Genomic DNA, 57,671 nt, shown 5'->3' with positions numbered 1-57,671 from the left:
ACAGACGGCAGAATAGCCATGAGAATACCATCCGACTTTGGCGTGATGACGGACGTATCCATCGATCAGGAAGCCATAAGGAGCCACATCCGGTCCTATATGGACAGCAATGAGTCTATCGCGAGAACATCCATATGAAGCTTTGCGGTGTCATAGGGTCCCCAATCACCCATTCAAAAAGTTCCGCTATTTTTAACCGCATCTTCTCTGAACACAATATAGACGCTTTCTACGCATCCCTTGATATAAAGAGCAGGGAGCTGGGGATCTTCGTTAAGGCTTCCAGGGAACACTTCTGCGGATACAATGTGACTGCCCCGCACAAGATTCCCATTTTGCAGCATCTGGATTCTATGGACCCTAAGGCGCGGGAAATAGGATCAGTGAATCTGGTCAGGATTACAGACGGAGAAGCCGTCGGTTATAATACAGACCTTGCTGGGTTTTCTTTTGCGGTGAGGGATCTGGATTTCAACGGAAAACGCATCCTCGTGGCTGGCACTGGTGGTATATTCAGGACGGTGGGGTTTCACATCCTCAACACATCCAGGCCGGAAGCCTTTCATGTAGCCTCCAGGGAACCAGGAAACGCGAGAAAGGAACTTGCCGGAACCCCAGTCACAGGGGCTAGTAAAATCATATCCATGACTGAGGCGTCACTTCACCAGTACGACGTCCTAATCAACTGCACTCCCATAGGTACTTTTCCGCAGGTTTCTGCGAGTCCCTTCACCGATCGTACCATAGACAGTGCGAAGATAGGCATAGACGTGGTTTATAATCCGGCAGTGACAAAATTCCTCTCCCGGATGGCCGCCAACGGTTCCCGGATCGTTACTGGTGAAGATCTTTTTGTGTACCAAGCCTTTGAAACAATGAAGATCCTTTTCGGAAACGAAGTGAACCTGGATGATGTCAGGAAAATCCTCAGAGAGGTAATGAGTTACGAGTGAAGTGGAAGTAAGATGCCACGGCGGTATATCAGTTATATCCGCTTTTTCTCAGGAAGTGGGTTCATCTGCTGCGATTGGCCTGGATCTCAGTGTGAGATTTTCACTGTCTCTTTCGCCGGACGGGATATCAAGAGAAGCGAGGAAGACGCTTGATTTTATTAGCGCAAAATATCCCGGCTCCCAGACGCCGTCACTCACTATTGAGAGCAATATCCCGCAATCACAGGGGTTGAAGAGCAGTAGCGCTTTCACTCTGGCTATAGTAGCTGGTTTCCTGTCCATAAACAACATCAAGATTTCGGAAACTGAACTCCTTCAATTATCGGCTCAGGCGTCCCTAGTAAATGGCACTTCTCTGACAGGGGCATACGACGATCTCTGCTCTTCATACTATGGGGGGGCATGCCTCACCAACAACAGGACAATGAAGATCCTGAAAAGGATCAGGGCACCGGCCGGGTATCTTGCAATTGCGTATAACCCCGAGAAATACAGGGAAACCAGGTCTATTGATACAGGAGAGATGAAAAGGGCAGAAGAGTCCTGGAAGCCTCTTAAAAAACTTGTTTCCGGCGGCTATATTCTTGAAGCCGCAACTCTGAACGGCATGTTCGTGGGTGAATACACAGGTCTGAACGGCGATATCATTTCATATTTCAGGAACATGGGTGCGAGGTTTGTCTCACAGAGTGGCAAAGGACCAGCTATTTTCGCTGTGTTTCAGGATAGAAAAAGAAAGGATGACGCTATCAGCCAATTTCCTCCATCGACAGGTTTCAAGTGCGTGGAAACGACTTTCACTGACGAGGGAATGAGAGTCGAAAAACTATGACTGGAATGAGCTTTTTCCATGGAGAGATAAGGGGATCGCTTACAGTCCCATCGTCCAAGAGCTATTCTCAGAGGATGATCCTCCTGGCAATGGTTGGGCGTGAACAGGTGATCCTGGATCATATATCGTTCTGCGATGATGAAAATGCTGCGATTAACCTCGCGAGGTCTTGCGGCTCAACTGTCACCCTGAAGGGTAGTACGGTCATTATCGATCCGGACTTTCAATGTCCTGTGAAGGTGAATGTTGGAGAATCGGCAACACTGTACCGGCTATCAATAGGTGTCCTGGCTGCCATGGGCTGCAGGACGGAATTCACGGGGTCTACTGGACTGGCAATGAGACCAATAGATCCCCTGATAAGAGGTCTTTCGGAATGTGGGGTGCGCTTCACCATTAAGCAGGACGGTTTCACAGTGATGGACGCCACCGGGAGACACCCGGCCAAAGTGCTGATGGATCAGTCTGTTAGCTCACAGTTTGTCAGCTCCATGATCCTCTTCAATTCTTTGACGGAAAGTGACCAGTATCTGGAGACCCGGAATGCCGTTTCGATTTCATATGTGAAAATCACGGTGGACGCGCTGAAGCAGTTTGGATATGAGGTATTATCGAGCTGCGAAGGATATCAATATATCGGGAGACGATCGCCGGCGAGGAAGTTCTGGATCGAAGGAGATTACTCATCAGCGCTCTTTCCTGTGGTTCTTGGATCTCTTTCATCTGATGCTGGAATCAAAATACTTGGGCTGAAATCAGACAGCCTGCAGGCAGACAGGAAAACACTCGATCTTCTTGTTGCCCATTCCGCGGGGGGAATAAAAACAATATCTGGCGAGAAATTCGAAGTGATAGCCGCCACCTCAGAGTACGATGCCATCAGCATAGATGCTTCTGAAGTACCTGATAGCTGCCCTCCTGCAGGCGTGATTGGTATATTCTCTTCCAATGGTATTTCCATCCTGAATCCTGATCGCCTGAGGACAAAGGAATCGGACAGACTATCTGGAATTGCAAAGATGGGAGAGCTCTTTGGCGCCAGCGTAACGTCACTCTCCGGATCATTGTCAATAGCTAGAGGGAGCCTGAAAACACCACAGGAATATACAGGTTCTGATCACCGGATGTTAATGAGTGCAATCATTGCGGCTGTCGCCGCAAATGGTCGTACCCTTTTTCATGACCTTGGTGTCATCAACAAGAGCTATCCCGGGTTTATCAGAGATTTGCGAGAAGTGGGGATAGAGGGCGCTACTGACGGGCAGGTCAAAAAAGCTTTATAGAAACCGTTAATCATTGCCTGTGTTATTATTTGAAGACTTTAAATCAAAGCTTCACAAGTCACTTACTTCCCTGTTACCAGGCATGAATGAAAAAGACCTCCTGCTGGATAATAGTGGACATGGGGATTTCACGCTCAGGCTTTTCAGGATCGTAAAGGACAGGAAGACCACGCCAGAGGAAATATACGGTACGTTGAAAGAGGCCCTTCAGCGAGAGTATTACATAGAAAGCATTGATCTTTCCGGACAGTATATCAACTTCATGGTGCGTACGGAAAGCATGTTCTTAGCCATACAAGAGAGTATTGAAAGAACCGGTCAATATCCAGACACATTCCAGGACCCGGAGAGAATACTTGTTGAACATACCAGCGCAAACCCTACAGGGCCCCTTCACGTTGGAAGGGTGAGAAACCCCATAATAGGTGACTCACTTGCAAGGCTCCTCAAGCGGTACGGTTACAGGGTTTCAACCCAATATTACATTAACGATTCTGGAAAGCAGGTGATCACACTCTATGATGCTTACCTGAGAAATGGAAACAAAATAGCGACGCCAGAATCATTGTTGAAAGGATACCAGGATATCTACAGGGACATGGAGAAAGACACAGAAATCGCGAAAGAAGTGAACAAGCTGGTGTCTGAATATGAAAGTGGAAACAGATCCATTATAATGAAGATAAGGGAAATTGCCTCGATAATGCTTCATAACATCAGGGAATCTCTGCTCAAGCTGGATATTAACATTGAGGACTATATCTGGGAGTCAGATTTCCTTCTGGGAGGAGACGTCGAACGCGTAATGGAGGATCTCTCAGAAAACCTCAAGGACGAGGATGGAGCAAAGTACATCACCATGGAAGACGGAACCAAGGTTTTCCTGAAGAGAAAAGATGGGACTTCTCTCTATTTTGCGCGGGATGTCGCATACCACATGTTCAAGGCTCTGAATTTTGATCGCTTCATCGACGTTTTGGGTGAAGATCACAAAAACCACGGCGAGCACTTGACATATGTGCTGAAAAACCTCATGGGCTTGAAGCAGCAGATAGATTTCGTCTATTATGGGTTCATTTCTCTTGACACCGGAAAAATGTCCACTAGGAAAGGAAATGTAGTATCAGCCTGGGATCTCATTGCACGTACTGAGGAAGAAGCTCTCTCCATTGTAAGGGAAAAGCGAACGGACCTTCCGGAGGAAAAATTGAGAACCATTGCCGAGAGCGTGGCAAGGTCTTCAATCAGGTTCAATATCATCAGGGTAAATCCCTCGAAGGCCATGGTCTTCAGATGGAGTGAGGCTCTGAATTTTGAAGGAGATTCTGCCCCGTACATAATGTATTCGCATACCAGGGCTTCCAGCATACTTGCGAAGACAAACAAGGTCGATGTTTCAGATCTGCATTTCAGCAACGATGCGGAAAAGACACTTGTTCACAGGCTGTATCTCTATCCTTACGTTCTGGAGGAGGCAGCAAAGACTCTCCGGCCGGATACGCTTTCAAACTATCTTCTCGGTCTTGTAAAGGCGTTCAATGATTTCTACACGCAGTGCCCGGTACTAAACTCTCCCACGGAGGACAGGAACCGTAGAATATCTCTTGTAAAGGGGTTTCGAACAATTCTAGATGACGCATGCAAAATAATAGGAATATCTAACGTTGATGAAATGTAAATATATATCAAAACCCTCAAACAAAAAAAAAGAATGTTGGTAGTGTACTAATTTTATTTCTTCTTCTCTGGGGGTTGAGGCGGCTTTTTCTGATCTTCTCTCTTCTTTATCGCCGTGGTTCTGCTTCCCCTTGAGGATATCCTGTAATACACGAACCCTACTACTACGATGACAGCAATAACTCCGACTATTATAAGCGGCGTAGTGTATGGAGAAGTGGCTATGGATGCGGACACTGTCATCTCTCCGAGGGAGGTCATGAAGCTGGGCTCTCCGTTTGCATGGCCAGCCGCAACAATCTGGAATGAACCAGAGGAACTCGGAGTCCAGGACAGACTTTCATTGGCGGAAGATCCTGGGGTCAGGTTCAGGTATGTGAACGTTTTGCTTGCCACCTGAGATCCACCCACGGTTACTACAATGGTGACGTTATTAGCCGTCACTGTACCTGTGTTCGTGAAGTTCACGTATATGGTGTGTGAGATGCCCTGCTGAAGGCCGGATAATTGATATATGTTGTTTACCGTGATGTACGGGGAGTCGATAACCATTGAGTAGGTCTGATTTGACACTCCGGATATCTGTGACGGATTCTTGACTGACAGGACTATGCGAACACTGCTGACGTTGTTAAACTGAACGTTCCAGGTCATTGAATGGCTGTTGCCATAAAGGCTTGTATAAGTTGTGGATGACGGGGAAAGTACAGTGCCACTGGCACTCTCTATTTTCCACGTATAGTTGAGGCTCTGGCTGGGATGGTTGGAGAAGTATGTGGAATTGTAGTATGGATCATAGGAAGACGCCGCAGAAAGAGTGATATTCTGTCCTGCTATTGGGCTGTTCACAACCTGCCCCTTAGGGTTTTTTATTGTTACAACAGGTACCGGTGGAGTCGTATCGTTAACTGTCACTACGAACACTATGGAAGCATTCCCAGAAACAGAGGATACGTTAAGGTAAATGTACTGGTATCCCTGAGTGAGGTTGGGCTTCTGGAACACATAGCTTGTATTGGCAGAAAGGCTTACAGACGTCGGGAATGACCAGTTGAAGCTGAGTGGGACCTGATATGTTCTGCCTCCCGCGGTTAAATTGAGATGTGAGTAATAGGAAGAGTAGTCTGTGGTCTGTGTCTGGTTCACAAATATTTTGACTGGCGACGATGATGCCGTATTATTTTCAATGGTCTTTCCCTGTGAGGTTATATTGTAAACCACAGTGGGTTTGCCAGAGGATCCGTAGACATAGAACATCGTGCTTCCATGTGCCCCAGAGCCACTTGTCCAGTTAAGGTAGATGGTGTTATTTCCATTGGCAAATTTAGTTATTATGTTGGAACTTGTATTGGTTGTTTTGCCTGTGGCATTAACAACCGCCCAATTGAAAATTGCATTCTGGTAATCATCGCGCCCGGTGACTGGGTTATAGAAAGCGTTGGAAACGTTCATGGTCACAGGGGAATTGATAGGGGAAGCAAATACAGTATTGCCTTGTGATGAGTTCAATATATTGTTTACAATTTTTCCAGCTATCTGAAACTGTATCAGGGAGTTTGTAACCGTTGCATTTTTTACGGGCTGCAGAGTCAGGGTGACTAAGCCACTGGAGGACTGCGCCGGAATGATAATTGGGCTATTGGAGAGCCTGACATTGCTGGAGGAAGATGAATTGAGGGCGATGCCCGTATTGTTATATGTGATGTTATACTGGTAACCTAGCTTTCCATATTGATACTGGGAACCGATGGCGTAAACATTGATGTTGAATGCGCCGTTATAAATCGAGGTCTTTATCGAGCTAATGTTTTTGTACTGTGCCGTTAGCTCAGCTGTGAAACCATTGGTCGGGGGGCTTCCCGCGTTAAAGGTCTGGACAGCTTTAGACAAGGTTAGTGGAGACGAAATGTAATAATATACCCCATTCACAAGGAAGGTGTTTGCAGTATAATTGACAATTGTGGAGTTAACGTATCTGTCAATGTTGCTTGAGCTGGCCTTATCAAGCAGAAGCTGCCAGTACAGAGAACCGACACTGGCGTTTGCAAACTGGGGAATCGTAGTATCATTTGTTATGCTGTATTTTACAGTAAGGTTAAGATACTGCAGGTTGTGGCTCAGGTTGTAATTGTAAGTTACGGTGCTGTTGGAAGGTTGGAGTATGACATCGAGGACTTTACCTGAAGTAAGCATTGATCCGCTATAGCTGCTGACATTGTAGCCAGGTGAACTTACCAGCAGTGTATATCCAGACCAGCTTGGTTCGTAAACGGAGAAGGTACTTCCTGGGAATGTGGACACGGTGTAATTGTGGTATGCCCCGTTAATTACAGTTACATCAACCGGTGAAAGAGTTGCACCATTTGTGGTGGAAACAAAACCGGAAACCGGAGATCCCGATCGAAGATCGAGCTTGACACTGGGGCCAACATTGAATTCCTGAAACGCGTACGTAGCTCCATTATAGCCTAACACGGCATAATATTGCGACGGAAGATAGACAAAAGTGTAATTATTTGTCTCGGTAACGGAGACGCTCTTGAAAGCGAACCCCTGAACACTCCTGAACGAAATGGAAGCGCTCCCGGAGGCAATATTGCTCACGGAGACATTCACCTTATACGTTGGAGAAACATATAGGGTGTCTGTAAATGCTTTTCCGTTGGTGCTGGAATCAAGCGCAACTGGGTAGTAAGATTGGTTTAACACTACCGGAGCTCCATAGAAACCTGGGAGGTACTGTGCCGGAACCACCACCGAATAATTCCCATAATACAGGGAGCTGAACGTTACTGTTGGTCCATACTGTGTTGATAGCACGTGCCCATCTGGGGTCTCAAGCATTACAACAGTGCTTGAGTTCGCGGGCGCGGAGTTTCCACCGCCGACAAACAATATCCTGAAACTGAGAGAACCTGTCTGTGGACTGGTTGCACCGGCCGAACCCATGGCCAGGAAAGCACTTCCAATCATTGCAATTGCTACGAATACAGCTAGTACCTGAATCTTTTTCACTCTAATCTTCCTCTTGCGGTAAGGGCTAAGGAAATTTTTTCTTATAAAAGTTTGTGTCAGACAGGAAATTCATTCCTGCAGAATCACCGCTATACCAGTTTTTTATTTGTTAATGAGACTGGTCAGGATATTACCGGAAATATATGTTAGCTTAAAAGTGGAAGCTGAACAGGTTATGAGTGAGTAACGTCCGATATCCTGACTAATTTCTTCTCAAACTGGCTTGCTCTCGTAACTATTTCATAACTTGATATTCTTACATGGGGGAACTGCAGGAATAACCGCGACTGCTCAGACAGATACCTTTCAAGGCGCTTGTATGGGTTCATGAATACCATATTAATTATGTCATCAGGAGAGATTCTGTTGACGCTTTTCTGGATCCGATAGAGAAAATCCATCTCAGCGTAGATATCAGGTGCAGTTATCATGGCATTATCTGTTCCAAGCATCATTTCAATGCCGCTGTCTGTCATAAGTGAATAATCTGGGCGCATTCCATAAAAATAATTGGACCGAGGTGTTATGGCCAAGGGAATTTTCCTATCGGCCAGACTTTCAAGATCTTCTATTGATGCATTGATGCCATGAACAACAAAATCTGGTTGTAAGGATATGACATAGTCCATGTTTTCCCTCTCGACTTCGCTCACATGGATGGCAAATATTTTGCCGTTGTCCTTGGCAATTTTTGAGGCTTGGTTTATGAGGGAATGGTCAAGATCCTTCTCGGAACTTATGCCAATACCATCTGAAATCCTGATTGAAGAGATCAACTCTTCACTGCTTGAACCTCTGGAAAGGATTATTGGCATTACGGAATCTGTGAGTGCGCTTCTCATTGCCATCACACCGCTTGCCCCCGATTCCCTGAAATCTATGATCACCGGGGAACAGATCCTTTTCAGGTAGTCAATGGTACGGCGCATACCTGCAGCAATTGTACCAGAACTGGCTCTTCCAAGTTCGTTTTCCTTGAACCCACCGGGTCCGACTATGGAAGCAAGTGTTCCTGTCGGTTCGCGAGTTATAAATGAATCTCCAATGTGGGTGTGTGCATTCACTGGGGCAGGAAGAATGGTGTTATGTTCGGCAGATTCTCCCTCCTCAAATACCAGCCTGCCCCCGTCAGCTATAATCGTTCCATTCCGGAATTCCCCTTCCCAGAATATGTTTCCAGAGATAGTTTTAGCATTCCTGACAGTCATCCCTTCACCACACCGACCGGAACATGCCTCGACACTCTTTCTGCGAGGCCAGCTCCGACAACACCCGATACTACCTCATCTATGTTCTTGTAGCTTCCCGGGGCTTCCTCAATGAGTACCCTCCTGGAGGCTGACTTAACGATGACGCCGGCCGCGGACAGTTTTCCCTGCACATATGTATCGCTGAAATTCCTCAGGGATTTCTGTCTGCTCAATAGCCTACCTGCGCCATGGCAGGATGATCCGAAGCTTGCGTCGAGTGATTTCTTTGCTCCAACCATCACGTACGAGGCGCTTCCCATGTCCCCCGGTACAAGAACGGGGTGACCGGTTTTCATGAATCTGGCGCCAACGCCAGGAGCGCCAGCGGGAAAAGCTCTGGTGGCACCCTTCCGATGAACCATGAGAATCATCTTTTCTCCGTCTACTGTGTGTTTTTCGACCTTTGCTATATTATGCGCGAGCCCATATACAAGCTTCATTTGCAGATCATCCTCCGGTCTTCCGAGAACCTTCGCAAAGACCTCCCTGACCCTGCTAAGTATGATCTGGCGGTTTACGAAAGCGAAATTCGCTGCTCCCTTCATCGCCGAGAGATACTGTTGGCCAATTCTTGAGTTGATCTCTGCCGAAATGAGCTGCCTGTCATGTTGACATATCACCCGACCAGGAACACTTTCGTTCAGTCTCTTAAGGTAATCAGTGGCAACCTGATGGCCGAGGCCCCTTGACCCTGTATGCACCATAACAGTTATCTGGCCCTCGGACTCTATACCGAATGAGGATGCGACACTTCCGTCAAAGATTTCTTGTACTCTCTGAATTTCGAGGAAATGATTCCCTGCTCCTAGAGTTCCAATTTGTTTCATCCCTCTAGATCTTGCCTCGCTTGAAACGTCCGCAGGATCAGATCCTTCCATTGTTCCGTTTTCCTCGGTGGATTCAATATCTTCTGAAGTTGCATATCCCTTTTCCAGCGCCCACTTCAGCCCAGTTTGCAATATGTCATCCATTTCGCTTTTGCCTATCCTTATCCTGGAATTTGATCCCATGCCCGAAGGCACGGCCTGAAACACGGCATCAACAACTTCCTTCATTTTCAGAGAAATTTCTCCATATGATACGTTTATCTTCATCAGCGAGACACCGCAGTTGATATCATATCCCACGCCTCCAGGAGAAACGATGCCCGTCTCACTGTCGAACGCAGCGATCCCGCCAATGGGAAAACCGTAACCCAGATGAATGTCGGGCATTGCAATTGAAGCCTTGACGATGCCGGGAAGTGTAGCAACATTCATGACCTGCGCCAGTGAGGGATCATCCCTCATTGTGTCCATCATTTTTTCAGTTGAATAAATTATACCGGGTACCCTCATGCCTCTTTCCTTCTGCACAGGTATCTTGTAAGTGAATTCGTTTTCCTTGACCAGGTCGATCTGCATAACGCTGGACCATGGTTACGTTTCAAATAACCATTTGGTGTTTTCGGAAAACTTTTATTAAGTGAACCGGAATCAATTCTCCGATGGTGAAGACCATTAATCTGACCATTTTTGAAGAAAGGAAGAAGTTTGAGATAAAACTGCAGGCATCACTCAGATCAAATGCACTTAAGATTAAAGCCCAGTCAAAGCACCCTGAAAGGTTCGATGAATACATTTCCCAGCGGGATTCCAAAATAAGGGAGCTTGTTGGGACTGCTGGTGAAATTGAAATTTTTGACGGGGAAAAGAAGATTTATCCGTAGACAGTATTCACAGTACAAGTAAGCCCTTAAATGAACGGCAATGGAAGGACAAATGGTGAGGCAATATCTTAATATTCCATCTTAAACTGAAGGGACATGGTCGAGGAAGGCCAGTCAATTTTCAGGGAAATCAGAAGAGACATACAAAACCTGCGAAGACACATATCAATTATCGAGAATCTTCTTAAGGAACAACCTCAGGGCATCATAAAGATCTCACAGGAAACGGGCATACCAAGACATAAGATCCGGTACAGCCTCAGAATGCTTGAGCATGACAACATAATTCTCGCATCTAAGGAAGGAGCCATAATATCTCCTGAATTCGTGGGAAACAAAGAACGCGTTTTAGCCGAATCTGAAGAAGTTGTGGGGGAGATAAACAACCTGCACCAGACTCTGAAGAACATGCTGTCTAAAAAATAGGGCTGTCAGTGTTGTAAGATGCTTAGGAAGAAATCAATCGATCCACAGGAATATGCAATAAGAGAAGCAAGGATATCGGATGCAAAGGGGATAATTGAATGCATGCAGTCTGTAATGGATGAGCACACATTCTTGGTCAGTGAATATTATCTGCTCACTGAAAGGGGCGAGCAGGACAGGCTCAGGAACATTGAGGACCTTACGCTGGTTCTTGAGTATGGACCAGAGATCGTGGGCGTCCTGACTCTCCAAAGAGGCATGTTCAAGAAAAACCACCATACGGCCTCCCTGGGAATAGCCATAAAGAAAAACCACAGGTCAATGGGGCACGGTACAAGATTGATAAAAAGTGCAGTAGAATGGGCAAAGTCTAAGGGGATAGAGAAAATTTGGCTTGAGGTGTTCTCAACTAATACAAGGGCAATAGAGGTCTATAAAAAAATAGGCTTCATCGTCGAAGGAAACAAGGAGAAGCAGTTCATAATAGACGGGAATTATGTCGATGATGTCCTTATGAGCTACTGGATTGGTTAAAAGACTCACATTCATAAAGCTTTTAGACAGGTTCTATTTATGGTCGATGTGCATTTGTATAGAACGGCACTGGGCATAGCCGCACTGGCTATCGGTGTGTACGCAGTTCTCGCACGCTCTTTTATCGTTGGCGGAGTTGCCCTTATATTTGGTGCATTCATGTCAGCAACTGGTTTTACCACACCGTCCGGAAGACAGATCTCCGGGAAGATCAACAGTCTCATCTATAAGAGCCTGAGGGAAAGAGGTATAGACCGAATAAGGGAAGGGAAAATGCATGTGGACGAGAGGAGTTTCATAGAATCCCTAGACAGGATACGAGCTATACTCGGAAACCAGTCAGAAATGCCGGAACTAGGTTTTGACTCACTCTTCATTCACTGTCAGTCCGAGGCTGAAGCCGAAAGGAACCTCTCAATCATAAGATCTTCCGGCCTAACCGCCTCAGTAATACAGAACAAGAGAGACTGGCAGATAAAAGTAGAATATCTTAATTCACCCCAAACATAACCAGGCCAGGGTTTTGTAAAAGATTAAATCCAGTAACCCTTGAAAGGTCAGAGATAGCTGAGGATCTTCTCTTCGCCAGTTATTTTTTTTCTTCCCGCAAAACCCTCATCCGCATAGTGCCAGTATGTCACATCATCCTCTCCCTCTTTCCAGCAAAGGTAGGCTGGCATATCATTGATCAGCGCTGGAAAATCAACTAGGGTGAACGCCTGGTCTCTTACGATAATCTTCTTCCGTTTGATCCGGTCTAGTATGTCCTGCATATTCCGCGTGTAGGTGTCTGCTGAGTCAAGATCATAAGAGGACATGGCCTCCTCTCCCATGCGTAGAAGCTTCCTGATCTCGGTTATCTGGCCTCTAAGCCATTTCATAGTTTTTCTGGCACCTGTAAGATCGTAAAAGATTTCGGCAGCCATGCTTATTGATCAATCTGCGAATCTAACCCTGCATTTAAAACCGATCACACTTCTATCATGCCAGGAATTGATCTGACAGTTCTTTCGGGTAATCTAATCTCCAGGAAACTTACTGACCTCAGTAAAGTGTGTCCTCTCTCAGGTCCAACACCCTAAACTTTGCAGGTAAATATGAACAGTATTGGTTTCCGGAGATGCAAAATCTAAAACAGTGGCGTTAAGGGTATTATTTTACTTTTGGATTTCCAGTATAGCCATGATAATCATCAGGATCAACGATCTGGAAGTGGCTCTTGTACTTGCAGGCAAATACCCTTTACAGATTGAAACCCCTGCAACGTTGCACTGAGGTAAATTTAAGCCATATTGCAGTAATGTAATTACCGATCAGAAGTGCAATACTACTGTATAGTTCTGGTAAATTATGTAGATTGCAACTATTAGGACGATGACAGCAAACATTTGGGTCAATCTTCTCTTTGGAACCCTGCTCGCGAATCTTGCACCCATCCAACCTCCAACGACCCCTCCAGCGATGAAGAACCCGCTGATCAGAAGATCCAATTCACCACCGATCGAATAACGGATAGCCGTCACTATACCGAATGTTCCAACAGACATCAGAGAGGTTCCCACTGCCTGAATTATGTTAAGGCCGCCGCCAAACAGCAAACCAGGGACGATGAGGAACCCGCCGCCTATGCCAAAATATCCAGACGCAAAGCCTACCAGAAGTCCCACAAATACGAGCTTTGGATAGGAGATGGAATCCAATCTCTGTGCAGTGGACATTTCTACGCCTTTTCTGTTGAGCATGTATACTGAGATAGCTATCATCAAGAAACCAAAGAAGAAAAGAATATAAGTTCCAGGAGTTAAAAGCCCTAGTTCAGACCCTATGAGAACGCCTACTATTCCGGGTATGGTAAAAATGGTGCCGATGCTGTAGTTCACATTCTTCTTAAGAGTATGGGGAATCAAATTCAGATAGGCATTGATTCCAACAGCGAGTGCAGTGGTACCGATCGCCATATGAGGGTGATCAAAACCGACAAAATATATTAGAAGTGGAATTGCAAGTATTGATCCACCACCGCCTATTAAACCCAGAGTGAAACCAACCAAGAAACCAGAAATTATTGAGTATATAATCTGCAAATCAGTCAGCGGATACATTATTTCTGACCTGTTCCATGACAGAATATCTGACCTCAATACATATGTTTATGCTAGGCATTTCCCAGACGGTGTAAATCTGGAAACTTAAGGATTTATCCCTTAAAATCACGGGTCACTGTGCACAGGGCGATACATATATAAATCTTAACAGGGGGAAAATCTTTATCTTACCTTGGAAAACGAGGGAGTCCCAAATAAGGAAGAAATGGACAGGTTGTTGAGAAAGGCAACATCAAGATGGCAGGGCAGTTATGAGCCACATAGCTGGCTGCATCCTGGGCATCTTACACAAAAAATGCAATAATGAATTAGGTTGGACAGAATATCATCTCAAGAACAATCAGAGATGGATTAACGAGGCAAAAAGTCATCTTAAAAAATATCTGTAGTATGGGATACTGTGCTTGAACTAAAAACAGTGCTTGAGTGGCTATGCAAATAAACGAGTACAAGAAAGAGATTATAAAAGGTTACTCCACTAGTGTTGAACACGAATGGAATAGACTTACTAAAAGCACTGGGATAATGGAGTATACCACAACAGTACATTACATGAAAGAATATCTGCTAAACATGGCTTGATCGCGGACATAGGATGCGGGCTGGAAGATATTCTTTATGGTTTGCCAAGCAAGGCTATGACATAATGGCAGTGGATCAAGTAGAAGAGAACATAAGGTCTTTGGTAGCAAGATTCAAACGCGAAGGTTTATCTTCAGAGCTTAAAGGCGCATACGTAGGATTTGCGCCAGGACCTTAATATGATCAAAGACGCTCAGTATGATGCTGTTGTATGCTTAGACGGATCTATGTCGCATATTATGTCTAATGTTAAAAGACTGCTGCAGCTAAAGAATTGAAAAGGATAGCCAGGCATGATAAAAATATCTTTGTATCCGTAATAGGACGTCTTATGCTATTTGGTGGAACCGTTAGCATTTATCAAGCGGATTTGGATTCCAATTATATACGCAAATGGGCAAGTACCGGAGATTACTCCGGTGGGTTTGGCTTCATGCCCTTCCATGGCTTAAATCCAAATGAATTCGGAGGGTTTTTCAGAAGCGATGTAAAGGTTTTGGCAAAGACGGCGTTTGAAGACTTTGCATCTTATAGAGGCAATTAGATTGCCAAATTAAGGAAGAATAAAATTAGATGGAACAAGTGGCTCAGCATACACTTTAGTATTTGTGAAGAACCTGAGACTATAGGAGTGAGCGAACATTACATGCTACTTCTGAAGAAGCAATAAATATTCCTAATTTATAGTATGACGGCCTTTTGAATACAAACTCCTACATGCTCTTAACTACAATATGGACTCAGTTATGCACTACTTCCTGCATAGATCCAATAGGTATTTTTACTCATTAGATCTGTATATTATCATCTCGGCAGGTTTGCCGCCTTTCGACTGCTTTGTTGTCAATCCAGAGAGTGTTTTGCATACTTCTTTTTATGCCTGTGACCCCTTGCCCAACATGCGTGCTGAAGCTTTACTTTATCCATGAGATAAAAAAACTTCCTACGTGGTTTCCGAAGTTTTTAGCGGACTTGCTTACATTTCTAAATGGGGCTGACCGGATTCGGACCGGTGACCTCCCGGTTATCAGCCGGGTGCTCTAACCAAGCTAAGCTACAGCCCCTTACAAGCAAGCGATCCAGAACGTATGGCGAAGCCAATCTAAATATTCATGTTTGTATTAAATATTTCGAAAATCAGCATTTTTCTAATGAAAATTAAATCTTCTTGCAGGAGGGTTCGGTGCCAGCAGGCGTCCCAACTTATCGCGATCTTTTCTGATTCATTTCCGCTTCATTCTCAGGTAAAACCAGATCAATGTTTTCGATCTGGGAGCACACAGCACATAGTTCTCCAGTTGTTGGCGACCCGCATCTAACACATCTCTTCATTTCTGCTGGTAACCTGTTATCCGCGACATGATCCCTCAGCTCATCAAGGAAATTCGAGATGGCGAACTTTGATCCAGGAGTTCTTTCCTCCAGGTCTGTCACTATATCCCTGTAGATATTTCTCTGGGCCCTTTCATAATACGGGCACCATCCCCCGTCAAACTTGATTCCATTAAGGACTGCGTATAGTGCCACCTCCTTCTCTGGAACCCGGCGCAATGGGACAATCCGCCTTACAAGCCCATCTTTCTTTATTTTGTGTGGTGCCATTCTTATCATTCTTTCGTAATCTCCTTTAACGACATTCATCAGAATAGATTGGGCATAGTCATCCAGATTAATACCAAGAGCAACGTAGTCGCTGCCGTTTACAAGGGATTGAAGGTTCATGAGCTTTCTCCTCATGGGACCACAATGTGAACACGGTGTGATCTTCCCATCAATCTTGACAATCTCGTCCATGGTCCTGCCAAAGGCTTCTTCAAATGAAACCGTGCTGTGAGAAATCCCCAGATCACTGCAAAGAGTCCTCGCAGATTCCAGCCCTGAATTCCTGTATCCCGCGATGCCCTCATCAATGGTGAAGGCGGTCAATGAGACATTCTTTCTTTTACCCAGGAATTTGTTCAACAAGTACAGGGTTACAGAGCTGTCCTTCCCACCGGAAATTGCAACAGATATCTTTATCTCAGGTTTACTGAGGTCGATCTGCCTTGGGAGCTCATGCTTGAACCTTCTTTCTACGGAATCACTGAAGTGGTGCCGGCAAAGGTAGGTGCCATTATACTTAGCTTCGTAGACAGCCTTTCCGCCGCAGAGTGAACACTGCATATACCGACACATTCCATTCATTTTAATTAAGGTGACGCAAATTTTAAGCTTGATGCTGGGCTCTTCGTATCATGAATGTAACCACAGGACAATCAGAGGAATACGCAGGCCTCGACGCGGTCGTTTGCCTGAAGTTTGAAGACTTTGAGCCAGCTTCCACCAGCGAGGCTATGGACGGACTCGGCGTAAGGTCTCACTCAGAGAGACTGGGATTCTCACCCAAAAAGGGGAAAACACTGCTTCTACCGTCCGCGAAAGCCGTGAGAGCCGTACTTGTCTCTGGAGCTGGAAAGAAGGAAAGTTATGAACTGGAGGCACTGAGAATGGCAGTATCTTCTGCACTGTGTGAACTTTCCACCAAGGAATACAGGAATATTGGAATCCTGCTGCCCGGAATGGATACCGCTGAGAAGGAAGCAAAGGAAGTTTCTTATATCGCAGAGCTCACCATGTATTCTTTCGATGAATTCAAGTCAGAAAAGAAAAAAGGCGTCGATGAAATCAGAATCCTTTCAGATTCAAGTATAGATGGCGCAGTTGAAACCGGGATTATATTGGGAAGAGCGACGAACTTGACAAGATATCTTTCCGATCTACCGTCAGCGGTGGGTACCCCCTCCGTTTTCGAGAAAAATCTTAGAGAAATTAAGGGTCTGAAGGTAACTGCACTGGGCAGAGAAGATTTCATAAAACTTGGAATGGGTGGGCTGGAAGGAGTTTCAAGAGGAGCACATGAACCTGCTAAGCTTCTCATAGCGGAGTACGGAGATCCAAAAATGCCCGCAATTATGTTTGTGGGAAAGGGAATCACCTTTGACAGCGGAGGTATTTCAATCAAACCGGCAGAAGGCATGGGAGAGATGAAATTTGACAAATGTGGTGCAGCTGCCGTGCTTGGAGCGATTAAAGCCATATCGGAACTGAAGATCAAAGTCCATATCATCGGTCTTATGCCGCTGACTGAAAATATGCCGGGCGGAGGATCATACAAGCCGGGCGAAATCCTGAGACACTACAACGGCGTTACATCTGAAGTCATCAGCACAGATGCCGAGGGAAGGCTTGTTCTGGCAGATGCACTGGCATATGGGATCAAGGAGTATAACCCATCCTCAGTCATAGATCTTGCAACGCTTACTGGAGCCTGCATTGTCGCACTGGGGAATAACATTGCCGGAATGATGGGAAACGACGGCGTCCTGCAGGCAAAGGTATCTGAAGCTTCAAAGAATTCATGGGAGAAGCTATGGCCACTTCCGCTTGATGATGAATTCAAGGAACAGATTAAGAGCGATGTGGCGGATATAAAGAACTCAGGCGGAAGGCAGGCTGGAGCAGAAGCAGCAGGAGCATTTCTCAGCCACTTTGTTGGCGATGTACCGTGGGTTCACCTGGATATCGCAGGGACTGCCTGGAAGCAGCAGAAATCGACGAAAAGATCATATCTGGGAGAAGGTGCTACGGGTTTCGGAACAAGGCTGCTGGTAGAGTTTGCGAAATCCAGCCAGTGAAACTTATTCTTCCGGGAGGAATTCCAGTTTCTTCCCATTTTTCATTTGCTGGTAAATGGCTGAACCCGTGTCGCTGTCCAGTTTCAGTCGTATGATTCCCTTTGCGGAACTTCTTGCCTGAAGCACCATTATGTCGTCGAGAAAGATTTTCACGTTCCTGTTCTTCTCTCCAATTGAAAGATACATTATCTTGTTCTTTACCTGAACATCGACTGGTCTCTTCTGGAGGGCTGATCCACCAGATATTGGCTCCACCTCAATCCTGATCTTCAGACGCTCTTCCAGTTCTGAAATATTGGATCCCTTTTTTCCTATGAGCCTCGGGATGTACTTTTCCGGTACGGATACCACTGCCCTGCTTGCGGTTGTCATCTTCACCTGCACATCCGATGTATTGAGGTATTTTGAAATCTCCTCCCTTATGCGGTCAGCTGCAAGGGAAAATAGTGAAGAATCCTCTCTCTGTACTGGCACCATTACAATCTGGTCCCCGAATGTGTATATTTCATGCAGGGGTTTTCCCGAAGGGAATTCTTTGACAACGATGACCGGTCGGGAAAGATCCTCTTGGCTCATCCCGCTGGGCACCTTGACCGTGTACTCGGTAACTAGGACTGTCCTTACCCTACCAGCGTCTATGAATAGTATAGTATCTATGACCTGTGGGATAAGCCCCAATTCAATGCGACCGATAAATCTGTAGAATGCGTCAACTGGCCTGGTGGCATGAACCACGCCGACCATTCCAACGCCAGCCAGGCGCAGGTCGGAATATACGTGGAAATCGGAGGTCACCCTCATCTCATCAAAAACCGTGTAATCAGTCCTCACAAGCAGAAGAATATCCCCCGTCTTCTCCATGGATCCCTCGAGACCCGTGTACTGTGTAATATCATTAATTAGCTGAAGGTCGCGTGGCTTCTCCATGGTCTTCACCGTCTTGTCAAGAGAGCTGAAATACTCTGCGAGAGCTTGAACAAACGTACTTTTTCCAGCTCCGGGTGCACCGGCTACAAGAATGCCATTTGCGCCCACTGTGAGGCGGTCTATGATTTTCGGATCAAGATGGTAGTCCTCGAGGCTTAGTTTCTTTATGGGCCTGACAGCAGTGATCTCAAGGTCATCGGAGAATGGAGGTCTGGTAATAACGACCCTGATGTTTTTCAACTGTATCACAGTTGCCCCGAACATGTCCATTTCCACAAAGGATTCATCCTCAAATTTCCCACGCTTGATAATGCCCGACGCAATTGTCTCAAGCTCCTGCCTTGTTGAAGCCGATTCAAGCCGCTCCATCCTCACAAATCCTGGCATGCCTTTCTTCAGTACCGGTCTCAGGTTTGCCTTCAGGTGCACAGATGAGGTTTCGCTGTCAAAGAAATCCTCTATATTCCTTACAGCTTTCTGTGAAGCCTCAAGGTATTCCACCCGTATGCCCTTAATTATGGCGAGGTCCCTCTGTATGTTATCTCCAGTGACCAGAATTGCGTCATTCTCCATAGCGGTATTCCTTATGATCTCATCTATTTCTCCGCTTTTTGCTCTCCGTATTTGCCAGTCGCCGGGGCGCTTCCCATAAATGTCCAGGTATATCTTCCCTTCATTGGCCAAGGATCTGAGAGCTTTCAGTTCACCAAGCCCCGCATGGCCTATGGACCTGCCCTCATTTGCCTGGTGCTCTATTTCTGCCAGCATAGCCTCAGAAAGTATGACATGCGACCCCTCCTTAGAGGATATGAAAGCGCTGAACCTGCCGTCAACAATAACGGACGTATCCGGAACGTAATCCACGTAAGAACATGTGATAATTACTATTTAAGATATTCAAGGAAAGTAAAAGGCTGCATAAGCCCCCACTCCCTCTGCCATATCTCTTGTGATGAAGGAAAAACCATATTTTACATTACCTTCGTGATCTCTTAAGCTTATTCCGGTATCCGTCCGATCAAAAAGTTTGGAACTCTCATAAAAACGAGATTCCAGATCAGGAATGATTGAACAGCACTGCTGATCAAAGGTTGGTTATTAAAGGAGTTTTGACTACCATAAGACCTTCGTGAACCTTGGATTTAAGCTTTAGGAATTAGCTGATTTCTATGTTGTTCTCTATAATGTCCTTCTTCATTGGGTGGGCGCCAAAAAGCTGTGGGAACAAATCTACTAGGATATCTGATGCTGCTGCTCCACCTACCAGGACTGCAAGGCCGGTGAGCCGATCTACAGCACCGCTAAAGACAACAATAGCCATATTTTTACCATTTTCATTACCTTCATTTAATCATCTGAATGAAGCAAATAGACGGGCTACCTTATCTGTAAGCATTATTCAAATCCATGCTGTATTTACTTAGCTCACCAATTTCATGTCCATACGATGAAAATGTTGATGGCAAGGAAAAGCATATTTTTGTTCTGTGGCTGAAAATTATGAGAGAAAGGTCTGAAATGATACGTTTTTCGAATGAATCCGAAATCGGAATGAAAATGTGAAATGGCAGTGCATTCCCAATTATACGATCTTCAGTGTACAACTTTCTGTCTCTCGGGGCAAAGAAAAAACAATTAGGCAGTCTGTCACTACCAGGTGGGGAATAAACTGGATCAGAAAATAGTACTCCTGAAGAAAAATCTGGAGGCAAGCATCCTAAAAGCTGGAAATTCCGCAATCGGGTTTTCCGGTGGACTTGACAGCACTATCATACTTGCCCTATCAGACTTCAAGCTTAAGCCATTCACCGTAGGGTTTCCTGGTTCCCATGACCTGGAACGATCCAGGTATGTGTCCGACGAACTTGGATTTCGTCTCAGGGAGATTATTCTCGATCGACAGGACCTGGAGTACTCAATTCCCGCACTGAGGGCTTTGGACCCTAATATTACGCATTCAGAGATGGGATACGAGCTTGTTCTGTATCATTTGCTTGAGAGGTGTCCTGAAGATACCGTGGTCACTGGACAGGGAGCGGATGAAATTTTTTATGGATACCGGAGGTTCATGGAGGATCCGGGATTAACAAACGCAAGCCATCTGGACAAGCTCTTTCATTTTACGCTTCCTAGAGAAATTAAAATTGCGAATCAAAAGTCTAAAAGACTGGTAACTCCTTATCTTGACCCGGAACTGGTACGAATTTTCTCAGGATTGCCCAGAGATCTTAATGTTAGTGGCGGTACAAACAAGATAATGCTCAGGACTCTTGCCAAAGAGATCGAACTGCCTGAGGATGTTTGGTCATTTAGAAAAAAAGCCGCACAGTACGGGTCCGGCATACAACCTTATATAAGAAAGATCCTTGGCTCTTATTGATTATTATTCCGATTCGGTTAAATACCAATTGAGCATCAACCACACATCAAGGAGTTTGTTGAACAAGCATTAACGTGATTTCATGGCGCAGATAGGCATAATTGGAGGGAGTGGCCTCTACAGCCTTTTAAATGGCGGGAAGTCGCTCGATATGGAAACACCTTATGGCAGGCCCTCCGACAAAATAGAGATCGGAGAGATTGATGGAATTGAGGTTGCATTTATTCCAAGGCATGGTAGGAAACACTCTTTTCCGCCGCACTTGGTAAATTACAGGGCCAATTTATGGGCACTGAAGAAGATAGGCGTTGAGCGTGTGCTGGCGATTAATGCCGTTGGTTCTCTGAAGGAAGATTACAAGCCGGGAGACATTGTCTTTCCCGACCAGTTCATAGACTTCACAAAGTCGAGGAAGCTGACTTTCTTTGACGGCCCAGAGGTTTATCATATTTCAGCCGCAGATCCTTTCTGCCCAGACATGACAGCTGAACTTGTAAGTTCTGCGAAGAAGTCAGGATACGACCACCACGATGGGGGAACATACGTGTGCATCGAGGGACCTAGATTTTCCACCAGGGCAGAATCAAAGATGTTCCGGCAGTTCGGAGACATAATTGGCATGACCCTCGTCCCAGAGATAAACCTTGCAATTGAGCAGGCAATGTGCTATTCCATGATTGCCACGGTAACGGATTTTGATGTATGGTCTGATAAGCCTGTGGATGCGTCAGAAGTCATGAAGATTATGAAGGAAAACGAAGAAAAGGTTTCCTCACTTGTTGAGCATTCCGTCAGAGGGTTCAGCAGAAAGAGGAACTGCAATTGTTCAAGATCACTTGAAAACGCAAAAGCTTGAGGAAAATAGGAAATGAAAGTAAAATTTTTAGGCGGAGCAGAAGAAGTAGGCAGATTAGCAATAAAGATAAGCGAGAAGGATTACGACATAATGATTGATTACGGTGTAATACCAGAAAAGCCACCACAATTCCCGATGCATCCCGATCCCGTGAAGAGTATATACTTGACGCATGCACATCTCGATCACATGGGTGCCTTGCCAGTGTATTATCATGAATATAAAGCAACATTTTATTCAACAATAATGACAGCAAACAGTATGCGTCCGATGCTTGAGGACTCAATCAAGGTCACAAACATTGAGGGGTATCCTTCCAGGTTCAATACGGATGACATAGCATCTCTATATAGTGCATTCCAGAGAGCAAATTTCGGGGAGACTATTGTGGATGGGCCATTCCAAGTCACTGCGCAATCAGCGGGGCACATCCCCGGCTCAACGATGTGGAATTTTGAGAATTCCAGATCCATTCTTGTGACTGGCGATCTGTATACAAAGGATACCTTCCTCCTGAACGGTGCAAAGCCGAAAAAAGCTGATATACTTGTAATGGAGAGTACATACGCTGGCAAGAACCATGAGGAGAGGGATCAGGTTGTAAAGAGACTCAAGCAGAGGATAAAGGAAGTTGTTGAGGACGGAGGTAAAGCCATTTTGCCATCATTTGCCATGGGCAGAACTCAGGAGCTGGTAATGATACTGAGTGACATGGGCTTCAACATCGCTGTGGATGGAATGGGCAATGGAATTACGGGGATATACCTCAATACACCTGGGTTCCTCAGATCTCAGAAGGACTTTTCAAGATCTGTTGGGCGGGTAACGCAGATCAGGGGAAGGCGGATGAGAGAGCAAGCACTTGAGAATGATGTAATAATAACAACTTCAGGTATGCTGGACGGTGGACCCGTACTCGGCTATATAGAACAGCTGATGAATGATACAAAAAGCGCAATTTTCCTGACTGGATACCAGGTAGAAGGCACTAATGGAAGGAGCCTCATGGAAAACGGCACAATGAAGATAGCTGGCGCAACGGTCAAACCGAACATGAAGATGGAATTCTTCGACCTTTCTGCGCATGCTGGCCATGATGAACTGATAGACTTTGTGAAGCAGGTAGATCCTGAAAAGATCATCCTGTGCCACGGAGAAAACCGGGAAAACCTGCTGGAAGATCTTGCGGAATTTGACGTCATGTTGCCATTCAACGGACATGAATTCGAGGTTTCATAACCTCGCAACATTTTTATCACTCATGAAACTAAAACAAACAATCAATATTTTCCGCAATGCAGCACTTTAGGTGCTGAAATGTGAACTTCCAGCATTATATGCGAAATATATTCCGCTGTGAACAGGGCAATGTTTTATATTATTTTTAAATACTGCAACGATGGATGAGGTCCTCACAGTTGATCATGTGGCTATGGAGTACAGATATGCTAAGAGTTCAATAAAAACCATAGAGGATATTAGCTTCAAGGTCAGGAAGAATGAGTTTGTATCGATCATAGGCCCATCCGGCTGCGGAAAATCCACTCTGATTAGGATGATACTCGGGCTAACCAAACCCACATCTGGCAGGATCCTTTATGGTGACAAGGAGGAGATGGGAAGTGACTTCAGGGTTTCGGTTGTCTTCCAGAACTCAGCTCTGTTCCCGTGGCTGGACGTTCTTGATAACGTCGAACTAGCTCTCGAGCCAATGATTAAGGACAGATCAAAGAGAAGGGAGATTGCTCTGAATAACATACGACTCGTTGGAATTGATGGATTTGAGAACGCCTATCCCAAGGAGCTCTCGGGCGGTATGAAGCAACGCGTGGCCATTGCCAGGGCACTTTCCACATCACCAGATGTACTTCTCCTGGATGAGCCATTCAGCGGCCTTGATGTGTTTTCGGCCCAAGCGATGAGGGAAGAGCTTCTTGATCTATGGGAGTCACCAGTAGATAATCCCAACACGATCCTCATGGTCACCCATAATGTGGACGAAGCTGTGCAGATGAGCGATAGCATCGTTATTTTGAGCCACAGGCCGAGCAAGGTAATTCAGGAAATGCCAGTTTCCCTCAAAAGACCGAGAAACACCAGAAGCGATGAATTTTACAAAACCGTGGATCGGGTGCTTACAATAATGTCAGAATGAATTTTCGCATAAACAAAGATTAATCCCATGCCTCTAATTTAGAAAACCATGAAAGTCCTTATACTAGGCGTAGATGGTTATATCGGATGGGCTCTCGCACTAAGGCTAATGAAAAGGGGGCACTCCGTTTCTGGCGCTGACAATTTTATAACCAGAAAGAGGGTGAGGGAAGTTGGATCCCAGTCTGTACTGCCAGTCGCTTCGATGGAGACTAGAATAAAGGACCTCAAATCAGCTGGATACGGCAACCTGAGATTTTTTAGGGGAGACGTGAGCAACCCGGATTTCATGTACAAGATCATCAGGGAAACGAAACCGGATACCGTTGTGCATCTTGCGGAGCAGAGATCCGCGCCATATTCCATGATAGGTCTCAAGCAGGCCAACGAAACCATGACCAAGAATATCGTAAGCACAATCAACCTGGTTTATGCACTGAAAGACAATTCTCCGAAAACACACATTCTAAAGCTTGGCACAATGGGAGAATACGGCACTCCAAACATTGACATCCCGGAGGGATTCTTCGAGATAGAATACAACGGCAGGAAAGATCGTTTGCCATTTCCCAAGAACGCTGGAAGCTGGTACCACTGGACCAAGGTGCATGACTCAAATAACCTGATGTTTGCAAATCGGGTCTGGAAAACGAGGGTGACGGATGTTATGCAAGGTGTGGTATATGGCACTAGGATTGAGGAGGTCTCTGAAACCGGTCTTTATACCAGGTATGACGTGGATGAGGTGTGGGGAACCGCCCTCAATAGATTCTGTGCACAAGCGGTGGCTGGCATGCCAATAACGCCATATGGAAAGGGAGGGCAGACGCGCGGTTTCCTGCCACTTGAGGACAGCGTTACCTGCCTGACACTTGCCATTGACAACCCACCTGCTGATGGTGAATACAGGGTATTCAATCAGTTTGACAGGGCATATTCCGTGAACTTCTTGGCAGAAAAAGTGAAAGAAATTTATGAGAGGGAGTTTGGAAAGCCGGCTGAAATAAAGCATGTTGACAATCCAAGGGTCGAGATGGAGGCTCATTACTACAATCCAACCAATGAAAACCTGAAAAAACTTGGATACCGGAGCAGAAAGACCCTCGAGGAAGAGATACTTCACATGCTGGAAGATCTCAGCAAGCACACATCGAGGATAAACAAGGTTTCCGGAGTAATAATGCCGAGAACATTCTGGAAGGCATAAAGCTGCTACTGGTCACAGCGCTCCAAGCTGCGTTTCAGTATGTTTACGTATTCAGTGGCTACTCCAACGCTTATCCAGTCGCTGCTGTCAACTGCCATTCCAATGGTTTCTGTGCCTTCCTCAATAGATCTATGAATAGCAGGGGTCAACTCCCTTTCTGGAGACCTGTCCTCATTGAGGTACCTGAATATTTCCGGAACGAGAACATAGAATGCACATAAGGCGTAGTTGCTCTCTGGATTCTGTGGTTTCTCCACCACTCCGGTTACCCTGAGTTCGTCTCCCACGTTTTTTACAGACGCCACACCGTATTTCTGGGGGTTATCGACCCGCATCAGAGTGAGTGTATTCTGGGCAGGAAACTTTTCCATCCTTTTCGCTACCGCCTCCATATGGGAGGGATCAAGTATTATGCCATCACCCGCGTTAAGTATAAAATTCTCGTCATCGATGTATTCCCTAGCCAGTAATACTGCTGATCCAAATCCTCTCCTCTCACCTTGGAAGATGATGTTAACACTTGGATACTCTCTCTCTATGTATTCTCGAGTAAATGTGTCCTCCCAATCGAGGACCAAATGAATCTCCCCAACTCCCGTCCTCCGAATTTCGTATATCACGCAGTCAAGAATAGGTCTCAGCACAACCCTATCGTCGCGTTTAGTGTAGATCGGTAGCATCTCCTTCCGCATCTTTCCATCCAGGCCGGAACGTGAACCCTGACCAGCTGCAGTTATGAGTGCTTTCATGGACTTTTCACATTACCTCATTTCTCATAATATTATTTTCGGTTTTCCCGTACCTGGAACACAGGTTTAATTTCATTAGTTTTCGACTTCAGGTCACCCTTTCTATTTCCCGACGTCAATTATTAGGCTTACTGTCGTTTAAGCCCACCTCTTTGAACCTGTGAGATTAAGAAATATAAATGCTTCTCCGTGACCCAAGGGAAGGTCGAGACCAGTAATTTACCGGATGAAATTGTGAATTGCAGGAAAAGCAATACAGCTGAGTTTATTTTCATCATATATACAAGGCAGTTCTGGCATTGCAAAGATTATGCGACCGCTCGCAAATGAACAATGATCTAGCTTTTACCTTTTTGCACTGAACTTCTGCTGTCTCGCGGAAGTCATCGAAACCAATATGAAGTCCCTAGCAGATCACTCTTCATGACTGGCAGTTCACAGTCTTTCTTCACACTGGACTCTTTTGACCTGAGAGGCAAAACGGTGTTTCTCAGACTCGATATAAACTCCCCAATCAACCCCATAAATGGAGAGATTCTTGGGGGATCACGCTTCAAGTCCCATGTTGATACGATAAACTCCCTCTCGAATTCCAAGGTTGTTATCGTTGCTCACCAGAGCAGACCGGGAAAGGAGGATTTTACAAGTCTGGACAAACACGCGATGTACCTGAGGCGCGTACTTGGGCGTAACGTAAGATTTGTTGACTCTCTTTTCGGAAGCGAGGTGGAAGAAGCGGTATCATCAATGAAGAATGGTGACATTCTAATGCTTGAAAACAGCAGATTCTATTCCGAAGAGACCGAGATAGCTCCGGATGATATCGATACAATGGAAAAGAGCCACATTGTCAGGAAACTGCTTCCACTAATGGACTACTACGTAATTGACGCTTTCCCTGCAATTCACCGTGCACAGACCACACTTGTAGGTTTTAGGCGGCTCAAGCCCAACATAGCGGGCAGGCTGATTGAGAAGGAGATATCAATGCTCAGCAGGTTCAAGGACGGAAACGAAAGACCAAAAGTCGCCATACTTGCCGGATCAAAGATTGACGACTCAATCTCTGTTTCAAAGAATTTCCTTGACAAGGGAATTGTGGACTCCATCCTTGTTGGTGGTGTTGTGGCAAATGCTTTCCTGTGGGGTTCTGGGAAAGATATAGGAAAGAAGAACAGGGACTTCATCATCAAGAATAACAAGAATCATGAGGATCTCATCAAGACCTGCACGGAAATGCTTCAAAGGCATAGAGAAAAAGTGATCATTCCCGTGGACTTCATCCTAAACCCGTCAGGCAGGAGAATATCGTCAGATGAAAAGATCCCGGACGACGAACTTCTGGCGGACATCGGAGTGGAATCCATAGTTATGTTCACAGAGAAAATAAGGCAGTCTAAGGCAATCTTCATGAACGGTCCTATGGGTATGTATGAGGTACCGGAATATTCCTCTGGAACGTTTGAAATACTGAATGCTATATCAAGATCTAAGGCATTGAGAATTGCTGGAGGCGGTCACACTCTCAGTGCAATGGAAAAGATCGGGATGCTCAAGACCATTGACCATGCTTCTACCGGTGGAGGAGCCCTGATAAGTTATTTATCCGGTGAGGCAATGCCAGTTCTGGAAGCACTCAGCGAAAGTCACTCGCTGTTCAAAGGTAATTGAAATGGCTGAAGATACCCAGGTCAACATTGTTGACGAAATAAACTATACAAAATCCCTGATAGACTCACTCGATAATCAGCTTAACAGCCTCCTGAGGGGAATGGAAGAAATAAGGAGAGTTCAGGCGATCCTCAAGGATACAGGGATATCGGAGGCAAAGGACAGGCGCATTGCCATTGGCTCAGGAATTTTTGCACTTGGGAATATAGACGTAAAATCGAAAATGCTTGTGCCCATTGGATCGGATGTGTATTTAGAGGAGAATCCGGAGAGGGTCTCCGGAAGACTGGAAAATAATCTTCTGGAACTGCAGAACACCATAAGTGCTCTAGACGCCAGGAGAACTGAGCTCTTCAACAGATACGAATCCATGTTATCTATCGTGGATCAGGCGCGGCAGGAACAGAAAGGCAAGACTTAAGATGTTTGAAGGTTTGAAAGCTCTTTTCAAGCGTAGCATACCTGATAACGAGGAGATCCTCAGGGCGAAGAGGGGAGAGATTGAGGACGAAATAAGGACAGTTCTTCTGGAGTCCGACGTTTCACTGGAAGCTGTTGAGACTCTCTCCGAGAACATTGGGAAAAGGCTGGAGAACACAAAGAGGATCAGCAAAGCTGGCCTGATGGGGATCGTCAGGGAATCAATTGGAGACCTCCTGAAATCAAATCAGTTGAACTTTGATATCCTTGACGTGAAAGAAAAGCCATATGTGATCCTTTTTCTAGGAATAAATGGGACCGGGAAGACTACCACCATAGCTAAAGTCGCAAATTATCTGAAGGAGGCGGGAAAAAGATCAGTAATATCCGCTTCAGATACATTCAGGGCAGGAGCCATAGATCAGATTTCAATACTGGGGGATCGCATAGGAGTGAAAGTAATCCGGCATGACCACGGAAGTGATCCTTCGGCAGTTGCATATGATGCAATAGAACATGCAAAAGCTAGGGGGCTCGATTACGTCCTTATAGACTCTGCAGGAAGAATGCAGACTAACAAAAATCTTATTGACGAGATGAAGAAGATAAAACGCGTGTCCAAACCAAACCTGACGGTCCTTGTTCTTGACTCCATGGTTGGTCAGGATGCATTGAATCAGGCAGAGACGTTCTTGAAGGAAACTGGATTTGACGCCATAATACTGACAAAACTGGATACCGATGCAAAGGGGGGATCGTTGCTAAGCATAGTCTCGTCAATGAACAAACCAGTGATGTTTCTATGTACAGGTCAGGAAATGGGCAGTATAATTCGGTTTGATCCGGAGTGGTACTTGGACAAAATATTCTCGTAAATATCCAAATAGATCTGCAATGGCGGTTTGCAACAAATTCTCAAAATAACAACCCCCTCGTTCCGTTCTTCGGCTGCATATATATAGATGAAATAAACTTCGTATGCATTTTCAGCAGGGATATGTTAGATCATCAGCCCACGATGGTCGCCGTGATCGGCAGAGGGCCGCTGTACGTTCCAGAGAAGACCGAGACAGAGACATTCAAATTGCTGAAATAGAAAGAAGCGGTGAGATTTCCAGGTCCTGAGCTAATTATATCGTTTGTCTCTGAGAATGGGCATTCCGTTTGAGCGATATCTAGGGTATTGAAGTCGGAAAGGTGTGGTAAATTGATTCCCATCTGGTTGCTTATAATCTCTGGCAGGCTCTGACTGCTGTTGCTGCCATATAGCTTGTAATCAGAGGAAATGACTGACAGGCCTAGGCTAAGTACAAGCAGAGTATTAGTTGTGTTCCTTTGGGAAAGGGTGGACAGGTCGGATTGGACTTGTGGATTAATGTGGGTCCAGTTCTGGTCATTGATGATGGTCAAGTTTCCCGCATTGGCACCGGTCTTGACGGTTGATTGTGACCGAGAGGAAATGAACTCATTGAAGAGGGAAAGAAATGTACTTCCATTAAAGCTTCTCACACTCGCACTAAGGCTATTTGAAGAAGCCAGAACCTTGATTGTGGTGTCGGTGTTGTTAGAAACTGAGTAATAAGCGCTGCCAATGGTATAGCCCGTCTCCACCATAAAATTGGAAACATGTAGCTCCACTGGTCCAGCAACAAGTTCAGAATTCATGCTTACACCTGGCTTAATTGACTTGAAGTCAAGAGACGCGTTAGAAAACGAAGGATTAATGCTTTCTTGAAGGTAGTTTGATGTGCTAAGGTATGAAATTCCGCGGAATTGCAGATACCCAACAGAGCTACGTACTTTCGAAGAGGGAGAGAATGAGTTATATGCAGATGCTTGTGTGTAAGTGGAATTCAGGTATGCCCCAAGAACGATGCTTGAATTCTGCAGCGTACTGGTATTCGTGAGTTGCATCTTTTCCAGGAACACTGCAGCAGTTGAAATGCCAGTTACCGGAATCCGCAGTGCAGGTTGAGACGTGTTGAATATCACTTTGGTCGTGAATGATACGCTGACGGGTGAGGAAGGATCATATGGCAGATTGTTGTAGAAACTGTAGACAGTCACATTACCATTGGCATATATATTATGGAAAGCGTAAAGGGAAAGTGAGATATTCTTACCCGGAACTATTTTCCCCCATTCACTGGAAATGGAGTAGAAAGACCGGTTCAGGTACCCAGTCATAGAAGAGGAACTGGAATAGTCACTGAATAGTAATTGATCATTGGAAACGTTCGTCGCGTTTGACGTCGTACCGTAAATATAAACTGAAAAATTATTGATTCTGGATGGCACCGAAGGACCGAGATCAAAGGCAGATACAGAAATATACGGACCCTGTAATTCCGCAGTTTGTTTTCCAGAATTAATGTAGTACAGGGTTCCAGCTACCAGCACTATAAATGCTACGATAAGCACGAAGGATCTTGTGAGGCCCTTTCTCTTCAACCCGTGATCATGCAATTCCGGATATAAATTGTTAGGCGATGGATATACGCAGGGCCGACATTATCCTGGAAATGTCCTGCACAGGCATATCTGTGACTATAAGGGGAATATTTTCAATCTCGGCTAGCTTTATGGCAAGCTCATCTATCCTGTCCGGCTGAATATATATGACCGCTGCAGGTTTCAGGGGATGTACCCTTATGGCAATCATCGGACTGCGACCCATCTTTACCTCAGTGAAGAAAATTATGCGCTGGCTTGACCAACCATAAAGCTTACTGTACTCTGAGTACGAAAAGGACAGAATCGCCTTCACTCCGTCGACAATGGTATATCCCCTTACCGCTCGCCTGAGGTCGACGCTTGAAACATTCCTGCCCCTTATCTGGGGAACTATCCTGTCAAGCATAACGTCGTGATCATAATCCTTCAGATCAATCAGAGCATCTGAGGGCATTCCGCTTGAGTACTTCCTGATGACTTTTCCTCCGCGTTTCTTATCTATTTCAACGAGGGCGTATACTATTTTCCTGATTGAGAAAACACCAGGTGACTTCCTCCGTCCAGATTCGTAATCATTGATAACGGAGGGCGAAATGTCGAGATATCTGGAAAGTTCCTGCTGTGTAATCCCGAATTCCTCTCTCCATTTTCTTATGGTTTCTCCCGGGTTCTCAGATATAGCTATCTCTCCTGCAATTTTCTCGTAAATCTCCACGAAAAAGACATGTGGGGTTTATTTAAAAATCTGCCGAAATATGATTCGACAATTGTCTATGGGCTCTTGTTTCGAGGTTCCTGTGTGCCATCTATGGTCGAGGAATTCGACTGTGCAACCGACCTTATGAAGCTTCTTCTTAGTGCGGAACTGATCCAGATGCTGATCACAAACATTACCAGGATCGCTGCAAGAAAATAATTCGGGTTAATTTTTATAAAATCAAAAACCACGTAGAGTACGCCGTACCCAACAAGAAGAAAGATAAGTCCCGCATACCTGTAAATTGCAGGCATCCTCTGTGCATTTGCAAGATTTGGGTTGCTCTGAAAAGACTTTATTGCACTTATCAATCTTGTGGTCTGGGCTGTCTGTACACACATCGGATCTTCCAGTGTTTTCAGCGTATCGTTCAGGACCTCATCCGATTTCGCAGTGTTGCCAACGGATCTGTATAGCCTGGATAGCTCAAGCTGTTCTCTGGCGATTTTCATGCAGTCGCCACCTGCTCCCATTGAAGCTTTGTTATTCATAATCCGATTTTCCAAGAACTGGATTTTCTCTTCTCTAGAAGCCAATAATTCATCTCCATTTAAGGGGCTTGCAAAAGTCTCTTGTTCTAGTCATGGGCAACATAGTTCAAATACATTGCGAAAACTGATCAGCGGCTGAAATTTGGCGCCTCCGTTGGGATTTTCTGAAAGTGTCGTGTTCTAAAAATTTATTTTAGATTCCCACATCGTGATATATGGTTCAGTCACTTAACCCTCCCAATGCACTCTTGATTGATCTGGACGACACAATTATCGCCTTTGAGGTTCTCACCAAGGAAACTTGGAGGAAAGCCGCCCGCCTGTTTTCCGGAGAGATCAATTCAGTGGATCCGGAAATCCTTGCCACAGCTGTTCTGGATCACTCAAAGTCTTTTTGGGCCGATCCCGACAGGCACAGAAGATGGCGGCAGGATCTGGATGCCGCAAGGAGGAAAATAGTTGAGCTGGCATTTGCGGATCTGGGCATTAATGATCTGGAGCTTGCTGAGAGTTTCGCAAGACTGTATTCAAAGATGAAATGGGAATCTCTATACGTGTTCCCGGGATCAATCGAGACTATTGACGCAGCAAGAGAGCACGGAATCATAACTGCACTGATTACGAATGGGAGTTCGGAATCACAGAGAAGTAAACTTGAACGCTTTTCCCTTGCTGGGCACTTTGATCATATATTCATCGAAGGGGAGCGGGGATTTGGAAAGCCTGATCCAAGGATTTACAAGCTTGCCCTTTCAGAATTGCAGGTCAGTGCTGAGGAAACGTGGATGGTAGGGGATAACATTGTATGGGATGTGCTGGCTCCACAGGAACTGGGTATCATGGGGATCTGGATTCGCAATAGGCACGTTGTCGATTCCAGAGGATATTCCGGATGCCCCTTCCTTACAATTGACTCACTTTCTGAACTCACAAAGTATCTGGAATAGTGAAAGAAAAGCTCCTCCATACGTTCTTGGGACAATTATAAGCCCTGTGATGAGAAATTACTCGAAAGAGGGAAAGTGAGTTTAGAAAATAATCAAGCATGTATTGATATGAGTTCAGGACCGAAAACTCCCGTGTTTATGAGCGGGTCCGAGTTATAAGCGCCGAGGGAGAGATTCGAACTCCCGATCCACAAGGGAACCAGATCTCAAGTCTGGCGCCGTACCGCTGGGCCACCTCGGCAGAAATGTCGAATTATCTCCTGAGCCTGCCGTTAGATCTTATGGATGGTCTGCTCTTGCTGCTGTTCTTCCTGCCAGTTCTCAGGCCCCTGCCTTTATAACCGGCAGAAGTTAGACCCCTGTATACCCTTCCATTATTCTGGGGTTCGGCTATCCACGAAATGTGCTTATCATTAACAATTGCAGGGTGAGATTTGTCTACTGCTATAATCTCATAATATTTGTATTTTCCATCCTCTCCAGCGTAATATGAATTCAGTATTTCCATGTTGGGGTATTTGCCAGCGACCCTCTCTTCAGCAATCCACTGGATGCTCTTCTTCCTTGTGAGCTTGCTGTATGCCATCCTTCTGGGTCTTCTTCCACCCATGATCTTTGGGCGGTTGCTTCCGCCTCTCCTGACTCTGGACCTTACTATAATGTAGCCGTCCTTGCTCTTGTATCCGAGCTCTCTAGCCCGGTCAAGCCTGGTCGGCCTATCCAGTCTTACAGTCGCAGGGCTATCCCTCCATTCTGCCATTCTCTGCTTGTGTATGCCGTAAATCTCAGACTTCTTCAGATCTTTCCACGCATTTCTGACCAGACTGTAAGTGGTAATAGTTTCTGCCATTTTGCTCTACCTTGATGACGTAGTTTTTCTTAAGCGTTTTACGATATTTATATTTTGGCACCATTTGGTTGCTGTACCTTACACTCATGATAAACGATAGATAAATATCGTTAATTCTGCTTTGGAATAGATGAAAGGGTCACCGTACAGGAAGAGATATTTTCTGCTTCAGCACAATGAAATGGATCAGTTCCTGAAGACCCTTGCAGATGATCTTTTTCATTCGTTTAGGTGCAGGCTCAGGTTCAACGAAGGACAGTATGCAATATTCCTGACAGATCAGTTCAGAAAACTGGAACTATCTGAATACATGTCAGAATACTATGGGGATGTCCGTATCGTTACAGTGAGCGGGACTATCAGAAAATGCAAAAAGGTTATTGTAGAAGAAACAGGCACCAAAAAAGAACAGGTCACAGCATAAAGATAGATTTCCAGAACACTTCATCCTTTTTTCAGGATTTCCTCCTCCTTGTCAGAGATTACGATCCTGTCTGCTGTCTTTGAAAAATTCTTTTTCTGTTTCTTTGATATGTATGAGAAGAACCACATATAATCCATCGCAGTGGAAGAACTGGAATGCGTTAATCTTCCAAGCTTGGTCGCCAGTGAATTTCTGCTTAGCCTTGATCCCCGCGTCCTGGCCATCGTAGTGATGTATGACGGAAACTGGTACTTGACAAAGCTCCTGTTCCTCTTTTCAATTCGTGTCATCATTCCTGCGGCCAGTTCCTCAGAATACCGCTTGAAAGCATAATGCTGCTTTTTCAGCACTCTTCCTATAAACACATCCGCGAGTGACAGGAGATCAAATGCCATGGAAAGGTCCTCAAATTCCTTTGCTTCTTCTGGGAGGTTCTTGTCTATCCACATCATGTAATCCTCGGTGGTGAAGTCACCCTCCTTATCCAGCAAAGCATCAAGGACATCATCATAGCTCATTGCCCTGAAGGTCGACATCATTATATTGAAGGGTGTCTCAGTTCTGTCCCTAACGGAAATCTCGAAATCTGAGGTCGTGCTGTCCACACCTCCGGAAAAGGATTCAAGATCGTTTATCACACTCCTTAGATCCATGTTATCCCGGTCCAAAATGTCATTAATCAGTTTTTGTGGGAGCGAAACCCTTTCGCTGTCAAGTATGAACCTTATGCGCTTCATGAGTTTAAGGCGAAATTGTTTGTATTCATTGGTGTTCTTTCTCTTGTATGGAGAGAAATCAATGACCGTTGAATTGTCAGCTATCTCCCTGTTCTGTCCTCTCCGCCTGAACTCATAAAAGTCGTTCATGGTAATGATAATAGGATTCATGGTTTCCCGAACTACCCTTGCGAGTTCTCCTGTCCCACCTGCGTCACCGCCTGTCGAAGAAGATCGCGATTCGAACATATTATCTGCCTCGTCCACAAGGATGAGTTTCCTTTTTTCAGTCCCGGTTTCAAACCCTGTAATATCCGAATAAAGGGATGCCATAAGTGCAACCCTCCTCACGCTATCCCTGTTTCTCTGTTCTGAAGCATTCATTTCAACGACCTTCCAGCCGGAATGCTCAGCTATGGCATACGCGCAGGATGTTTTTCCCATACCAGGTTTGCCATGGAGTATCAGGGCTGGCTTTGTCGGTACCCCGTCCTTCCAGGAGTCTACCCACTTGCTTAATTGCGAAAGGATTTCATCGCTCACTATAAGATCATTGAGCGATCTGGGGCGGTACTTCTCAACCCAAGGCATGGTGGCATGAGATGAGACCCTGAATTAAGATGTTTTCCCTTCTCTAATGTGACAGCATAAACTGAATTATATATTTAAAGCAGGTAAACCATTCAAAGTAACAACACCTTGAACTAGTTACATCCCGGAGGATTTCGGGGCAATATTTATTTTTCCAGTTTACAATGACCTCCAGTTGTTCAGTCAGAGATCGGCAGTCTTGGTGTTCCAGAATTTCATAGGGGCTATATTCGGGTACGTGGGACTGTTTTTCATAACCCGGTTTATTGGTGTTCAGGACTATGGATTCCTTGCCTTTGCCATGGGCTTTGCTGGCACCACCTCGCTCATAATGGATCTTGGTTTTACCACGGCCAATACGAAACTGCAATCAGAGGGAGAAAATGTAGCTGAAAACACCGGAACATTTCTTGCGATAAAATTATCCCTTGGCATTCTGTTTGTAGTTCTCACGCTCTCCGTTCTGTTTGTCTGGACAGATATTCTGCACAGGGGTTTTGAGAGTCCAGTTGAATACTGGGCCATAATTGCTCTAGTACCCTACTATTTTTTCAACAGTTTGGTGGGGTTCACGAACTCATTCTACCAGGCGAAACTCTCCGCGAGCAGGATAGCCTTACCTTCAATGATTGAAGCGGTTCTGAGGAACTCCATCTTCATTTTTCTTGGGCTCGCATTTTACTTCAATCTTCCCGGGCATGAGTCCATAAACGGTGCCATCGAACTCTCTCTCACGTATAGCTTCACTTATTCCATCTACTTCCTGCTCTCTTTCTATCTGGGACGTCCGTGGAGAATAGGCAGACCGAGTTTCTCAGCGCTCAGGAGATACGGTATATTAGCGCTTCCGTTGGCTTTTTCTGCCGTGATCGGCACAGTGAATGGAAACATCGACAAAGTTATCATACAGTTCTTCTGGCAGGCGACTGCCACTGGAGCTTTCTACGCTGACCAGAAGATCGTGGCGCTGATAAGCACTCTATCGGGAACAGTGACAGTATTCTTTCTCCCGATGCTTTCCAGAATACATTCACGTGGGTCGAGAGAGAATTTTTCCTCATCTGTGAAGGAATATGAACGGTTCATCTCCATATTTACTCTCCCATTTGTTGTCCTGTTCATCGTTTACTCGGTAGATATAGTGAATCTATTCAGCGCTTCCTATATCCGGTATTCAGCCATCCTTGCCATCCTTGCCGTGAATACCTACTTCTCCGTAACGCTTGCCCCATACTCCTCAGCGCTTGTGGCCAGGGGCAAGACCCCCACCCTCGGCATTCTTTCTCTGGCATCGGTTTCGGCTAACATTGTCCTGAACTTTATCTTGGTTCCGCCAATTCTGTTTGGAACGAGAATATTCTCCCTAGGTGTAAACGGTGCGGCAGTGAGTTCACTGATCGTAACCTTGGCGAATTATGTGATCCTTCAGACCTTGCTGTACAGATCTCATGGCGCTGGGTTCAATGTTCATCTCGTAAAACACCTTATTCCAGCAGCGATAGAGGTTGCTTTTCTGGTCACAGTGGAAATGATCACAAGCGTAAAGGACATACTAATACTGCTCCCCGCCTCCATCGCGGGAATTGCGCTTTTTACCGGGGTAGCCGTCATGATGAGAGAGATCTCCCTAAAGGACCTGATCCTCTTTGCCAAAGGCCTTAACCCCATGAAAATTGGCGGAAGATTGAAGGATGAGAGATCAAGAGAAAATTAGGGTTACCTCAGATATTCCTTTCCTATTGTTTCCCTGGCAATTATCATCTTCATGATTTCTCTGGATCCTTCAGCCAGCTGGAATGACCTTACTCCCCTGAGTGCCCACTCCTCAGGGCAGTCCTTAGAGTATCCATACGCCCCCTGCCACTGAAGGGCATCACTTATGGCATCAAATGCCCATGTGGTTGAGATAAGTTTTGCCACAGCGATCTGACGGCTAACCTGGAACCTGCTGAATTTCCCGAATTTCTGTTCCTGGTCATATGTCCATAGGGCCCTGTATCCCATTGTAAGGGCAGCATCCATCTTTGCAACATCATCTGCGACCTGGAACTGAAGTCCCTGGAACCTCGCAATCTCGCTGCCGAACGCCTCTCTGGTCTTCATGTATTCCACGCCATTGTCAATCGATTTCAAGGCTGCTCCAGCGCTTATCACCGCTATGAGCCCCCTCGCAAACTCAAAACCCTCGTGAACAATCTTGAATCCACCATTCTCCTTCCCAAGGAGGTATTTTGGCGGGAGTCTGATGCCAGAAAACCTGAAGGTACCCCACGAGGATCCTTCCCTGCCCATTTCCTCCAGATAAGAAATTTCTAGATTTTCACTATAAGGAAGGAAAAACAGTGAGACTCCTCCGGTCCCCTTCCCTGGATCTGTTTTGGCGACCGTGACGTATCCTCCACCCCTCTCCTTGATGTCCCTGACCAGGGATATGAAAGATTTTTCTCCTTCAAGAACGTATTCGTTTCCGTCCTTCCTGGCAACTGTCTTCATCGATCCTATATCGGATCCATAATTCGGCTCGGTGGAAGCAATCCCGACTATTTCCTTGCCCTGGGCAACTTTTGGCAGCAGCTCAGATTTGAGTTCATCGGTTCCATATTTATTTATGAGGTTTGCCCAAGCATTATCAACGAGAAACATTACAGGTATTGACATTGTGGGATCAGCTCTCGCTATTTCCTCTGCCGCTATTCCGGTGGTCATGGCGTCAGCTCCAAGCCCACCATACTCCTCTGATGCAGTCATGCCAAGTAAATTCATCCTGGCAAGGCCTTTGAACACTTCATCTGGTATTCTCCTTTCCTTGATCATCCCCTTGATCCTTGGTGCGATCTCTCTTGATGCAAACTCCCTCACGGACCATCTTAGGTTTTCCTGATCTTCATTGAAACTAAAATCCATTATAATCGCTATCACAATAACGAGAGCGTATAATTTTGTTATGGAGAAAAATGGTGTTGAAGTGAATTATAACGATACTGATTTAATACAAGTTCGCAATAAGGAACCATGGCGGAATTCAAATGTTACTCCTGCAGCAAACCTGTAGTTACTGGCGAAAAATTCACATTCACGGCAAAAGGTGCAGTGCATTTTGACTGTTTTGTGGCCGACAAGAGAGATGAGATATCGGAGGATAAGATACCGAGGCTCAGGATTCTGAGCAGCGTCCTTGAATCTGAACTTGAACACCTCTTAAACCTTCTCAACGCGAGAACTTCCGGATCAGAAGAGTATAGAGAGGAAATGAGGGTAAAGTACAAGGACATAGAAAAAGCGGCTGGGGAAACAACCTCACTTATCACCAAGCTCTGAAATAATCATGCCAAGACAACTGTTTTCTCCCCATCCAATGTAGGGTTGAATATCTCATCAAAATTTATCTTTGCCGTCAGCGGGTCCTTGCTTATGAGGGCAACCCTGCTGTCCCTGCGATCAGAAGTGAACTTGTATCCTACTTTATCAGCCAGAGACTTTGAGAAGTCAAGTATCATGTCATGAGATGGCATATTGTCCATTGTGAGCTTTGCCAGCGACTGCCCCACATGCACATATCCCTTGCACTCAATGAAGTCCGGATCTGCTCTTTTATCCATAGCGGCATATTCATCCAAGTATGGCATGTTGACGTCCTTGACCAGCGTGTGCCTTATGACTATCCTGGTATCAAGTGAAGGCAGGAGATCGAGTGTCCGGTTAAAATTTTCCCATGCATTTCCAATAGCGGGGTTGAGCACATCGTTAAAGACTTCTCTGGTTGGGCCAGCGACTGTGACATATAGCTGGGTTGGAAGCGGGTCCAGTTTTTCAAGAACCATGGGCAAGGTTCCGTTGGTCACGAGGAATGTTGTCATGCCGCGCTTCTTGGCGATCGCAATAAACTCACCAAGCCTCGAATATAGCGTTGGTTCTCCAGTAAGTGAAATGGCAATGTGCTTAGGATTCACGGCTTCCTCCCATTTCTCCTTTGTAACCTTTGAATTTCCCTTGAAGCCTGAAATGAGTCTTATGTGGGCTTTGATACTTTCGTCCAGTATAAACTCAGGATCATCCTCGTCCGAAATGTGCATGCTGTCAAATCCCTGGAACCTCCAGCAAAACGTACAGTTCTCCGTGCAGGAATTTAATGCTGGAGTCATCTGGACACATTGGTGAGATTTTATGCCGTAGAATGTTCCCTTGTAGCATCCCTCTTCGCCCGACAGCTCTTTCTTGGTCCAGTGACATACCTTGACTGCTGAATGTTTACCTACCAGGCCGTAATGTTGCTTTCTGTAGACGCTGGCATACCTGTTTTCCACGACACAATAAATGTACGGGCTATTTAACTATTTTTTATATTATCCAGCTTCAATTTCGACATGATTGCTTCATATAGCCAGCCATTAAATTCGTTTTGCAACGCTGGCTGCAACTATGATAGGGTCCCAGACAGGGTCAAATGGAGGTGAATAGCCTATGTCATCAAAAAATAGGTCGTCTAGGGTGAATCTGGCCTGTATGGCAGTTGCAAGAACATTCAATCTCCACGCTCCACCGTCCTTAGAGATCACCTGTGCCCCGATAATCCTGTCTGATCCTTTCTCATAGACAATCTTCATTAGGACTTCACTGCCTCCCGGGTAATATCTGGCTCTGCTGGGGGCTTTAATATAGGTCGAGGACCAGGCGATTCCGTCCATGGATGCCTGCTTTTCATTAAGTCCGGTATATCCAATTTCATAATCCAGAATCTTGAGAAGGGTTGTACCCAGAGATCCGGGAAATTCCGTTACAGCACCGGCCACTGTGGCACCTGCAACCCTCCCCATTTTGTTAGAGATCTGAGCAAGGGGGAAATTACCAGGTTTTCCTGTCACGACGTTCGTGCACTCAGCTACGTCACCCGCGGCAAATATATCTGGATCTGAGGTCCGGAGAAATTTATCGGTTCTGATGAAACCGCCCTTGGAGACTTCTATCCCGGCCTGCGAAGCAATCTCACTATTGGGCAGCACGCCTGTCGCGAAGATGACAACATCCGATTCATGCGTTCCCTTCTCGGTGGTAATCCTGTAGGAATGATCCAGCTTCTCTATCCCCTTGAGTGAAGAGTTGAACTCAAAGTTGAATTTGGATGAGATTTCACTCAGGAAGTCCCCACCAATGTCATTATCAAGGGCCTGCAACGGCCTGCTGTGTTTCGACACAATCCTTACCTTTAAGCCACGCTTTTGCAGTGAATCTGCCAGCTCCATCCCGAGGACTCCATCTCCAATAACAGTAACAGTTCTCGCAGTGGATATCCGATCATGGACCTCAATGCCACTTTCAAGCGACCTAATGGCAAATGCGCCCGAATTCGCAAATTCTACCGGCACTTTCGGGTGCACTCCAGTGGCTATAAGAAGTTTGTCATATGCCAGCCTTGAACCGTCTGAAAGCTCTATTTCCTTCAATGTACGGTCAATTTTTCTTACTCGCTTCCCGGTTACTATTTTTATTCCCCGTTTTTCGGTAAACTCGGTGATGGGATAGTGAATAAGCTCCGAACTGTCTCTGACCAACCCTTCAATATAGTAAGGAATACCGCATTGAGCGTATGAAACATAAGATCCCCCCTCCACTACGGTTGCCTCTATGTTCCGGTCAAGCCTCTTTGCCTTGGAGACAGCAGACATTCCGGCGGCCCCGCCGCCTATCACAACAAATTTCATGGATGTAAATGGAAAAAGAAATAATTAATCTTGACCCTAATCGTAAAAAAAAAGAAAAAGTTGGAATAAGTTTAGTCTTCGCCAGCTCCCCCACCTGGTGATGGTGCTGGGGGAGTAGCTCCGCCCTTTGATTTCGTAGCAATGACATCGTCGATCCTCAGTATCATCACGCTAGCTTCTGTTGCAGACTCTATGGCCTGTTTTCCCACCCTGATCGGCTCTATTACGCCAGCCTTATCCATATCCTCTACTTCGCCTGAAAAGACATTAACTCCGTAAGTTTTCTTTCCCTCAGCGTGCTTACTTCTTATCTTTATGAGCACGTCTATGGGGTCGAGGCCGGCATTTTCCGAAAGAGCTCTGGGGATCTCCTCCATGGCGTTTGCGAATCTCTCAATGGCAAGCTGCTGTCTTCCCCCGACCTTTGATGCATATTCCCTGAGCCTGAAGGCGATCTCGGCAGCTGATGATCCTCCCCCGGATACGTATGCACCGTCTTCAACGGCAACAGCTACAACATGCAGCGAGTCTGTAAGGGATCTTTCAATCTCGTCGACAACATGCTCAGTTCCGCCTCTCACAAGTATGCTTACTGCCTTGGGGTTGCTGCACCCTGTTACAAACGTCAGGTAATCTTCACCTATCTTCTTCTGTTCAACAAGATCGGCCTTTCCGAGATCGGTTTCGCTTATCTCATCTATGGATGAAGCAATAGATGCGCCAGTTGCCTTGGCAAGTTTCTCAACATCGCTCTTCTTCACCCTTCTTACGGCGTATATACCTTCCTTGGCAAGATAGTGCTGTGCCAGGTCGTCAATACCTTTCTGGGTTATCAGAACATTGGCCCCGGTTGCCTTAACCTTTTTGACCATTTCTTTCAGGAGATCTTCTTCCTGAGAGAGGAATTTCTGGATCATGGATGGGTCATCAATCCTGATGTTCGTGTCAAATTCTGGCTTCTTGATCTCAAGAGCTGCGTTCATCAGGGCTATCTTTGCATTCTTCACATAGTCGGGCATTCCTGGGTGGACTTTCTCCTTGTCAACTATTATGCCGTCTATGAGTTCAGTGGCGTCTATATCTTCTCCCTGTTTCTTCACCAGCTGTATATTATCAAAATCGACCGAAACTTTTCCGTCTTGGACCTCAGCAACCTTGTGAACCGCTTCATATGAAATCTCGTCAAGGATTTCTTTGCTTCCTGAAGCGCTCTTGCTGCTGAGCGAAGTTCCCGCCATTTTCATCAGAAGTTTCTTGTCATCCGGCTTGACTGGTTTTGACGATCCCTGAAGTATCTTCTGGGCTTCTGCAGCTGCCATCCTGTAGCCTTCAGCTATCACAGTAGGATGCACGTTCTGCGCGATCAACCCTTCTGCTTCCTGAAGCAGTGCGCCTGCAATCACCACTGCAGTGGTTGTTCCGTCACCGACATAACTATCCTGTGTCTTGGAGACTTCCACCATCATCTTTGCCGCGGGGTGTTCAACGTCCATTTCCTTCAGAATAGTCACACCGTCATTGGTTATGACAATGTCACCGAGTGAATCTACCAGCATCTTGTCCATTCCCCTCGGGCCAAGTGTGGTTCTCACTGAACGGGCGATACTCTTTGCAGCTTCAATGTTATTTTGCATTGCATCCTTTCCGGATTCTCTCTTTGTGCCTTCCCTAAGTATAAATATTGGTTGTCCGCCTATCATTAATGATCCCGAGTAAGTAAAAATAAACTTCTATATAAGTATTGCTAATCTCTCTTCATAACCCTCTCGACCTATATTTTTATGGCTGAGCTGCTTATCTGGAAATGTCAGTGAATGAGGCATTATGAATAAAGCAGTTGTGTAGCCATCTCAAATTAGGTGGTTCGGAATGGCTGTTAGACACATTTACTATAAAAATGAGACATGAGATTGTCATGTAATTGATATCGGCGCTTGATGAGACCAAGTATTTTTAATAAAGTGTAAAGTCACTGAGAAATTCAATTTATCTCTTTGCTGGAAGTAACAACTTCGGAATGTGCATAACTTCGCACAAATCTATGAGGCATTTTCTGAATTGACCTGGCGATCTGCATTACGCATAGAGGCTGAAAACTATTAAATCCAGCCCAACTGAGCGGCTGAGCACTGCTAAACTTGTCGCAGATGTAACATCCATGGAGATGCTGATAAGGTTTTATCTTCATCAATAATAAGGAATACATGTTCAGGTTCGAGACTGTAAACATAAGGGGCAAAGAGTATGAATTCTTCTCCTACTCTGTGGGGACTGCGCCGCTACTCATACTGAGGGGTACGAAAGGATATGCAATGTGCGGGTACCTCAATCTTGAAGCCGCTGAAAAACTTGGCGATACCGCTGTGAGGGTTACAGGGGTGAAAGACCTGGAAACACTTCTTAAAGCCAATGTGGTTGGAGTTACAAGCAAAGCACGGTCAATGGGTCTTAGTGAAGGGCAGAAAGTTGACGAGATAATCTCACTTCTTTAGGGTAGGAAATAGAGTTGCTACGTACAGGATCTGCTGCTGTATCTCTTATCACGGATTCTAAATCAATACTCTTCATAAAGAGGAAAGACAGGGAAGACGACCCATGGTCTGGAAATATAGCTCTGCCTGGAGGGTTTCTTAAAAAAGGAGAGACGCCGGAAGAGGCCGCTATCCGCGAGACTCTTGAGGAAACTTCTGTAAGTATAAACGAAGGGCAGATTACAGCCCGCATGGGTATCATGCACAGCAAGGCGAATCCCAAAATATCAATCTACCCAATCGCTTTCTCCCTGGAAAATTTTCCGGCCTACAGTCCCGGAGATGAAGTTGCGGAAGTTCGTCTGATAGGGATCAAGGATCTTGAATATTCATCTGGCCCTGAAAGTCATGGCGCCGCATACGTAAACGAAGGATGGGTAATATGGGGTCTGACATATAGAATAATCAGGAAATATTTCGGGCTTGATTGAGTCACTGCCCGTCGATCACTCTCGTTCCCATCGGATCAAAAGATACCCTCACAACGAATCGTGACGACTTCACCATGGCCTCCTGCAATTTCTCAAGTTTTCCCTCATTAGCAAGCGCCAGAACAAATCCCTGCGAGCCACCTCCAAGGAGCCTTACAGCCTCTGCACCTGAGGCAAATGCTCTTTTCTCTATCCTTTCGATTCTGTCATTTGATACGTTTTTTCCTAGGGACTTTTTTATTTCCCACCCTCTGTTTATTAGTGAAGCAAGTGCATGGACATCTTCCTGCCTGACGGCATCTCTCATATCATATGCTAGCTCCTTCAAATAGAGGAGTCTGGCAATCGTATTCCCTTCCCCAATTTTTGCCTTTTCCACTTGTTCTGCAAGGGCAGCTGAACTTTCCCTTGTCTTGCCAGTATATACGAGAAGGATACTATTTTCAAGCGTATTCAGGAAAGATGTTCCGGCATTGAATTTCTCAATCTTCACCTTATCACCGTCAAATTCCATGAATTTGAAGCCTCCTACAGAGATCGCATAGGGATCCTGTCTTCCAAGGGTAACGCCTAGCAGGTCTCTCTCGGTCAGGAAAGATTCATTGGCAAGCTCAATGGGGCTCTTCCTTTTACCAGTGAGAGAATCAATCAGCCCAATTACAGCTGTGGTAAGCGCACTTGATGAACCCAGTCCAGAGCCGGGGGGGACATCACTGTTCATTATAACCCTTCCGGACTCTATTTTTCTCGAAACGAAAAGGTTCATGATATTTTCGGACACGCTCTTTGCAGTTCTCTGCTCATGACTTATGAGGTAGCTTTTGACGAAGTCTCTGGACGAGATTTCAAGTGGAAAATCATCCTTTACATATCTGACCATCACGCCACGGTCTATGGTAGTGTTCAGGACAGCAGATCCGTATTTTTCAATGAAGGGGCTGATATCAGTGCCACCACCGCCGAAGCTGATTCTCAGCGGGCTGTAAGATACAAGTCTCGTAGGAACTGGTGACATAGAACCTGTGGTTAATCTCTACAGACTTAAAAGCTTATACAGGGAAATTTATTTATCTGTCAGCAAACTATGCTGCCTGTCTTCTGATGCATTATGCGTGAGGAGACTACTTTATATGCTCTGCTCAAATAATGTTGCATGGCAGAAAACGGAAGTTACTGGCATTCGGTTCCTGTTGGTCCTGACCCACCAGAGGTTTTCTATACCGTAGTGGAAACCCCTAAGGGTTCCAAGAATAAGTACGAGATCGCGAAAGAATTTCCAGGCATTGTTCTGGACCGCGTCCTGCATTCCTCCGTCGTATATCCAACGGACTATGGGCTTATCCCCAAGACGTTATATTACGACAATGATCCAATGGATGTGCTTCTTCTGATATCTCAGCCCACGTTTCCGGGAACTATCGTGGCATCCAGGCCAATTGCGATAATGAAAATGCTGGACAAGGGAGAGGTGGACAATAAGATTCTCGCGGTGGCTAAAGATGATCCTTACTACAAGAATGTGCAGAAGCTCGACGATCTCCCGAAACATCTTGCAGACGAAATCGTAGAATTCTTCACAACCTACAAGAGACTGGAAAATAAGAAGACCGAGGTTACCGGATGGGGAGATAAAGCCATGGCTGTCAAGGAGATACTTGAATCCATTGACATGTACAACAAGAAATACGGTAAGAAGTGAAAAATATTCAATAATAATTACTAAACTTTTTTATCTTTATCAATCCATTACTCCTCATGGAAGATCTTATAAAAGATGTTCTGAGCCGGATAAAAGCGGATGAGATTAAGTTTCTGCAGATGCAGTTCACGGACATTCTCGGCATGGTAAAAACCCTCACCGTGCCTATGAACAGGTTTGAGAGCGCTCTGAGTGAAGGAGTTGTCTTTGATGGGAGTTCAGTTGCTGGATATGCACAGATTGAGGAATCTGATATGAGGGCAGTACCAGATCTTTCTACATATTCCATCATACCGGAAACACCGGATCATGTCAAATCGGCAAGATTCATCTGCAAGATCATCACACCAAAGGGCGAAAGATTTCCGGGAGATCCCAGATATGTGCTTGAGAAAGTTGTGGAAAAAATACAGAAACGGCACATGGACTTTTTTGTTGGACCTGAGTTTGAGTTCTTTATTTTCAGGAGGGACCAGAATGGAAACCCTACGAACAATCCCAGTGATAACGCAGGTTACTTTGACAGTACCCCAATGGATAAGGCTAGTGAGATAAGGCAGGAGATTCTGCTCATACTTCATTCCATGGGTTACAGACCAGAGGCAGCGCATCATGAGGTGGCTTACGGACAGCAGGAGATAGATCTCCGTTATGATAAGGCGCTGGTTATGGCTGACCGAGTCGCTATGCTGAAGAACATAATCAAAAACGTCGCCCTCAGGCACGGCCTTTACGCGACGTTCATGCCAAAGCCTATAAATGGCGTGAACGGAACAGGAATGCACGTACACCAAAGCATCATGGCAAGCGATGAGTCTGTAAACCTTTTCTATGAGAAGGGTGCTAAATATGAGATCAGTGATCTTGGAATGCACTATATGGGCGGGTTGCTCAAGAACATACAGGGAGCATCTGCCATAATGGCTTCCTGGGTTAACTCGTATAAAAGGCTGATACCTGGATATGAAGCGCCTGTTTACATATCATGGGCAAACAAGAACAGGAGTGCACTCGTTAGGGTACCCGCAGGTGAAGGAATGAGAAAGAGAATGGAGCTTAGATGCCCGGATTCCGCTGGAAATCCTTATCTGCAGTTTGCTGCTATGCTTGCCATGGGGATTGACGGGATAGATCACAGAATTGAACCCCCTGATCCCGTAGAAAAGGACATTTTCCACATGACACAGGAAGAGAGAACAAATGAAGGCATTGTATCGATGCCAGAGAGCTTGGGGGAAGCACTTCACCACTTTAGAAACAGTAAAATAATGAAGGAAACTCTGGGTGAGCATATCTTTGACAACTTCATTACTGTGAAACAGAGAGAGTGGGACAGTTTCAGGTCATATGTGACCGAGTGGGAAATAAATCGCTATCTTCCGCTATTGTGATCATCTTAATTCCCTCTCCATTTTTTGTTTCATCTTGTTTTCGATGCGCCTTACGTAAAAGAACAGTGCGATAAATGCAATTCCAGCAGGGAGCAGGACAAAGCCAATGACCACCGAATAAATCAATGAATAGCTGATGTCACCGATTGATATTGTTGCATTGACGGTTGTGCTTCCATTATTTACAACACTCAAAGTCCAATTTCCGGATTCAGGAGCGATAATAACCGAAGTAACAGTTGAATTTGAACTGAGTTTCTGATCGCTCAAATGCTGGCCACTGGGAGAGGACCAGAACACAGTCAGGTTTACGCTGGGTGCAGACGCGGAAATGGAATACTCCAGATCGTCCCCCTGGGAAACACCGACCAGGGAAAGGCGATATGGATTGCTCGCACCCGCAGCAATTTGCTGTTCATTGTAGCTTCTCGTATGGTCCGTTATAAAATAAGATGAGACAGAAAACACAACAATCGATAGTACCAGGAGTGAAATCCCTATCTTCAGCATCCTCTTTCTATTTGGCAGCTTCATTCCTCATACTCCGCATTCTTGGGTATTGGTGTTCATGTTAACTAAGGACCGCTTATTATGCTTTTCCTGATAGGTTGGTAACGGCGGTATATCATTCACGTCCATCAGTCTGGTAAGGTAACGGTGATTTCGTTAGAATCCTTGACGTTAAGAGTGTCGATCTTCATGACATCTCTTATGATGTCTTGGTGTGCCTCTATGGTTGATCTTGTTCCGCCAAGTATGATTAGGGAAAGAGGCGCAGAAAGCGAAAGCTTCATAGAGCTCTTGAAGGCTCTTATCCTGGACAAAACTTCGGAAATGTAATCAAACTCTGCAGATTCATCAAGGTAAGGTTCCAATTGATCCAGATCCGTGGTGGACTGGTTGTGAATGCTTACTTCTTCCGGTAGTCCCGAAAGATCATGATAAGATTCTTCCGCGATGTAAGGCATGAAAGGTGCGTAGAGCCTGAGGATTGCGTACATGGAATATCTTGCAACCCTTACAGTATCCTCGATCTCACGGATATCTCCATTATTCTTTGTAATGGAATTTAGTCTTCCCTTTATGATCTCAAGATAGTTGTCGCAGAATACGTTCCAGAAGAAATCGTCCAAGATTGACCTCGCCTTAGCGATCTCATATTGATTCAGATAATCCCCCACACTCTTCGCAACATCTGAAATCTTCGAGATTATCCACCGGTTCACCGGATATATTGGGTAGGAAAAGTCTGTTCCGCCAATTTCTCCAGACAGCATCCTGACAAGCTTGGTAGCATTGTGTAGCTTGATTACCGTTCTCTTCCCCCTTACATATTCCTGTTCCTTAATCTTAATATCTTCTCCCGGCAGTGCCGTCGAACTCCAGTACCTTACAGCATCTGCCCCGAATTGAGATATGAAATCTTCCGGCTCGGAGATATTTCCCTTACTTTTGCTCATCTTCTGTCCATAAGGGTCATTTACATTACCGCTGACATAGATGTTGCTCCAGGGTATTCTGGAGTCATGTATTAGAGACCTGACCATGGTTGTGAAGGCCCAGGCCGTGATAATGTCATGCCCCTGAAATCTTATGTCCATTTCGTCTATCATGTCAAATACACCATCTTTCTCCGTAGAAAGCCTTGGCGAGAGCGATGATGTTGCCCATGTATCCATTATGTCGGTCTCCGGCTGCAGGTCTTCGGATCCACACTTATGGCATCTTAATCCGGAATATCCGAGTCTAGGATCAACTGGTAGCATATCCTCATTGGCAAATATGGTCTCGCCGCACCTTTTGCAGTACCATACGGGGAACGGAACACCGTAGAATCTCTGCCTTGAAATACACCAGTCCCATTTCAGGCCGTTTACCCACGTCTCATACCTGATTCTCATGTGATCAGGGTGCCATTTAACCTTCCTGCCAGCTTCAATTAGCTGGTCTTTCATGTCCAGGTACCGCACAAACCACTGCTTCCCGATGGAAATTTCAATTGGAGTTCCGCATCTTTCATGGGTGTTGACGGAATGCTTCACCCGTTCAATCTTCTCGACCAGCCCCTCGGATTGCAGGACGCCCATGATCTTCTTCCTTGCTTCCTGGACTGTTAGCCCATTAAGCAGCCCGGAATCTTCAATTCGGCCATCGTTCCTCACAATGATTCTGAGGCCGAAATTATATTTTTTCCACAGTTCAAGGTCATTCTGGTCCCCAAAAGTGCAGACCATTTCGGCACCGGTACCTTTGTTCATATCCACAGCATCATCTGCGTAAATTCTCACTTTCTGGCCGTATAAAGGCACGGTAGCTTCTTTTCCAACGAAAGCAGAGAATCTTCCGTCTGCTTGATTTACGAATATCGCAACACATGAAGCCAACATTTCAGGTCTTGTGGTGGCGACAACCATGGGTCCAGCATCGGTTCTGAATCTTATATAGACAAAATCGGTCGTTACCTCAGCATCCTTCATTTCGATCTGCGATATTGCTGTGTGGCATGTTGTGCAGTATATTATTGCACCCTCTTTCCTATAGGAACGTCCTTTTTTTACAAGGTCAAGAAACATTCTCTGTGAAATTCTCTTGGAATCATCTGAAACTGAAGTATAATAGTTCCTGAAATCGGCACTAAGGCCGATCCTTGAGAAGGAATCCAGAAGTCTCTTCTCAGAGTCAAGACTCACCCTCTTTGCAGCTTCGATAAACTCTCCAAGGGGCATTTTTTCAGCTCTCATGCCAATGGTCTTTTCTGTAAATCTCTCAGTTGGGAGGCCATTGTCGTCAAATCCCCACGGATAGAAGACTGTGTATCCTTTCATTCTTCTGTATCTTGCAATTATGTCCTGATGTGTATAGGAAAAGGCATGCCCCATGTGCATCTTCCCGCTTACCGTGGGTGGTGGCGTATCAATCCAGTAAAATTTTCTCTTTTTGTAATCTTCCCTGAATTTGTATGAATATACCTCTGAATTTTCCCACACCTTTCTCCATTTTGCTTCCATGGAGGCAATGTCCAGATCCATCAGGTGGTTATCATAAATGCATAATGAACTTTTTCAGTGGCGACTCCGAAAAGCAAGTCAGTTCTGCATATTCCATGGCCTATTTTACTATTCCGTCAATAAAAAGGCCCTTTCTGCTCTTGCAACATCATTCAGGTTGAAAATTTATGGATAATATTAGAGATAGAACAGGTAGTTTCTCTAAAAAAGCAGAGTAAGAATTGATAGAGCAAATAGCCCAGATGAAAATCAGAGAGAATATACAACTGTAGACCGGTCCTGAAAGTTCAGCCATACGGTGAACTCGACAACCATAGTTGCGGACATTACCATCTCCTTTCGTCGATTAGTTAATATTAAAATGCCCAGAGGAACTTTATTTAATCTACTTACAGTCAACCCTCGTAAATAAGGAAAATAGTGTACATTAGTCTTAATTTCAGAGTATTTTATGTATTTCAAAGGAGACAGTCAAGAAATATTAAGGTTAAGTACATATCCTCTTGTGACCCTGATCATTGCCTCGAAAGAGGACCCGGCCAGTTCTTCTATGGGCGATTTCCTGGTTCGGAATTATAATTTTATGCCAAAAGAAAGCGTAACTGATGAATTTATAATGAGCGATTTCCTTCTCAAGTTCATCGAACAGAAACACCTCTATTATGAGGGTATGGATGAAGATGCTAAGAGATCAGGAAATTCTACCGGCATAATCATTCTTTCCAAACATTCCTCGGCCGCCGACATAAAGTCACTTACCGTCCATCCAACAGGAAATTTCGGCGATGCACAGCTCGGTGGATCCCCGGGAATGCTCTCCATGACAGATCCCATTGCAATGACCGAAGCGTTAAGGAATATAAGAAATAACTACAAAGGAAACGCATTTTCCGTGACCTTTGAGGCAACACATCACGGACCTTTTATTAGAACCCCGAATTATTTCGTAGAGATTGGCACGACCAAGGATCAGTGGGAAGATCGTGGCGCGCTGAAAGCAGTATGTGACTCGATTCTTCAAAGGCGGGGAAACAAATTCAGGAACTACGTAGGTATTGGAGGGGGGCACTACATGCCTAAGATAACAACCTATGCGCTGGAAAATAATGTCAACATTGGGCATATGATTCCCAAATATCAGAGCGAAGTAGTAAATTCCGATATAATCAGGCAGGCTGTATCCATGACGCCAGAATGTGCCGGGTTTATCATGGATCGAAAGGGCATGAAAGCAAACATCAGGGAAATGGTTTCCAGTATAGCCAGGGATCAGAACCTGGAAATAATTGAAATATAAATATATGAATATTATTACACATATATACTAATTGTAGTATACATATAGCCCCTTTAAAACTTAGCTCCGGCGAGCGAAATTTTTTCTGTGATTTATCACTAAACCTTTAAATACTCACTGTATCTACCCCAATTACAAGAACTTACGTTCTTGGTGAAACAAAATGGAAGAGTTTTGTGAAGAGGAAGAACCGCCAGGTTCAACGCCCTTCTTAAGGGCTGTAAACCTAGAGAGGAACCTGCGCCTCAAGAAATTTTTTATCAAGTTCGAAGGGGCAAACGCAACAGGTTCGCAGAAAGACAGGATTTCCAAGTTGCATGTGCTCAGGGCTAAGAGGCTGGGATACAGAACTATATCGCTGGCAACCTGTGGAAACTACGGAGCATCTATATCATATTATGCTAAACTCTATGGGTTGAATTCGGTCGTAGCAATGCCGCAGGATTATTCACACGAACGTGCGGGTGAGATTCTCGCAAACGGGTCTGAAGTACTTGAGCTTTCAGGAAAATATGAAGACACTGTATCAGCAATGCGTGACATGGCCAATGACAACGCTTGGTATGACTCGAGCCCAGGGTCCGCTAATTCTGATCTGGATATAATGGGATATGAGAAAATCGCCTACGAGATCGTACAACAGCTGGGGCATTCTCCGAAGTATCTTGCAATTCCGGTAGGAAACGGCACTACGCTGTCTGGCGTATTCAACGGATTTGTAAAAATGTACAACCATGGATCCATAGATTCACTTCCTGCCCTAATAGCTTCAAGCACAGCTAACGGTAACCCGATAGTGTACTCATGGAAAAGGCAGATCAAACGCGTTGTTGACCTTAACCCATCCATACTGAGGGAAAGTTCGGTCAACGAACCGCTTATTTCCTATAAAGCGTTTGACGGCCAGAAGGCACTTAATGCCATATACAGGAGCAAAGGATACGCAGAATACGTCACGGATGAGGAAATGATAAGGTATGCTAGGACGATAGAAATGACAGAGAGTGTCCAGGCTCTCCCCGCTTCAGCTTCGACGCTTGCTGCGGCAGTTCGTATAATGTCTAAGCGTGGCAGAGACAGCGAGTGTGTGTTGGTGATAACCGGACGAAACAGACTATGGGTAACGCAGTAATTCTGGCTGAGGGGGTATATTCAACCACCTACGGGAAAACAGCAAACGGTCTCATTCGGTATAGCAAAAGATACAGGATCGTATCGGTCATCGACTCTAAATACGCAGGAAAGGATGCCGGGGCTGTTCTTACCGGCAGGAATAACGGCATCCCCATAATCTCAACCCTCACTGAAGCTAGGAAGACAGGTGCAGATACGCTCATAGTTGGAGCTGCAACCGACGGGGGGTTCCTTCCAAATGAATACAGACCATTTATTGCTGAAGCCCTTAGGTCTGGGATGGATGTGGTGTCTGGACTTCACGAGTTCATATCGGATGACGCTGAATTTTCCAAGATTGCTGGAGAATCAAAATCCAGTATTATCGACGTAAGGAAAATGTTCAGGGATCGCAAGGATCCATTCACTGGAGGGATCTCAGAGGTATCAGCTTTCAGGATCGCGGTATTGGGCACTGACAGCGCAATAGGAAAAAGAACCACTGCCATTATACTTAACAACCAGCTTAACGCCATCGGGAGAAAGTCAGTTATGATCGGAACTGGGCAGACATCCTGGATGCAGGGTTTCCCATATACTGTAGTTGTAGATTCAATGATAAATGATTTTATTCCAGGCGGCTTGGAAAGCGTAACTCTGGAAGCTTGGAGAAAGGAGAAACCAGAATTTATGTTTATTGAAGGGCAGGGGTCAGTCCTGCATCCAGCTTATCCAGGAAGTTTTGAGATCATTGGGGCGTGCAGACCCGATGCTATAATTCTCCAACACGCACCAGCAAGGCACTTTTTTGACGGCTTCGAGAGTTTTCCTATTCCCGATCTTTCAAAATACATAACCATACTGGAACTTCTTTCAGACAGAAAAGTTATTGCAATTTCCTTGAACAGGGAGAATCTGACGGATTCTCAGGTCGAAGAAGAAATATTACGCCTGGAAAAGCGTTATGGCATCCCGGTTTTTGATCCACTGGGATCTACTGATAAGGTAATATCAAGGATCCTGGCGAGATAGATGCCCGAGAGCTATGCTGAAAGGGTAATAAGTTTTGACCGTATCTCGATCTCTAGGCCTGAGATCACAGGTAAGAGCATAAGAGGCAAAATCTCAGTTACGTCTGACAATTTGACGGAATCGTTTACCATTATTTTCACGTATTCAGAATCAATGAAATTGGATGAAAGAATTGCAGGGCTCATCCTCACAATGCCTGCGATAAATTTCACATATTTTGCCAGAGAACTTCACCTCGACTTCCCCATAACAGAAGAGGACAGGAGCCTTCTGGAAACCTTTCTCAAGGTCAATGCAAGGGAAATATTCATAAACAAAATATGCCGCAGGAGATATGAATTCATCCGGAAAGAATATATTCCCGGAGAAGAGGATATCAATGAACACAATGCAGACGGCATAACGGTTCTCATTGCTGGCACCACCAGAAAGCGATACGATGTCCACCCTGTGCCTGGAAATGCGGTAGTACTATCTTCCGGTGGCAAGGAAAGCCTCCTCAGCTACGGAATGATGAAGGAGATAGGTTCACGGGTCTTCTCTTTCTTCTTCAACGAATCCGGCGGACATTGGATAACGGCGAAGACATCATACGATTATTTCTCCAGTCACTTTCCGGACACCGTAAAGGTATGGTCAAACGTGGATCGCTTTTACAAGTTCATGCAGAGGCGGGTGAGGATCCTTGACCAAATGGCAATCACAAGATGGGCAGACACATACCCTATTCAACTGTTCATATTTCCGGTTTACGTCTTCTCCCTACTACCCATTGTCATAAATCATGGCATATCCACTATATTGCTCGGGGATGAGTTTGATGATCCTAGGGACATGCCAGATTTTCACGGTATGAAGCATTATTTTGGTGTTTTCGATCAGAGTACTGACTTCAACCGTATTATGAGTGATTATCTCAAAAAGATTGGCATAAATGCTGTACTGACATCAGTGGTATACCCAGTTTTTGGCAATGTTGTTGAAAGGATACTTGTCAACAGGTATCCGGAACTCTTTTCCCTGCAGAGATCTTGTCATTCATGTCACTATGAAAATGGAAAAATAGTTCCTTGCGGGAAATGTTCAAAATGTCTCGGAATTCTTATGTTTGTGCATAGTGCTGGTGGGGATCCTGCCGACATTTGCTATGGCAAAATTTCTGATGATGACCTCAGGGAGCGTGTAGAATCAGTCAGGATGCGCCTCGACACTGACGAAATGGCATACTTGAGGAAACTGGTTATTGAGCACGGCAATCCAACAAAGAGTCACGTTACGGGCATTCACCTTCTGGATGTGGAAAAGAGTCCGGGTCAACTCATTCCAATTGAATTCAGGAATGGCATAATGAAAATTATCTCGCAATATAGTTCAGGCATTTTTGAACTCAGAAATGGTGAATGGGCGGAGAAAACATGACGCAGAATTCAACCAGTTTTCTTGCTCTCTTTTGTTGCAAAATACTCCAACTCTACACTTTTTACTTCATCATCTGACTTACATTCCGAGTATTCATGGAGAGGGTTTCTGTTTAGAACCAGAAAATTCGGTCCCCATTTGAATTTATTCAGAATAGTTTCTGCAATATTCGTGTTACCAATTATAAAAAGCGCAGCGGCCAGTGCCTCCACAGAGGAGAGTATCTCAAGCTTGCCAAAATTAACAGGATTTGCAGCCAGCAAGGCAGGGATTCTTCTGCCGTTTTCTATTTTATATTTCTTTATCCCCTCTATCTTTGCCCACGATCCGTCAATCACACATAGGCCGTACCTTGATACAAGCTCAGAGTCATTTCTTCTGATATATGAGCCCGCATATGGAGTCAGCGTCACTTTCCTGCCAAAATTTCTGCCGTTGATTCTCCTTGCAAGGTGAAATCGTTCCAGTTTCTTCATAGTGGATTTTGACGGGTCGTCCTCTCTCAGGTACACAAATGTCAGTTCAATTCTTTGAGGCATGTTAGAGTTTTCCCTCTCAGGCAGATGGGGTTTACAAGTTCCTGCAAATAGAAATACATTAAAGCGAAAAGAACCTTTGCGTCTTTCCTAATCATAAACAATACTGATTTCCAATGGGTCCTACGATCCTCCCTAGATAAAATTTCAGAGTAGCCATGTTGCTCAGGAATGCGTGAAAATACTCTCCTGTAATGCAATGTGCCAATCATAATAGGTAACAGATCCAGATGGAAGCCGCGAGAAAAAATTAATTAGTCCCATGTTTCTTATCTATAATGCGATATATTGTAATTACTGGCGGTGTCCTTTCAGGGCTCGGAAAGGGCACGATTACCTCCAGTCTTTCTTACTTATTGAAGTCAAACGGGCTGAAAGTTACTGCTATGAAAATTGATCCTTACCTTAACTATGATGCTGGCACGATGAATCCTTATCAGCACGGAGAGGTCTTTGTCCTTAATGACGGAAGCGAAGTTGATCTGGACCTTGGTAATTACGAACGCTTTCTTGACACGGATCTAAATGGGGATAACAATATTACAACGGGTAAAACGTATATGGAAGTAATCCAGAAGGAGAGAAGGGGAGACTATCTGGGAAGCACTGTTCAGATTATTCCGCACATTACAAATGAAATCAAGCGCAGAATCCGGCATGTTGCGGCATCGGGAGATTTCGACGTCGTAATGATCGAGGTTGGTGGAACTGTAGGAGATATAGAATCAATGCCGTTTCTTGAAGCGTTGAGGCAACTGAAGCGGGAAGAACCAGAGGGATCCGTGCTTTTTGGACATGTTACGCTCATACCAGCTATTGGTCCAGTGGAAGAGCAGAAAACAAAACCCACACAGCACAGCGTGAAGGAGTTGAGGGAAATAGGGATCCAACCGGATCTGCTTTTTTGCCGGACAAAGAAACCACTGCATAATGATACAATAAAGAAACTCTCACTTTTTACGGACGTTCCGGAAACCGGGATCATTAGCGTTTCAGACGTTTCAAACGTGTATTTCCTGCCAGAACTAATGGAAAAACAAGGTCTTGTAAAACACCTGGCAGAGAGGCTTTCCCTAAAGCTTGTCCCGGCGGAGGATAGCTGGAGGGCCTACAAGGAAAATCTGAGAAATCCAAAAAGCACAGTTACCATAGCTATTGTTGGAAAATACATTCAGCTTCACGACGCGTATATAAGTCACAAGGAAGCATTCTCGCATGTTTGCGGCACCACCGGCATTGGTGTCAATCTCAAGTGGGTCGACTCGGATGAGGTGCCGGGCAACCCTTCTATATTTGACGATGCTGATGGGATTCTGATACCAGGCGGTTTTGGATACAGGGGAATTGAGGGAAAGGTTGCTGCGGCCAGGATAGCAAGGGAGAGGAACATACCTTTCCTTGGGATATGCCTTGGGTTTCAGGTTGCAGTAATAGAGTTTTCCCGCGACGTGCTGAAGCTAGATAGGGCCAACAGCACTGAATTTGATCTCAATACCGCTTATCCCGTGATCGACATACTTCCTGAGCAGGCAAACGTTAAGTCTATGGGAGGTACAATGCGACTTGGAGGAAAGCAGGTTCACATAAAAGAGGGAACCCTTGCAATGAACATTTACAGATCCAGCAAGATAGTGGAAAGACACAGACACAGATTTGAGGTCAATCCATCATATATCAAAGCGCTTACCGATGCAGGAATGACATTTTCAGGCGTCGACGACGATGGCATTCGGATGGAAATTCTTGAACTTGCTGACAGAGATAATTTTGTTGCGACACAGTATCACAGCGAATTCAAATCCCGGCCACTTTCACCATCGAAGGTCCATGTTCACCTAGTCAAGAAGGCTCTGGAAAAGAAACTCGGCACGGTCGGTAGCAT

At 45.3% G+C, this 57,671-nt stretch carries 54 protein-coding genes and 2 tRNA genes (1 of these 56 cut by a window edge); 32 read left to right on the top strand and 24 right to left on the bottom strand.

Going from position 1 to position 57,671, the window contains the following annotated elements; translation table 11 throughout:
• The 5 genes in view from aroB to argS are tightly spaced (at most 19 nt apart) and all read left to right on the top strand, a layout consistent with a single transcriptional unit that may run on beyond the window.
• Positions 1 to 138, top strand: partial view of a 3-dehydroquinate synthase gene (aroB, locus tag QW597_04295; GenBank protein ID MEM0155806.1) — the end only. Its footprint begins 999 nt before the window's first position; only the last 138 of its 1,137 coding nucleotides appear in the window; its start codon lies off the left edge, out of view; its stop codon occupies positions 136 to 138.
• On the top strand, positions 135 to 953 hold the full coding sequence (locus tag QW597_04290; GenBank protein ID MEM0155805.1) for a shikimate dehydrogenase: 819 nt from the start codon (positions 135 to 137) through the stop codon (positions 951 to 953). The genes aroB and QW597_04290 overlap by 4 nt, the downstream gene beginning before the upstream one ends.
• Position 954: 1 nt before the next feature.
• Complete coding sequence (locus QW597_04285) at positions 955 to 1,785, top strand: shikimate kinase (protein MEM0155804.1); 831 nt, start codon at positions 955 to 957, stop codon at positions 1,783 to 1,785.
• The gene (locus tag QW597_04280; GenBank protein ID MEM0155803.1) at positions 1,782 to 3,068 is read left to right on the top strand and encodes a hypothetical protein; all 1,287 of its coding nucleotides are present in this window, start codon (positions 1,782 to 1,784) and stop codon (positions 3,066 to 3,068) included. The genes QW597_04285 and QW597_04280 overlap by 4 nt, the downstream gene beginning before the upstream one ends.
• 19 nt (positions 3,069 to 3,087) lie before the next feature.
• Positions 3,088 to 4,746: an arginine--tRNA ligase gene (gene argS / locus QW597_04275; GenBank protein ID MEM0155802.1), complete on the top strand. Its 1,659-nt coding sequence runs from the start codon at positions 3,088 to 3,090 to the stop codon at positions 4,744 to 4,746.
• A gap of 53 nt (positions 4,747 to 4,799) precedes the next feature.
• Here argS and QW597_04270 read toward each other — a convergent pair whose 3' ends face one another.
• From QW597_04270 to QW597_04260, 3 genes are all read right to left on the bottom strand, one after another.
• Positions 4,800 to 7,760, bottom strand: coding sequence for a CARDB domain-containing protein (locus QW597_04270; GenBank protein MEM0155801.1), 2,961 nt, complete (start codon positions 7,758 to 7,760; stop codon positions 4,800 to 4,802).
• A gap of 173 nt (positions 7,761 to 7,933) precedes the next feature.
• The gene (locus tag QW597_04265; GenBank protein ID MEM0155800.1) at positions 7,934 to 8,968 is read right to left on the bottom strand and encodes an amidohydrolase family protein; all 1,035 of its coding nucleotides are present in this window, start codon (positions 8,966 to 8,968) and stop codon (positions 7,934 to 7,936) included.
• A complete protein-coding gene (locus QW597_04260) occupies positions 8,965 to 10,413 on the bottom strand; it encodes an RtcB family protein (protein ID MEM0155799.1) in 1,449 nt (482 codons plus the stop codon). Before QW597_04260 ends, QW597_04265 begins: the two co-directional genes overlap by 4 nt.
• 83 nt (positions 10,414 to 10,496) lie before the next feature.
• Here QW597_04260 and QW597_04255 point away from each other — a divergent pair, with 83 nt between their 5' ends.
• The 4 genes from QW597_04255 to QW597_04240 all read left to right on the top strand — a co-directional run bounded on the left by QW597_04255 (position 10,497) and on the right by QW597_04240 (position 12,188).
• Positions 10,497 to 10,718 (top strand): hypothetical protein, encoded by a 222-nt coding sequence (locus QW597_04255; GenBank protein MEM0155798.1) that lies wholly within the window; start codon positions 10,497 to 10,499, stop codon positions 10,716 to 10,718.
• A gap of 96 nt (positions 10,719 to 10,814) precedes the next feature.
• Positions 10,815 to 11,144 carry a transcriptional regulator gene (locus QW597_04250; GenBank protein ID MEM0155797.1) on the top strand — a complete coding sequence of 110 codons (330 nt, stop codon included), beginning with the start codon at positions 10,815 to 10,817 and terminating at the stop codon, positions 11,142 to 11,144.
• Between the two features lie 18 nt (positions 11,145 to 11,162).
• On the top strand, positions 11,163 to 11,678 hold the full coding sequence (locus QW597_04245; protein ID MEM0155796.1) for a GNAT family N-acetyltransferase: 516 nt from the start codon (positions 11,163 to 11,165) through the stop codon (positions 11,676 to 11,678).
• A 54-nt stretch (positions 11,679 to 11,732) separates the two neighbouring features.
• Positions 11,733 to 12,188: a hypothetical protein gene (locus QW597_04240; GenBank protein MEM0155795.1), complete on the top strand. Its 456-nt coding sequence runs from the start codon at positions 11,733 to 11,735 to the stop codon at positions 12,186 to 12,188.
• A 47-nt stretch (positions 12,189 to 12,235) separates the two neighbouring features.
• Here QW597_04240 and QW597_04235 read toward each other — a convergent pair whose 3' ends face one another.
• Both QW597_04235 and QW597_04230 read right to left on the bottom strand, forming a co-directional pair.
• The gene (locus QW597_04235; protein ID MEM0155794.1) at positions 12,236 to 12,604 is read right to left on the bottom strand and encodes a DUF2203 family protein; all 369 of its coding nucleotides are present in this window, start codon (positions 12,602 to 12,604) and stop codon (positions 12,236 to 12,238) included.
• 387 nt (positions 12,605 to 12,991) lie between these two features.
• The gene (locus tag QW597_04230; GenBank protein MEM0155793.1) at positions 12,992 to 13,780 is read right to left on the bottom strand and encodes a sulfite exporter TauE/SafE family protein; all 789 of its coding nucleotides are present in this window, start codon (positions 13,778 to 13,780) and stop codon (positions 12,992 to 12,994) included.
• 859 nt (positions 13,781 to 14,639) lie between these two features.
• Here QW597_04230 and QW597_04225 point away from each other — a divergent pair.
• Positions 14,640 to 14,909 carry a hypothetical protein gene (locus QW597_04225; GenBank protein MEM0155792.1) on the top strand — a complete coding sequence of 90 codons (270 nt, stop codon included), beginning with the start codon at positions 14,640 to 14,642 and terminating at the stop codon, positions 14,907 to 14,909.
• 445 nt (positions 14,910 to 15,354) lie between these two features.
• Here QW597_04225 and QW597_04220 read toward each other — a convergent pair.
• A tRNA-Ile gene (locus tag QW597_04220) sits at positions 15,355 to 15,429 on the bottom strand.
• 139 nt (positions 15,430 to 15,568) lie between these two features.
• Positions 15,569 to 16,528 carry a TIGR00269 family protein gene (locus QW597_04215; protein MEM0155791.1) on the bottom strand — a complete coding sequence of 320 codons (960 nt, stop codon included), beginning with the start codon at positions 16,526 to 16,528 and terminating at the stop codon, positions 15,569 to 15,571.
• 71 nt (positions 16,529 to 16,599) lie between these two features.
• On the opposite strand from QW597_04215, the gene QW597_04210 reads away from it, so the two are divergent.
• Positions 16,600 to 18,039 (top strand): leucyl aminopeptidase, encoded by a 1,440-nt coding sequence (locus QW597_04210; GenBank protein MEM0155790.1) that lies wholly within the window; start codon positions 16,600 to 16,602, stop codon positions 18,037 to 18,039.
• A gap of 3 nt (positions 18,040 to 18,042) precedes the next feature.
• Here the strand turns inward: QW597_04210 and QW597_04205 are convergent, their stop codons facing one another.
• Both QW597_04205 and QW597_04200 read right to left on the bottom strand, forming a co-directional pair.
• A complete protein-coding gene (locus tag QW597_04205; protein ID MEM0155789.1) occupies positions 18,043 to 19,830 on the bottom strand; it encodes a PINc/VapC family ATPase in 1,788 nt (595 codons plus the stop codon).
• A 292-nt stretch (positions 19,831 to 20,122) separates the two neighbouring features.
• Positions 20,123 to 20,287 (bottom strand): hypothetical protein, encoded by a 165-nt coding sequence (locus QW597_04200; protein ID MEM0155788.1) that lies wholly within the window; start codon positions 20,285 to 20,287, stop codon positions 20,123 to 20,125.
• A gap of 336 nt (positions 20,288 to 20,623) precedes the next feature.
• Between QW597_04200 and QW597_04195 the strand changes: the two genes are divergently transcribed.
• From QW597_04195 to agl3, 5 genes are all read left to right on the top strand, one after another.
• Positions 20,624 to 21,346: an asparagine synthase-related protein gene (locus QW597_04195; GenBank protein MEM0155787.1), complete on the top strand. Its 723-nt coding sequence runs from the start codon at positions 20,624 to 20,626 to the stop codon at positions 21,344 to 21,346.
• Positions 21,347 to 21,428: 82 nt separating this feature from the next.
• On the top strand, positions 21,429 to 22,202 hold the full coding sequence (locus QW597_04190; protein MEM0155786.1) for an S-methyl-5'-thioadenosine phosphorylase: 774 nt from the start codon (positions 21,429 to 21,431) through the stop codon (positions 22,200 to 22,202).
• Positions 22,203 to 22,214: 12 nt separating this feature from the next.
• Positions 22,215 to 23,441 carry an MBL fold metallo-hydrolase gene (locus tag QW597_04185; GenBank protein MEM0155785.1) on the top strand — a complete coding sequence of 409 codons (1,227 nt, stop codon included), beginning with the start codon at positions 22,215 to 22,217 and terminating at the stop codon, positions 23,439 to 23,441.
• 160 nt (positions 23,442 to 23,601) lie between these two features.
• Complete coding sequence (locus QW597_04180) at positions 23,602 to 24,357, top strand: ABC transporter ATP-binding protein (GenBank protein MEM0155784.1); 756 nt, start codon at positions 23,602 to 23,604, stop codon at positions 24,355 to 24,357.
• A 48-nt stretch (positions 24,358 to 24,405) separates the two neighbouring features.
• The gene (gene agl3, locus QW597_04175; GenBank protein ID MEM0155783.1) at positions 24,406 to 25,563 is read left to right on the top strand and encodes a UDP-sulfoquinovose synthase; all 1,158 of its coding nucleotides are present in this window, start codon (positions 24,406 to 24,408) and stop codon (positions 25,561 to 25,563) included.
• Between the two features lie 5 nt (positions 25,564 to 25,568).
• Here the strand turns inward: agl3 and QW597_04170 are convergent, their stop codons facing one another.
• Positions 25,569 to 26,312, bottom strand: a complete 744-nt coding sequence (locus tag QW597_04170; GenBank protein MEM0155782.1) for a sugar phosphate nucleotidyltransferase — start codon at positions 26,310 to 26,312, stop codon at positions 25,569 to 25,571.
• A 423-nt stretch (positions 26,313 to 26,735) separates the two neighbouring features.
• Between QW597_04170 and pgk the strand changes: the two genes are divergently transcribed.
• The 3 genes from pgk to ftsY are packed head-to-tail and all read left to right on the top strand — an operon-like array spanning position 26,736 to position 29,278.
• Positions 26,736 to 27,983, top strand: a complete 1,248-nt coding sequence (pgk, locus tag QW597_04165) for a phosphoglycerate kinase (protein ID MEM0155781.1) — start codon at positions 26,736 to 26,738, stop codon at positions 27,981 to 27,983.
• Position 27,984: 1 nt separating this feature from the next.
• A complete protein-coding gene (pfdA, locus tag QW597_04160) occupies positions 27,985 to 28,404 on the top strand; it encodes a prefoldin subunit alpha (GenBank protein ID MEM0155780.1) in 420 nt (139 codons plus the stop codon).
• A gap of 1 nt (position 28,405) precedes the next feature.
• Entirely contained in the window at positions 28,406 to 29,278 is an 873-nt protein-coding gene (gene ftsY / locus QW597_04155) for a signal recognition particle-docking protein FtsY (GenBank protein MEM0155779.1), read from the top strand.
• A gap of 133 nt (positions 29,279 to 29,411) precedes the next feature.
• Here ftsY and QW597_04150 read toward each other — a convergent pair whose 3' ends face one another.
• From QW597_04150 to QW597_04140, 3 genes are read right to left on the bottom strand one after another with little or no spacing between them, the layout of a single operon-like run.
• Entirely contained in the window at positions 29,412 to 30,854 is a 1,443-nt protein-coding gene (locus QW597_04150) for a hypothetical protein (GenBank protein ID MEM0155778.1), read from the bottom strand.
• Between the two features lie 31 nt (positions 30,855 to 30,885).
• A complete protein-coding gene (locus QW597_04145; protein ID MEM0155777.1) occupies positions 30,886 to 31,572 on the bottom strand; it encodes a helix-turn-helix domain-containing protein in 687 nt (228 codons plus the stop codon).
• 56 nt (positions 31,573 to 31,628) lie between these two features.
• On the bottom strand, positions 31,629 to 32,105 hold the full coding sequence (locus tag QW597_04140) for a hypothetical protein (protein MEM0155776.1): 477 nt from the start codon (positions 32,103 to 32,105) through the stop codon (positions 31,629 to 31,631).
• A gap of 215 nt (positions 32,106 to 32,320) precedes the next feature.
• On the opposite strand from QW597_04140, the gene QW597_04135 reads away from it, so the two are divergent.
• The gene (locus tag QW597_04135; GenBank protein ID MEM0155775.1) at positions 32,321 to 33,052 is read left to right on the top strand and encodes an HAD family hydrolase; all 732 of its coding nucleotides are present in this window, start codon (positions 32,321 to 32,323) and stop codon (positions 33,050 to 33,052) included.
• Between the two features lie 160 nt (positions 33,053 to 33,212).
• Here QW597_04135 and QW597_04130 read toward each other — a convergent pair.
• Positions 33,213 to 33,293 (bottom strand) — tRNA-Ser (locus tag QW597_04130).
• A gap of 12 nt (positions 33,294 to 33,305) precedes the next feature.
• Positions 33,306 to 33,902: a 50S ribosomal protein L15e gene (locus QW597_04125; protein MEM0155774.1), complete on the bottom strand. Its 597-nt coding sequence runs from the start codon at positions 33,900 to 33,902 to the stop codon at positions 33,306 to 33,308.
• Between the two features lie 130 nt (positions 33,903 to 34,032).
• Between QW597_04125 and QW597_04120 the strand changes: the two genes are divergently transcribed.
• Positions 34,033 to 34,326 (top strand): hypothetical protein, encoded by a 294-nt coding sequence (locus QW597_04120; GenBank protein MEM0155773.1) that lies wholly within the window; start codon positions 34,033 to 34,035, stop codon positions 34,324 to 34,326.
• A 20-nt stretch (positions 34,327 to 34,346) separates the two neighbouring features.
• Here QW597_04120 and QW597_04115 read toward each other — a convergent pair whose 3' ends face one another.
• Positions 34,347 to 35,633 carry a replication factor C large subunit gene (locus QW597_04115; GenBank protein ID MEM0155772.1) on the bottom strand — a complete coding sequence of 429 codons (1,287 nt, stop codon included), beginning with the start codon at positions 35,631 to 35,633 and terminating at the stop codon, positions 34,347 to 34,349.
• Positions 35,634 to 35,808: 175 nt separating this feature from the next.
• On the opposite strand from QW597_04115, the gene QW597_04110 reads away from it, so the two are divergent.
• On the top strand, positions 35,809 to 37,347 hold the full coding sequence (locus tag QW597_04110) for an oligosaccharide flippase family protein (protein ID MEM0155771.1): 1,539 nt from the start codon (positions 35,809 to 35,811) through the stop codon (positions 37,345 to 37,347).
• A 2-nt stretch (positions 37,348 to 37,349) separates the two neighbouring features.
• Here QW597_04110 and QW597_04105 read toward each other — a convergent pair whose 3' ends face one another.
• On the bottom strand, positions 37,350 to 38,537 hold the full coding sequence (locus QW597_04105; protein MEM0155770.1) for an acyl-CoA dehydrogenase family protein: 1,188 nt from the start codon (positions 38,535 to 38,537) through the stop codon (positions 37,350 to 37,352).
• Positions 38,538 to 38,645: 108 nt separating this feature from the next.
• Here QW597_04105 and QW597_04100 point away from each other — a divergent pair, with 108 nt between their 5' ends.
• Positions 38,646 to 38,951, top strand: coding sequence for a DUF2175 family protein (locus QW597_04100; protein MEM0155769.1), 306 nt, complete (start codon positions 38,646 to 38,648; stop codon positions 38,949 to 38,951).
• Positions 38,952 to 38,956: 5 nt separating this feature from the next.
• Here the strand turns inward: QW597_04100 and twy1 are convergent, their stop codons facing one another.
• The 3 genes from twy1 to thsB all read right to left on the bottom strand — a co-directional run bounded on the left by twy1 (position 38,957) and on the right by thsB (position 43,032).
• On the bottom strand, positions 38,957 to 39,937 hold the full coding sequence (gene twy1 / locus QW597_04095) for a 4-demethylwyosine synthase TYW1 (protein MEM0155768.1): 981 nt from the start codon (positions 39,935 to 39,937) through the stop codon (positions 38,957 to 38,959).
• A gap of 84 nt (positions 39,938 to 40,021) precedes the next feature.
• Entirely contained in the window at positions 40,022 to 41,332 is a 1,311-nt protein-coding gene (locus tag QW597_04090) for an FAD-dependent oxidoreductase (protein ID MEM0155767.1), read from the bottom strand.
• Between the two features lie 71 nt (positions 41,333 to 41,403).
• Positions 41,404 to 43,032 (bottom strand): thermosome subunit beta, encoded by a 1,629-nt coding sequence (gene thsB / locus QW597_04085; protein ID MEM0155766.1) that lies wholly within the window; start codon positions 43,030 to 43,032, stop codon positions 41,404 to 41,406.
• 504 nt (positions 43,033 to 43,536) lie between these two features.
• Here thsB and QW597_04080 point away from each other — a divergent pair.
• On the top strand, positions 43,537 to 43,824 hold the full coding sequence (locus QW597_04080; GenBank protein MEM0155765.1) for a DUF1805 domain-containing protein: 288 nt from the start codon (positions 43,537 to 43,539) through the stop codon (positions 43,822 to 43,824).
• 14 nt (positions 43,825 to 43,838) lie between these two features.
• Positions 43,839 to 44,294 (top strand): NUDIX domain-containing protein, encoded by a 456-nt coding sequence (locus QW597_04075; GenBank protein MEM0155764.1) that lies wholly within the window; start codon positions 43,839 to 43,841, stop codon positions 44,292 to 44,294.
• A 1-nt stretch (position 44,295) separates the two neighbouring features.
• On the opposite strand, the gene QW597_04070 is transcribed toward QW597_04075, so the two are convergent.
• Positions 44,296 to 45,309: a kinase gene (locus QW597_04070; protein MEM0155763.1), complete on the bottom strand. Its 1,014-nt coding sequence runs from the start codon at positions 45,307 to 45,309 to the stop codon at positions 44,296 to 44,298.
• A gap of 138 nt (positions 45,310 to 45,447) precedes the next feature.
• Between QW597_04070 and QW597_04065 the strand changes: the two genes are divergently transcribed.
• Complete coding sequence (locus tag QW597_04065; GenBank protein ID MEM0155762.1) at positions 45,448 to 45,993, top strand: inorganic diphosphatase; 546 nt, start codon at positions 45,448 to 45,450, stop codon at positions 45,991 to 45,993.
• Between the two features lie 56 nt (positions 45,994 to 46,049).
• Positions 46,050 to 47,384, top strand: a complete 1,335-nt coding sequence (gene glnA / locus QW597_04060; GenBank protein ID MEM0155761.1) for a type I glutamate--ammonia ligase — start codon at positions 46,050 to 46,052, stop codon at positions 47,382 to 47,384.
• On the opposite strand, the gene QW597_04055 is transcribed toward glnA, so the two are convergent.
• On the bottom strand, positions 47,385 to 47,918 hold the full coding sequence (locus QW597_04055) for a hypothetical protein (protein MEM0155760.1): 534 nt from the start codon (positions 47,916 to 47,918) through the stop codon (positions 47,385 to 47,387).
• Between the two features lie 104 nt (positions 47,919 to 48,022).
• Entirely contained in the window at positions 48,023 to 50,413 is a 2,391-nt protein-coding gene (locus tag QW597_04050) for a valine--tRNA ligase (protein MEM0155759.1), read from the bottom strand.
• 484 nt (positions 50,414 to 50,897) lie between these two features.
• Between QW597_04050 and QW597_04045 the strand changes: the two genes are divergently transcribed.
• The 4 genes from QW597_04045 (at position 50,898) to QW597_04030 (ending at position 55,253) form a co-directional block, all read left to right on the top strand.
• Positions 50,898 to 51,689 (top strand): D-aminoacyl-tRNA deacylase, encoded by a 792-nt coding sequence (locus QW597_04045; protein MEM0155758.1) that lies wholly within the window; start codon positions 50,898 to 50,900, stop codon positions 51,687 to 51,689.
• A 163-nt stretch (positions 51,690 to 51,852) separates the two neighbouring features.
• Entirely contained in the window at positions 51,853 to 52,821 is a 969-nt protein-coding gene (locus QW597_04040) for a pyridoxal-phosphate dependent enzyme (GenBank protein MEM0155757.1), read from the top strand.
• Positions 52,806 to 53,834, top strand: a complete 1,029-nt coding sequence (locus tag QW597_04035) for a DUF1611 domain-containing protein (protein MEM0155756.1) — start codon at positions 52,806 to 52,808, stop codon at positions 53,832 to 53,834. Before QW597_04040 ends, QW597_04035 begins: the two co-directional genes overlap by 16 nt.
• Positions 53,835 to 55,253: a metal-binding protein gene (locus QW597_04030; protein MEM0155755.1), complete on the top strand. Its 1,419-nt coding sequence runs from the start codon at positions 53,835 to 53,837 to the stop codon at positions 55,251 to 55,253.
• An 8-nt stretch (positions 55,254 to 55,261) separates the two neighbouring features.
• On the opposite strand, the gene QW597_04025 is transcribed toward QW597_04030, so the two are convergent.
• A complete protein-coding gene (locus QW597_04025) occupies positions 55,262 to 55,792 on the bottom strand; it encodes a DUF367 family protein (GenBank protein MEM0155754.1) in 531 nt (176 codons plus the stop codon).
• A gap of 275 nt (positions 55,793 to 56,067) precedes the next feature.
• Between QW597_04025 and pyrG the strand changes: the two genes are divergently transcribed.
• The coding region (pyrG, locus tag QW597_04020) for a CTP synthase (glutamine hydrolyzing) (GenBank protein MEM0155753.1) at positions 56,068 to 57,671 on the top strand (1,604 nt) is incomplete at its 3' end.

Source organism: Thermoplasmataceae archaeon (assembly GCA_038729425.1).
Taxonomy (GTDB): Archaea; Thermoplasmatota; Thermoplasmata; order Thermoplasmatales; family Thermoplasmataceae; genus B-DKE.
This window is presented reverse-complemented; position numbering and strand designations above follow the sequence as displayed.

Bases quoted from the DNA above. Each gene is read 5' to 3' on its own strand.
- QW597_04290 (MEM0155805.1), top strand. From the start codon at position 135: ATGAAGCTTTGCGGTGTCATAGGGTCCCCAATCACCCATTCAAAAAGT.
- QW597_04125 (MEM0155774.1), bottom strand. From the start codon at position 33,902: ATGGCAGAAACTATTACCACTTACAGTCTGGTCAGAAATGCGTGGAAA.
- QW597_04140 (MEM0155776.1), bottom strand. From the start codon at position 32,105: ATGAATAACAAAGCTTCAATGGGAGCAGGTGGCGACTGCATGAAAATC.
- QW597_04100 (MEM0155769.1), top strand. From the start codon at position 38,646: ATGGCGGAATTCAAATGTTACTCCTGCAGCAAACCTGTAGTTACTGGC.
- QW597_04065 (MEM0155762.1), top strand. From the start codon at position 45,448: ATGGCAGAAAACGGAAGTTACTGGCATTCGGTTCCTGTTGGTCCTGAC.
- QW597_04170 (MEM0155782.1), bottom strand. From the start codon at position 26,312: ATGAAAGCACTCATAACTGCAGCTGGTCAGGGTTCACGTTCCGGCCTG.
- QW597_04255 (MEM0155798.1), top strand. From the start codon at position 10,497: ATGGTGAAGACCATTAATCTGACCATTTTTGAAGAAAGGAAGAAGTTT.
- QW597_04070 (MEM0155763.1), bottom strand. From the start codon at position 45,309: ATGTCACCAGTTCCTACGAGACTTGTATCTTACAGCCCGCTGAGAATC.
- QW597_04105 (MEM0155770.1), bottom strand. From the start codon at position 38,537: ATGGATTTTAGTTTCAATGAAGATCAGGAAAACCTAAGATGGTCCGTG.
- ftsY (MEM0155779.1), top strand. From the start codon at position 28,406: ATGTTTGAAGGTTTGAAAGCTCTTTTCAAGCGTAGCATACCTGATAAC.
- QW597_04235 (MEM0155794.1), bottom strand. From the start codon at position 12,604: ATGGCTGCCGAAATCTTTTACGATCTTACAGGTGCCAGAAAAACTATG.
- QW597_04215 (MEM0155791.1), bottom strand. From the start codon at position 16,528: ATGCAGTGTTCACTCTGCGGCGGAAAGGCTGTCTACGAAGCTAAGTAT.
- QW597_04050 (MEM0155759.1), bottom strand. From the start codon at position 50,413: ATGGATCTGGACATTGCCTCCATGGAAGCAAAATGGAGAAAGGTGTGG.
- QW597_04280 (MEM0155803.1), top strand. From the start codon at position 1,782: ATGACTGGAATGAGCTTTTTCCATGGAGAGATAAGGGGATCGCTTACA.
- QW597_04115 (MEM0155772.1), bottom strand. From the start codon at position 35,633: ATGCCTTGGGTTGAGAAGTACCGCCCCAGATCGCTCAATGATCTTATA.
- pfdA (MEM0155780.1), top strand. From the start codon at position 27,985: ATGGCTGAAGATACCCAGGTCAACATTGTTGACGAAATAAACTATACA.
- QW597_04250 (MEM0155797.1), top strand. From the start codon at position 10,815: ATGGTCGAGGAAGGCCAGTCAATTTTCAGGGAAATCAGAAGAGACATA.
- glnA (MEM0155761.1), top strand. From the start codon at position 46,050: ATGGAAGATCTTATAAAAGATGTTCTGAGCCGGATAAAAGCGGATGAG.
- QW597_04210 (MEM0155790.1), top strand. From the start codon at position 16,600: ATGAATGTAACCACAGGACAATCAGAGGAATACGCAGGCCTCGACGCG.
- pgk (MEM0155781.1), top strand. From the start codon at position 26,736: ATGACTGGCAGTTCACAGTCTTTCTTCACACTGGACTCTTTTGACCTG.
- QW597_04025 (MEM0155754.1), bottom strand. From the start codon at position 55,792: ATGCCTCAAAGAATTGAACTGACATTTGTGTACCTGAGAGAGGACGAC.
- QW597_04090 (MEM0155767.1), bottom strand. From the start codon at position 41,332: ATGAAATTTGTTGTGATAGGCGGCGGGGCCGCCGGAATGTCTGCTGTC.
- QW597_04260 (MEM0155799.1), bottom strand. From the start codon at position 10,413: ATGCAGATCGACCTGGTCAAGGAAAACGAATTCACTTACAAGATACCT.
- QW597_04080 (MEM0155765.1), top strand. From the start codon at position 43,537: ATGTTCAGGTTCGAGACTGTAAACATAAGGGGCAAAGAGTATGAATTC.
- QW597_04230 (MEM0155793.1), bottom strand. From the start codon at position 13,780: ATGTATCCGCTGACTGATTTGCAGATTATATACTCAATAATTTCTGGT.
- QW597_04190 (MEM0155786.1), top strand. From the start codon at position 21,429: ATGGCGCAGATAGGCATAATTGGAGGGAGTGGCCTCTACAGCCTTTTA.
- QW597_04135 (MEM0155775.1), top strand. From the start codon at position 32,321: ATGGTTCAGTCACTTAACCCTCCCAATGCACTCTTGATTGATCTGGAC.
- QW597_04055 (MEM0155760.1), bottom strand. From the start codon at position 47,918: ATGAAGCTGCCAAATAGAAAGAGGATGCTGAAGATAGGGATTTCACTC.
- QW597_04245 (MEM0155796.1), top strand. From the start codon at position 11,163: ATGCTTAGGAAGAAATCAATCGATCCACAGGAATATGCAATAAGAGAA.
- QW597_04265 (MEM0155800.1), bottom strand. From the start codon at position 8,968: ATGACTGTCAGGAATGCTAAAACTATCTCTGGAAACATATTCTGGGAA.
- QW597_04035 (MEM0155756.1), top strand. From the start codon at position 52,806: ATGGGTAACGCAGTAATTCTGGCTGAGGGGGTATATTCAACCACCTAC.
- QW597_04200 (MEM0155788.1), bottom strand. From the start codon at position 20,287: ATGGCTATTGTTGTCTTTAGCGGTGCTGTAGATCGGCTCACCGGCCTT.
- QW597_04120 (MEM0155773.1), top strand. From the start codon at position 34,033: ATGAAAGGGTCACCGTACAGGAAGAGATATTTTCTGCTTCAGCACAAT.
- QW597_04185 (MEM0155785.1), top strand. From the start codon at position 22,215: ATGAAAGTAAAATTTTTAGGCGGAGCAGAAGAAGTAGGCAGATTAGCA.
- QW597_04180 (MEM0155784.1), top strand. From the start codon at position 23,602: ATGGATGAGGTCCTCACAGTTGATCATGTGGCTATGGAGTACAGATAT.
- thsB (MEM0155766.1), bottom strand. From the start codon at position 43,032: ATGATAGGCGGACAACCAATATTTATACTTAGGGAAGGCACAAAGAGA.
- agl3 (MEM0155783.1), top strand. From the start codon at position 24,406: ATGAAAGTCCTTATACTAGGCGTAGATGGTTATATCGGATGGGCTCTC.
- QW597_04030 (MEM0155755.1), top strand. From the start codon at position 53,835: ATGCCCGAGAGCTATGCTGAAAGGGTAATAAGTTTTGACCGTATCTCG.
- QW597_04040 (MEM0155757.1), top strand. From the start codon at position 51,853: ATGGAAGAGTTTTGTGAAGAGGAAGAACCGCCAGGTTCAACGCCCTTC.